Origin of the sequence: Nocardioides mangrovicus (genome assembly GCF_003674065.1) — a bacterium.
GTDB classification, from domain to species: Bacteria; Actinomycetota; Actinomycetes; order Propionibacteriales; family Nocardioidaceae; genus Marmoricola; species Marmoricola mangrovicus.
On sequence record NZ_RDBE01000001.1, the window covers coordinates 15,111 to 72,781 of the forward strand.

The window sequence follows — 57,671 nt, forward strand, 5'->3', positions numbered from 1 at the left end:
ATGCTCGGCAGCGTCGCGCGCCGGCTCAAGCGCGGCATCGACAACAAGTTCGACCCGGTGGTGGTGTTCAGCCGCTGCCAGGACCACGTCATCCACCTGGCCCGCGCCCACGTCGAGCGGCTGGTGCTCGAGGCGTTCACCGCCAAGGTCGACTCACTCGAGGACGGCGGCGAGAAGGAAGCGCTGGTGCTGCTGCGCGACCTCTACGCGCTGGAGACCATCGAGGCCGACCGGGCCTGGTTCATGGAGCACGGCCGACTCTCCAGCCAGCGCTCCAAGGCGGTCAGCCACGAGGTCGGTCGGATCTGTCGCCGGGTGCGCCCGGTGGCCGAGGCTTACGTCGACGCCTTCGGGGTGCCGGTCGAGCTCTACGACGTCCCGCTGCTCCACCCGGGCGACTGAACGCCGGACAGCTCGAGCTCGGGTCTCGGCGCCGAGCCGGTCGCTGCGCGACCTCCTCAACCACCGCCACGGCGGCGGTCGAGGAGGTGCGCTAGCGCCGTCGCGAAACCCGCCCGCCCTACTTCGTCTTCTTGGCCAGGTCGGCGATCGAGGACAGCCCGTACTTCTGCGCGGTCTGCTTGGTGACCACGACGGCGTCGGAGTCCTGGGCCTCGGCCTTGTCCAGCGCCACGAGGTTCGCCGGCAGCGCCTTGGTCAGGGCGGTGTAGACGTCGTCGGGGCTGGTGGCGCTGGCGTTCTTGTCGATGTACTGCAGGATCGTGCCGGTGTACTCGGGGAAGAGGTCCAGCGATCCGCCAGCCAGCGCCGGGTAGTACTTCTCGCGGCTGCCGATGTTGAGCTTCTTGGTGACCGTGGCGCCCTGGGCGGTGAGGGCGTCGGCGTAGATGTCGGCCAGCACGACGTTCTCGGGGAAGTTGGCCGAGCCGACCGTGAGCGTGACGCCCTTGGCCGAGGTGCCGGTGGTGCCGAGGCTGTTGCTCGAGAGCCACTCCTTCGCCACGGCGTCGGGGTCCTGCTTCTTGTTCTGGATCTTGTCCAGCAGCTCGCCCAGGCCCTCGGTGGTGAGCTTGGCCTGGATGCCGTTGAGCACCTGCTTCACGCCGTCGGTGGCCTTGGTCTTGTTGATGATCGGCACGATGTTCTGCGCCGCGAAGTTCGACTTGGGGTCCTTGAGGATCACGAACCCGTTGGCCTCGATCGAGGGATCGGTGGTGAACAGGTCGGCCGCGTCGATCTGGCCCCGCTTGAGCGCGCCCACGGTGACCGGGCCACCGGTGTCGGTGACCTTGTACTTGCCGAACTCCACGCCGTAGTTCTTCTTCAGGCCCGGGATGCCGTCGGTGCGGGTCTTGAACTCCGGCGGGCCGCCGAAGATGAAGCCGCCCGCGACGGTGCCGTTGGTCGACGAGCCGGAGTCCGAGCTCGACCCGCAGGCCGTGAGACCCCCGAGGGCGAGCGCGGCGGTGGCCGCGGCGACGATGAGCTTGTTGGTTCTCATTCTCGATCTCATTTCGTGAGGGTGGGGATCAGACGTTCTCTTCGACCAGGGCGGCAACCCTGCTGTCGACGGAAGTGTTCCGGTGGAAGCGGCCGCTGACGCCGCGCGAGACGACGTAGCGCTGGACCACGGCGACCAGCAGGTCGGCCACCAGGGCGAGGGCGGCGACCAGGACGCCGCCGCCGATCATCTGCGGGTAGTCCTTCTGCGCCAGGCCGTCGTAGATGAAGCGGCCCAGCCCGCCGAGGGTGACGTAGGAGGCGATGGTGGCGGTGGCGATGACCTGCAACATCGCCGAGCGGAACCCGGAGAAGATCAGCGGCAGCGCGTTGGGCAGCTCGACGCGGCCGAGCACCTGGCGGTCGGTCATGCCCATGCCGAACGCCGCGTCGCGCACCGCCGGGGAGACGTTCTGCACGCCGGCGTAGGTGTTGGACAGGATCGGGGGGATCGCCAGCACCACCAGCACGATCTCGGTGGGGATCAAGAAGCCGGCGTTGGTACGCCCGTAGAAGTGCGGGCTGATGATGACCACGAGCAGCACCAGGGCGCCGATGGTGGGCAGTGCGCGCACGGCGTTGGCGACGCTGACGACCCACGTGGCGCGTCCGGTGTGCCCGATCGCCAGGCCGGCCGGGAGCGCGATGACCAGCGCGATGACCAGCGCGATGACGCTGAACCCGACGTGGGCGCCGAGCTGGCCGAGGATGCCGGTGTCGAACGGGGTGCTGCGCCAGTGGCCGGGGTCGGTGAGCCAGCCCAGGGTCTTGAAGATCATCGGCTGCGCACCGCCCGCCGCCACGGGGTCAGTGCTCGGTCGACCAGGAGCACGATCGCGTCGAGCACCAGCGCCAGCAGCACGCACATGACGATGCCGAGCACGATCGGCGGGTAGTAGGGCTCGGTGACCGAGAGCGTGTAGCCCTGGTCGAAGAGCCGCCCGAGGTTGTCGAGGCCGATGGTGCCGGCCACCGCGACGATGCTGACGTTGGCGACGACGGCCACCCGCAGCCCGGCGGTGATGACCGGCACGGCGATCGGCAGCTCGACGCGGAAGAACCGGGCCAGCGGCCGGTAGCCCAGCGCCGTCGCGGCCTGCACGGTCTCGGTGGGCACCGCGCCCAGGCCGTCGGCGACCACCCGCACCAGCAGCGAGGTGGAGTAGATCGACAGCGCGATCGGCACCTGCAGCGGCGTCAGCGGGTCGAGCCCGAGCAGCGGCGGGATAAGCACGAAGAGCGCGATGGAGGGGATCGTGTAGAGCAGGCCGGTGATCGACATCATCGGGGGATACGCCCAGGAGTAGCGGCGTGCCAGCCAGCCCAGCGGCAGCGCGAGCAGCAGCCCGACCACGACCGGCACCACCGAGAGCCAGGTGTGGTCCCACAGCCAGCCCAGGTCGGTGGCGCGGTGGTCGAGGAAGTACCCGAAGAAGTACCAGGGCGAGGAGCTCGCGGAGTCGAGGAGGGTGAGCATCAGCCGCGCTTCTCGATCAGGTCCAGCACCTCGCGGGCGGTGACCGAGCCGACCAGCCGGCCGGAGTCGTCGACCACCACGCCGCGGCCCGACGGCGAGGACAGGCACGCGTCCAGCACCGCGCGCAGCGAGCCGCCCTGGGCGGCCAGGGTGCCGCCGCGGTAGAGCATCGCATCGGTGACGACGTCGCCCCGCTGCTCCTCGCCGGTGGGCAGCCAGCCCTGCGGCTTGCCGTCGGCGTCGACGGCGAGGATCCAGCCGTCGATCCCCGCACCGTGGCCGGGGTAGGCCGCACCGACGGCGACGCTGGGCTCCTGGTGGGTGTCGATGGTGCCGGCTCCGGTGAAGCCGAGCGCCCGGTAGCCGCGGTCGCGACCGACGAACCCGGCGACGAAGGCGTCGACCGGTCTAGCCAGCAGGTCGGCGGGGGCGGCGAGCTGGGCCAGCTTGCCGCCGACGCGCAGCACGGCGACCTGGTCGCCGAGCTTGATGGCCTCGTCGATGTCGTGGGTGACGAAGACGATGGTCTTGCCCAGGTCGTTCTGCAGCCGCAGGAACTCCTCCTGCAGCTGCTCGCGCACTACCGGGTCGACGGCCGAGAACGGCTCGTCCATCAGCATCACGGGCGGGTCGGCGGCCAGGGCCCGGGCCACGCCGACGCGCTGCTGCTGGCCGCCGGAGAGCTGCGCGGGGTAGCGCTTGGCGAAGGCCGGGTCGAGGCCGACCCGCTCGATGAGCTCCATCGCCCGGGCGCGGGCCTTCGTCTTGTCCTCGCCCAGCAGCAGCGGCACCGTGGCGACGTTGTCGACGATGGTGCGGTGGGGGAAGAGGCCGGCGTTCTGGATGACGTAGCCGATCTGGCGACGCAGCTCGTGCGCGGGCAGGCTCGCGGTGTCGGTGTCGTCGAGCCAGATGGTGCCGGAGGTGGGCTCGATCATCCGGTTGATCATCCGCAGCGAGGTGGTCTTGCCGCAGCCCGAGGGCCCGACCAGGACCGTGATCTGTCCCGAGGGCGCCTCCAGGCTCAGCTCGTCGACGGCGACGGTGCCGTCCGGGTAGCGCTTCGTGGCGCCGTCGAAGCGGATCATCGAGCCTCCTGGCGGCACGGGTGTGCCCTGTCTGCACTGAGCACGAGATCCTTGCACCCGGCTCCGACACTCGGAACCCTTTCTCGTGTAACGAACTAGACAACTACCTCTGAGGAGGGGACCGGTTGCCCGAGCTCGACGGCTCCCATCTGAGCCTGGACGACGTCCTCGCCGTGGCCCGCCGCCGCGAGCCCGTGCGGCTCTCGCGCGAGGCCCGCGACCGGATCGCCGCCTCGCACGCCTTCGCCGCCGACGTCGCGGCCTCGCGCCCGATCTACGGCCGTTCCACCGGCGTCGGCGCCAACCGCGACCTGGTGCTGCCCGACCCCGACTCCCAGGCGCTGCTGCTGCTGCGCTCGCACGCGACGTCGTCGGGACCGCTGCGCTCGGCCGAGCGGGTGCGGGCGATGCTCACGGTGCGGCTGAACCAGCTGGCCGCCGACGGCAACGGTGTCGATCCGGCGATCGTCGACGCGCTGGTGGAGATGACCGCCTCCGACGACCTGCCACCCGTGCGTGAGGGCGGCAGCATCGGGACCGCCGACCTGGCCGCGCTGGCCACCACCGCCCTGGTGCTGGCCGGCGAGACCGGCACGGCGCAGCACCCGGTGCGGTTCGGGGCGGGCGACGCGCTCACCTTCATGTCCAGCAACGCCGCGGTGCTCGGCGACTCCGTCCTGGCCATCGCGGACCTGACCCGGCTCGCGACCGCGGTGCCCGTGGTCGCGGCGATGGGGTTCGCCGCCGTGCGCGGCAACCCCGAGGCGTTCTCACCCGCCGTGGAGGCGGCCTCGCCCTTCCCCGGCGTCGCGCAGGTGTGCCGGGCGATGCGCGGCCTCCTCGACGACCACGAGCGCCCCGCCCGCATCCAGGACCCGTTCGGGCTGCGCACGCTGCCCCAGGTGCACGGCGCGCTGGTCGACGCCCTCGACCGCGCCGCCTCGGTGACGCTGGCGATGGCCGGGGCGCCCTCGGAGAACCCGATCGTCTCCGCGCGGCTGGGCGTCGCCCACCATGGCGGCTTCCACGCCGCCTACCTGGTGCAGGCCCTCGACGCGCTGGTGCTCGCACTGGCACAGTCCGCGCAGCTATCGCTGGCACGGGTGACGATGCTCGCCGAGCCCTCCTACACCGGGCTGCATCCCTTCCTCGGCGACGGCACCCCGGCGGCCAGCGGCATGATGATCGTGGAGTACAGCGCCGCCTCGGCCCTGGCCGAGCTGCGCGCGATGGCCACCCCGGCGGGGATGCAGGTCGTCACGCTCTCGCGCGGCGTCGAGGAGGACGCCTCGTTCGCCACCCTGGCCGCCCACCAGGCGCTCGAGGCCGTCGAGCGCTACCGGGCGGTGCTCGCCGCCGAGCTCGTCACCGCGCTGCGGTGCCTGCGGATGCAGGGCCGCCGCCCGGCGCGGTTGGAGCAGGTGCTGGCGGTGCTCGACGAGGCCGACGGTGGGGTCGTCGACGTCGAGGACCGCGACCTCACCAACGACCTGTTGCTGGCCGAGGGGTCGGTATGGCGGTTGGGGGAGGTCGCAGCGGGTGGCAGGGGTTTTGCCGGGCACCCGGCAAAACCCCGGGAAAACGGCGTCAATTCCGGTCGCTGAGACGAGTTTCGTGCAGACGCCGCCCGAACCGTCCGTTTAGTCCAGCGGCGCCGGGGGCTGCTTGCCCTCGCGCTCGAAGGACGCCGCGATCTCGGCCTCGGCCTCGGTCCGGCCGACCCAGTCCGAGCCCTCGACCGACTTGGCGGGCTCGAGGTCCTTGTAGACCTCGAAGAAGTGCTGGATCTCCAGCCGGTCGAACTTGGAGACGTGGCTGATGTCGCGCAGGTGCTCTTGGCGCGGGTCGGTGAGCGGGACGCAGAGGACCTTGTCGTCGGGGCCCTTCTCGTCGGTCATCCGGTACATCCCGATCGCGCGGCAGCGGATGAGGCAGCCGGGGAACGTCGGCTCCAGCAGCAGCACCAGCGCGTCGAGCGGGTCGCCGTCCTGTCCGAGGGTGTCCTCGATGTAGCCGTAGTCGGCCGGGTACTGGGTCGAGGTGAACAGGGTGCGGTCCAGGCGCAGCCGCCCGGTGTGGTGGTCCACCTCGTACTTGTTGCGCTGACCCTTGGGGATCTCCACCAGGACGTCGAACTCCACCGCGCCACCCTCCTTCGCCGGAACTGTCCGCAGTCTCCCTCACAATGGTCCGGACCCGACAATCAGCAAGGAGGACCGTGACCCGGATCACCCGTCGTCGCCGACGCGTCTGGCCGGGGCTGCTGCTCGACTCCCTGGTCGTGGGGCTGCTGGCCTTCGCGCTGGTCGCCTGGCACTTCGACCTCGGCACCCGGTGGGGCATCGCGCCCGACCCCCGCACCGAGCCGGCCGAGGTCGCCGCACCCGCCGGGCTGAGCCTGCCCGAGGTCCGGCCCGCGGCCGCCGTGGCGAAGCCTCAGACCGGCAGCAGCGCCTCGCCGGCGAAGGTCCGCGCGGCGGTCGACTCGCTGCTGGCCGACGCCAAGCTCGGCACGCACGTACGTGCCCTGGTCACCGATCTCGACTCCGGCACGACGCTGCTCGACCACGGCACCGGCGACGTCACCCCGGCCTCGACCAACAAGCTGCTCACCGCCGCCGCGGCGCTTCACTCGCTGGGCCCCTCCACCCGGTTCGAGACGACGGTCGTACGGGTGCCGGGCACGCGCCGCGTCGTGCTGGTCGGGGGCGGCGACCCGTTCCTCGCCTCCACCTCGGGCGGCAAGGACTCCTACCCCAAGCGCGCCAGCGTCAAGGCACTCGCGCACCGCACCGCCGACGCGCTCAAGGCGGCCGGCGTGACGCAGGTCCGGCTCGGCTATGACGACAGCCTGTTCTCCGGGCCGGCGTTCAACCCCCACTGGCCCTCCGACTACTTCCCGACCGTCGTGCCGTCGATCACCTCGCTGTGGGTCGACGAAGCCATGCCGAAGGGGCAGTACACCTACGTCAGCGACCCCAGCCTCAACGCCGCCCAGATCTTCGCCACCGACCTCGCCGGCTTCGGCGTCCGCACCATCGGCACGCCGGTGCACGGCAAGGCGCCGTCGGGGGCGCAGCAGGTGGCCGCGGTCTCCTCGGCGCCACTGGGGCAGATCGTCGCCCGGCTGCTGCTGGTCAGCGACAACAACGCCGCGGAGGTCGTCGCCCGCCACGTCGGCATCAAGGAGGGTGACGGCGGCAGTTTCACCGGCGCGGTCAAGGGCGTCCACACCGTCCTCGGGCAGCTGGGCATCGGTCTCGACGGGGCCGTCCTCTACGACGGCAGCGGCCTCTCTCGCGAGGACCGGCTGCGACCGGAGACGCTGATGGCCGTGGTCCGCACGATCTCCAGTGCCCAGCATCCCGAGCTGCGCGAGGCGCTGACCGGGTTGCCGGTGGCCGGGTTCAGCGGCTCGCTGCTGTGGCGCTTCGACCACGACCCCCCGGCGGCGCGGGGCCGGGTCTACGCCAAGACCGGCACCTTGACCGGCGTCCACGCCCTGGCCGGTGTCGCCACCGATCTCGACGGCGACGTCCTCGGCTTCGTGCTCGTGGTCGACAAGGTCGCCGCGGCGAACGAGGGCTACGCCCAGGCCAAGCTCGACGCCGTCGCCGCCGCGCTGGGGTCCTGCCAGTGCCGCTCCTAGGCCGCCTGGAGGCCCGCTCGCGGCCCGCTGCTGCAGCGGTCGAGGGGGCGCCGGTCTGGTCGCCGGTGCGTAGGGTCGAGGCATGACCGACTCCGGCTCCTCACCTGGGCGCTCGTCGATGATCGACTGGGACCTGGCGGTCAACGTCGGGGCCAAGATGGCCGGCGACGGTCCGTCGGTCTCCTGGGAGGAGGCGGCCGACGTCGTCGGCGAGCTGCGTGGCGGTGCCGAGCGGTCGAGCCCGCTGGTGCGGGAGTACACCGGGCTGGTCGCCCAGGAGCGCACCGCTCCGGTGCTCGTGGTGGACCGTCGCGGCTGGCTGCAGGCCAATGTCGACGGCTTCGGTCAGGTGATCAGCCCGCTCATCGACAAGCTGCAGGAGAAGAAGGGCCCGCCCTCGGCGATGGCGCAGGCGGTCGGCTCGCGCGTGACCGGCGCCGAGCTCGGGTTCATGCTCGGCTTCCTCTCCAGCAAGGTGCTCGGCCAGTTCGACCCGTTCTACGACGCCGACGGCGCCACCGGGCGGTTGCTGCTGGTGGCGCCCAACATCGTGCAGGTCGAGCGCGAGCTCGACGTCGACGCGCACGACTTCCGGCTGTGGGTGTGCCTGCACGAGGAGACCCACCGGGTGCAGTTCACCGCCGTGCCGTGGATGCGCGACCACCTGTGGAGTCAGATGCGGCTGATTGTCGGGGAGATCGAGTCCGACCCGGCGAAGGTGCTCGGTGATGCGCTGAAGAAGGTCGGCGACGTGCTCTCCGGCCGCGCCGAGGGCTCCTTGATCGAGGTGTTCTCCTCCCCGGCCCAGCGGGAGGTCATCGACCGCATCACCGGCGTGATGAGCCTGCTCGAGGGTCACGCCGACGTCGTGATGGACGGCGTCGGCCCCGAGGTCATCCCCAGCGTGGAGCGGATCCGGGCGCGGTTCAACGACCGCCGCAAGGGTGCCGGCGCGCTCGACCGGCTGGTGCGGCGGCTGCTCGGCCTGGAGCAGAAGATGGCCCAGTACCGCGACGGCGCCGTCTTCGTCCGCGAGGTCGTCGACAAGGTCGGGATGAGCGGCTTCAACGCCGTCTGGCAGGGCCCGGAGAACCTGCCGTCCAAGACCGAGATCCACGAACCCGCCGCCTGGCTCGCCCGCGTGCACGGCTGAGCCGATGGCCGGCCCGCACCCGAGCGTCGCCGCCGTGCGCCTCGGCGTACGCCGGGTGCTGGCCCAGGTGCCCGACGGGGCGACCGTCCTCGTCGCCTGCTCGGGCGGCGCCGACTCGCTGGCCCTGCTGGCCGCGGCGATCTTCGAGCGCCGCGCCCGCGCCCAGCGGGTCGTCGGCGTCACCGTCGACCACGGCCTGCAGCCCGGCTCGCGCGAGCGTGCCGAGCACGTCGTGCAGCAGATGGCGGCGCTGGGCGCCGACGAGACGGCCAGCGCGTCGGTCACCGTCGACGCCGCGGGGCTCGGCCCGGAGGCGGCCGCCCGCCAGGCGCGCTACGACGTGCTGCAGCAGCTCGCCCAGCACTTCGAGGCCGATCTCGTGCTTCTCGGCCACACGCTCGACGACCAGGCCGAGACGGTGCTGCTGGGACTGACCCGCGGCTCGGGCGGTCGTTCGCTGGCGGGCATGCGTCGCGGCTTCGACCGGTTCCGGCGGCCACTGCTCGACGTCGGCCGGGCCGACACCGAGACCGCCTGCCAGGTCGAGGGCATCGAGTTCTGGTCCGACCCGCACAACACCGACGACCGCTTCACCCGCTCGAGGGTGCGATCCCGGGTGATGCCGGTGCTCGAGGACGAGCTGGGTCCAGGCGTCGCGGCCACTCTCGCCCGTACGGCCGACCAACTGCGGGCCGACACCGAGTACCTCGACGAGCAGGCTGAGCGGCTGCTTCACGACATCGGCCGCGGTCAGGGGCCCCAGGGTCTGCCGGTGGAGATGCTGCGTCGCGAGCACGACGCCATCCGGCGGCGCGTGATCCGGTTGGCGGCGCTGGCCGCCGGCAGCCCGGCCTCGGAGCTCTTCCACGAGCATGTGGTCGGCATCGACGCGCTGGTCACCGACTGGCATGGGCAGCGCGGTGTCGACCTGCCGGGTCACCTGCGCGCGGTCCGCGAGGACGACCACCTCCGCTTCGTCGACCGTCGTGCCTGAGCCGGCCGATCACCTGGCCGAGCGCCTGGCCGAGCAGCGACGTCGCATCGCCGACCTGGAACGGTCCCTGGCCGCGGTGCACGCCGCGTCGGAGTCCTCCAACGCCGACGACGAGCACGACCCCGAGGGCGCGACCATCGCCTTCGAGCGCCAGCAGCTGGTCGCCCTGCTCGAGACCGCCCGCCGGACGGCGGCCGCTCTGGAGGCGGCGGCGACCCGCACCGGCCCGGTGCTCTGCGAGCGGTGCGGCCGGCCGATCGACCCGGCCCGGCTGGAGGTGCGGCCGCAGGCGACGACGTGTGTGGGGTGCGCGAGCTGAGGTGCGCCAACTGCGCACCTGGCGCGCGGTATCCGGCGGATCAGCGGTGCCGAGCTCGCAAGTGCGCAGTCGGCGCACCCACCGGTGGGGTCGGGCAGGGTCGTGTCGGTTCAGGCCAGGGCAGGGGTCGACGACCAGGGGAAGTCGATCCATGCGTCGGTCGTGCGCCAGGCGTAGTCGGGCCGGACGATGGTGGTGGGCTTCTCGTAGACCACGGCCACACGCGTCTCGGCGACGTGACCGGCGAAGAAGTCGCGGACCAGCTCGATGGTGCGACCAGTGTCGGCGACGTCGTCGGCGATGAGCACGTTGAGCCCCGCGAGGTCGACGGCGGCCGGGGTCGGCGGCAGCATCACCGGCATGTCGAGGCGCTCGTCGACGCCGGTGTAGAACTCGACGTTGACGGTGGAGAGGTTCTTGACGCCGAGTGCGTAGCCCAGGCCCATCGCGAGCCCGAGACCGCCGCGAGCGATGCCGAGGACGACGTCGGGCCGGAAGCCGGAGTCGGCCACCTGTCGGGCGATCTGGTCGACCGCCGTACCGAACTGCTCGTAGCTGAGGACCTCGCGCTCGGGTTCCGCCTCCATCTGCATGGAGCAGTCTGACCACAGCCGTGTGTCGGACGTGTGAACCAGATCGGACCAATCGGGCGGTGTAGGCATGGAACTCCCCCGATCGAGCGCCTAAGGGGCCGAATTTCCCGGGGTTTTGCCGGGTGCCCGGCAAAACCCCCCGGCAAACCCCCCGGGCCCGGGCCCGCCCCCCAGCCCTAGGCCGCGACCCGACCCGGTCGCAGCTTGACGAAGCTGTAGACCACCATCGCCAGCGCGGCGAGCCCGGAGACGATCAGCGACAAGCCCGTGCCCCAGCCGCCGGGAAGCCACCAGCGCTCGTGCAGCGGCCACCAGTCGGGGGCGCCGGGGGAGACGACCCACAGCACGCCGAACCCGACCAGCCAGGCGACGCCGAGCAGCGAGAGCGCGATCCGCCCCGGGGTGGCGACGCTGTCGCGAGCCGTCTTCATGGCGGCGCGCTTGACCGGCTCGACGCGGCGCTCGGCCCATTCGTACTGCTGCGAGAGCAGCGCCAGGCCGGCGAAGAGGGCCAGCAGTCCCGGGCCGGGCAGGAAGATGGCGGCGAGGCCGAAGATCACCAGCGCCCACCCGAGCACCTGGATGGCGATGCTGCGTACGAGACCGGGCACGGTCCCCATCCTCTCAGCCGTGTGGGAGGCTGGCGTGCGTGGACGAGGCCGACGTCGCGGGGGATCTGGTCGAGGTGCTCTTCACCGAGGAGCAGATCCTGGCCAGGCTGGCCGAGATGGCGAAGGCCATCGAGGCCGACTACGAGGGCGAGGACCTGCTCGTGGTCGGCGTGCTGCGCGGCGCTGTCATGGTGATGGCCGACCTCTCGCGCGCGCTGGACCGGCACCTGGAGATGGACTGGATGGCGGTCTCCTCCTACGGGTCGGGCACCAAGTCCTCGGGCGTGGTGCGGATCCTCAAGGACCTCGACACCGACATCTCCGGTCGCCACGTCCTGATCGTCGACGAGATCGTCGACACCGGGCTCACGCTGAGCTGGCTCGTCTCGAACCTCGCCAGCCGCCACCCGGCCTCGGTGCGCATCGCGACGCTGCTGCGCAAGCCGGAGGCCGTGAAGGTCGACCTGGACGTGGCCTACGTCGGCTGGGACATCCCCAACGAGTTCGTCGTGGGCTACGGCCTGGACTACAACGAGCGCTACCGCAACCTGCGTTGCATCGGCACCCTGGCCCCCCACGTGTACGCCTGAGGCGAACACGGCAGTCCGGGGGAACCGGCAGGGAACCTGCAGCGCCCGCATGGTCGTTGAGCAGGTCAGGTACCGTTTATCACTGGCGAAGGCTCGATGTGACCGCACAGATGGCAACCGGGCAGGCAATGGCCGAGGGGCCGGAGTAGGTGCACGTGAAGCGTATTTTCAAGGGTCCGTGGGTGTGGATCGCCATTGCGGTGGTCGGCGTCCTGCTGGTGCTCCAGTGGGTCTCCCACAACGGCGGGTACTCCGACGTCACCACGGCGAAGATGTCGAGCTACATCACCAGCGGTGACGTCAAGGACGTCACCTTCGTCGACGGCGACCAGCAGATCCGCGCCACCCTCGACGACGGCCGGAAGGTCTCGGCCATCTGGGTCGAGGGCACCCAGGAGAGCCTGTACTCGGCCGCGGAGAAGCAGTACAAGGCCGGCACCATCGACTCGCTCAACGGCGATCTGGCCAAGGCGAGCCTGCTCGGATCGCTGATCTACACGCTGCTGCCGATCGCACTCGTGCTGTTCCTGGTGCTGTTCTTGATGAACAACATGCAGGGCGGCGGGGGCCGGGTCATGCAGTTCGCCAAGTCGAAGGCGAAGCTGATCAGCAAGGACATGCCGAAGACCACCTTCGCCGACGTCGCCGGCTGCGAGGAGGCGATCGAGGAGCTCGGCGAGATCAAGGAGTTCCTGCAGGAGCCGGCCAAGTTCCAGGCGGTCGGCGCCAAGATCCCCAAGGGCGTGCTGCTCTACGGCCAGCCCGGCACGGGCAAGACGCTGCTGGCGCGCGCCGTGGCCGGCGAGGCGGGCGTGCCGTTCTACTCCATCTCCGGCTCGGACTTCGTAGAGATGTTCGTCGGTGTGGGTGCCTCCCGCGTGCGCGACCTGTTCGAGCAGGCCAAGGAGAACGCGCCGGCCATCGTCTTCATCGACGAGATCGACGCCGTCGGCCGCCACCGCGGCGCCGGCATGGGCGGTGGTCACGACGAGCGCGAGCAGACGCTGAACCAGCTGCTGGTGGAGATGGACGGGTTCGACGTCCGCGGCGGCGTCATCCTCATCGCGGCCACCAACCGCCCCGACATCCTCGACCCCGCGCTGCTGCGCCCGGGTCGCTTCGACCGCCAGATCTCCGTCGACGCCCCCGACCTGGCCGGCCGCGAGAAGATCCTGGGCGTCCACGCCCGCGGCAAGCCGATGGCGGCCGACGTCGACCTGACCAGCGTCGCGCGGCGCACCCCCGGGTTTACCGGCGCCGACCTGGCCAACGTGCTCAACGAGGCCGCGCTGCTCACCGCGCGCTCCAACGCCAAGCAGATCGACAACCAGTCGCTGGACGAGGCGATCGACCGCGTGATCGCCGGACCCCAGAAGCGCACCCGCCTGATGAGCGAGAAGGAGAAGCTCATCACCGCCTACCACGAGGGCGGCCACGCCCTGGTCGCCGCGGCGCTCCCGGGCAACGACCCGGTGCACAAGATCACGATCCTGCCGCGGGGACGGGCGCTGGGTTACACGATGGTGCTGCCCGATGAGGACAAGTACTCCCAGACCCGCTCGCAGATGCTCGACCAGCTGGCCTACATGCTCGGTGGGCGTGCGGCGGAGGAGATGGTCTTCCACGACCCCACCACCGGGGCTGGCAACGACATCGAGAAGGCCACGAACCTCGCGCGGGCGATGGTCACCCAGTACGGCATGACCGAGAGCCTGGGCGCCATCAAGCTCGGCGACTCCAACTCCGAGCCGTTCCTGGGCCGCGACATGGGCCACAGCCGCGACTACTCCGAGGACGTCGCCGCGGTGGTCGACGAGGAGACCAAGCGGTTCTTGGCCACCGCCCACCAGGAGGCCTTCGACATCCTCGAGGACAACCGGCAGGTGCTCGACGCGCTCGTCTTGGAGCTGATCGAGAAGGAGACGCTCGACAAGGAGCAGATCAAGCAGATCTTCGCGCCGCTGCACCTGCGTGAGCGTCGTCCGGCCTGGACCGGTTCGCCGAACCGGGTGCCCTCGACGATCCCGCCGGTCGAGATCCCCGAGGGGGTGCTGAAGGCCGCGGCCAACGGCACCAAGCCCGACGACGCCGAGGAGGGCGCGGTCGTGCTGACCCCGCCCGGTGCCGGGGGCGACACCCACGGGGGCGCGCCGACCGGCGGCACCGACCAGCCGCAGCCGCCCGGACCCGCGTCTGCATGAGCAGCATCGGCCCGGTCAGCGACCCGGGTGTCACCGCGCAGCCGTTCGACGCTCCCCGCGCTGAGGCCGCCGTCCGCGAGCTGCTGGCCGCGATCGGTGAAGACCCCGACCGCGAGGGCCTGCGCGACACCCCGGCCCGGGTCGCGCGGGCGTACGCCGAGCTCACCGCCGGCCTGCGCCAGCGCGCCGAGGACGTGCTGACGACCACCTTCGACCTCGGTCACGACGAGATGGTGCTGGTGCGCGACATCGAGCTGTGGTCGATGTGCGAGCACCACCTGGTGCCCTTCACCGGTGTCGCCCACGTGGGCTACATCCCCAGCGAGACCGGCAAGATCACCGGCCTGTCGAAGCTGGCGCGGCTGGTCGACGTCTACGCCAAGCGACCCCAGGTCCAAGAGCGGCTGACCACCCAGGTCGCCGATGCGCTGGTGGAGATCCTGGCGGCACGCGGCGTCGTCGTCGTCGTCGAGGCCGAGCACCTGTGCATGACCATGCGGGGGGTGAAGAAGGCCGGCGCCCGCACCATCACCTCCGCCGTGCGCGGCCAGATGCGCGATCCGGCCACCCGCGCGGAGGCCATGGCCCTGATCCACTCCTCGCGATGACCGGCCCGCGATGAACGTCCCTCCGCTCACCCGCCGCCACGTCGTGGGGCTGCCGGTGCTGGACCGCCCGGTGGTGATGGGGGTCGTCAACGTCACGCCGGACTCGTTCTCCGACGGTGGCCGCTGGGTCGACGCCGACCGCGCGGTCGCGCATGGGCTCTCGCTGCGGGCCGACGGCGCCGACCTGCTCGACATCGGCGGGGAGTCCACGCGGCCCGGTGCCACCCGACCGCTGGTGGCCGAGGAGATCGACCGGGTGCTGCCCGTCATCAAGCAGCTCGCCGCCGAGGGTGCCTGGGTGTCGGTCGACACCATGCGCGCCGAGGTGGCCGAGGCGGCGCTGGCGGCCGGAGCGGTGCTGGTCAACGACGTCAGCGGCGGGCTCGCCGACCCGCGGATCCTCCGCGTGGTGGCCGACGCCGGCGCGGCGTACGTGGCGATGCACTGGCGGGCGCACTCCAACGTCATGCAGCAGCACGCCGCCTACGACGACGTTGTGGCCGAGGTGACCGCCGAGCTCGGGCAGCGGGTGGCGGCGGCGCTGGCCGCCGGGGTCGCCGCCGACCGGATCGCGGTGGACCCCGGGCTGGGGTTCGCCAAGACCGCCGACCACAACTGGCGGCTGCTGCGCCACCTCGACGCGCTGGACGCCCTCGGGCTGCCGGTGCTGGTCGGCTCGAGCCGCAAGTCCTTCCTCGGCACGCTGCTGGCCGACGAAGCCGGTCCGCGGCCCGTGGAGGATCGCGAGGACGCGAACACCGCCCTCACCGCGATGGCCGCGCTCGCGGGGGTCTGGGGGGTCCGGGTGCACGACGCGAGGAAGTCGATCGACGCGATCAAGGTGGTCAGCCGGTGGTCACGCGATGACTGACACGCTCCGGGTCAGCGGCATCGAGGTGTTCGCCCACCACGGCGTCTTCGCCCACGAGCGCCGTGACGGCCAGCGCTTCGTCATCGATCTGGCGATCGGGACGGACACCCGGTCCGCGGCGGCGAGCGACGACTTGAAAGACACCGTCGACTACGGGAGTGTCGTGGCGCAGGTGGTCGAGGCTGCCACCTCCGAGCCGGTCGACCTGATCGAGACATTGGCCACGAGACTGGCGGACGTCGTGCTGCGTCAGGCGCGCGTGGAGTGGGTAGAAGTGACCCTGCACAAGCCGGAGGCACCCATCGACGCGACGTTCCAGGACGTGGCCCTGACCATCACGAGGAGCCGGGCGTGACCGAGAGCCCCAACCCGAACATCATCGACACCGACACCCTGACCGGGGAGATGCACCCGATCCGGCGAGCGGTGGTGTCGCTGGGCTCGAACCTGGGGGACCGGTTGGCCAGCCTGCAGGGCGCGGTCGACTCGCTCAAGGACACCCCGGAGGTCTGGGTCACCGACGTCTCGCCGGTCTATGAGACCGAGCCGGTCGACTCACCCGAGGACGCCGAGCCCTACCTGAACGCGGTGGTCCTCTTCGACACCACCCTCTCGGTGCACCGGCTGCTCGACCGGGGCCAGGCCATCGAGGCCGCCTTCGGCCGCGAGCGGCCCGAGGGCCAGCCCAACGCGCCGCGCACCCTGGACGTCGACCTCATCGTGTGCGGCGACCGGCGCGCCGACGACGACCTGCTGACCCTGCCGCACCCCCGTGCGCACGAGCGGGCCTTCGTGCTCGCGCCCTGGGCCGACGTCGAGCCCGACGCCGAGATCCCCGGCGTCGGCGCGGTGGCGACGCTGCTCGAGCAGGTCGGCCGCGACGGGGTGACCCGGCGCGACGACCTCGACCTGGACGGCACCAGCTGACCAGCCGCCACGACCCGGACCCAGACCGCCGCGAGGACGACGGCGACCCGGAGAGCGGGCCCGGGCGGCGACCCGAGCCGTCGCCGGGCAACGTCCGGCCCACGGCGCCCGGTCCGCTGGTCGGGCTGGGGGCTCTGGCGGCGGTCGTCGGTTGGTCGGTCCGGCCGCTGTGCGTCCGCTTCGACCTGGCCGAGCCGGTCATCTCGGTGTGGAGCGTGGTGGTGATCTGGCTGCTGGCGGTGGCCGTCGGCTGGGTGGCGCTGCGCACGTGGCGCACCCTGCAACGGTCTCGGGGGCGACGGCCCGACCAGCAGGGACTGCAGGGTCAGCAGCTGGAGGCCTACCAGGCGGTCAACCGGCTGGTGCTGGGCAAGGCGGCGGCGCTGGCCGGGGCGGTGGTGCTCGGCGGCTACGCCGGCTTCGCGATCGGCCATCTCGGCATCGAGCCGACCCAGCTCTCGGGCCAGCGGCTGCTGCGCAGCAGCATCGCTGCCGTCGGGGGACTGGTGTTACTGGTGATGGGATTGTTGCTGGAGAGAGCGTGTCGTGTCCGTTCTGACCCGCCCTGATCGGTCAGGATCATGGACATGGGTATCCCCGCCGCCCGCCGCCAGGCGCGCAGTGCGCGGATCACCGCTGCGGTCGGCCTGCTGGCGGTGGCCAGCATCGCGCTGGGTGCCTCGCTGGCCACCGGCGAGCAGTTCCTGGTCGGCGCCGCCGGTGTCTTCGCGCTGGCGATGGGCTGGACCGCGCTGCGCCTGGCGTGGACCGGCCTGGTGCAGGACCGCTACAGCCACGCCGTCGACCGCACCGAGCTGGCCCAGGCCTACCGCGAGCTGTTCGCCGCGCGCGCGGTCGAGCACGCAGGCTTCGTGGCCAGCCTCGCCGAGCGGCTGGCCCACCGTGACCGGATGATCGAGGAGCTGGAGGGTGCGATGGCCGGCGTCGAGATGCGCGCCGTCGAGGCCGAGGCGTCGGCGCTGACCTACCGTCACCGGCTCGGCGACGCCATCGACCAGATCGGGGCGATGGAGAGCCTGATCTCCCGCAACCTGCGCGAGCAGGGCCTGCGTCAGCAGGCCGCCGCCGCTCAGGCGCAGTCGGGAGAACAGCAGGAGCAGGGCGCCGCTGCGGCGCCGACCCCGCTGCGTCACGCGGTCGTGCCGGAGTGGGCCGACCTGGAGACCGACCCGGTCACCGCACTGATGGCCTGGGAGGAGCACGCGGCCGACGTCGCGCAGACGACCGGTCGCCACGCCGACTGGGGCGAGGACTCTCGGGCCGAGAACGCCTAATCTGCGGGGGTGTCCTCGTTCCTGGGGCGCGTCGGTCGGCTGCTGCGACCTTCCTCACCCGGTTCGCCGCGGGTGGGCGTGGTCCTCAGCTGTGCGTTCGCCGACGCGCCACTGCTCGACCCCGCCCTGACGGCTCTGCTCGCGCGTGCCGCCGAGGACGAGCTCCACGTCGAGGTCGTGGTGGCCCCGTGGGGGCCGGGCAATCCCGATGCGCTGGCCGCGAGCGTCGCCGCCCGGCAGGCCCGCCACGACGTCCGGCTGGCCGAGCTGAGCGCCAGCGGCAACACCGCCCGCAACGCCGGTGCCGGACTGGTCGGCAGCGAGTTCCTGCTCTTCCTCGACCCGCGTGACCGGTTGCGGCCCCACGCCCTGGCCCGGCTGACCGGCTGCGCCGCCGAGCACGGCTCCCGGGTGGTGCGCGCCGCGGGCCGCGGCAACCCGTTTCACCCCGCGCGTTACCTGTTCGCGACCGACCACTGGCGCGACTCCGCGCTGTCGTTCGACCCCACCCACGGCGACCTGCCCGACGCCACCTGCGCCCGGGCTCTCATCGCCCGCCCCGACCGCATCGACGACGAGGTCGTCGACCGGCTGCGTCACGAGGACGACCCGCTGGCCGGCGAGCGTCGTGCGTCCTGGCCCGAGCAGCTGGACGGCTGGCTGCGGATGGTGCCGCTGGTGCGCCAGACCGTCACGGGTCCGGTGAAGGCGGCCTGGATCCGCGACCTGCTGACGACCGCGCTGCCCGACCTGCTGGGTCAGGTGCACCGGCTGGACTACCAGCGGCTGCCGGAGCTGGCCGACACCGTCGGCGCGGTGGTGGCGGCGCTGCCGCCCAACGACCTGGCGCGGGTGCCGGTGCAGGTGCGGGCCGCGGCCTGGTTGGCCGGTCAGGCGCACTGGGCCGAGCTGGCCGAGCTCCTGGCCGATGACCTCGACGGCCAGTTCCCGACGCGGGTGGACCAGACCCGCATCCACGCCGAGCTGCCGGGCGTCGACCCCCAGGCACTGCACGTGCCCGACCCGGTGCTCGAGGTGGGCCTGGAGGAGAGCCCGCTGCGGGCCTCCGTACGACGGGTCCGCTGGCTCACCGGCGACGACGGCGACGTGTCCGGCGGCCCCGTGCTGGCTGTCGACGTGCTCGCGCACGTGCGTCACCTCTCGCTGGCGTCGCCGGTGGTCCAGGCGAGGTGGGTGGGCGGCCAGCGGGCGGTCGCCGCGGTGGTCCGCCGGCGTCCGGACCCCTACGCCGAGCCGGTCGCCGCCCAGCGCCACCAGGACAGCGCCGAGGCGGCGGTCACGGTGCTGGTCACCCTGGCCGGACTGCCCGAGGGCACCTGGCGGCTCGAGCTCGCCGTCAGCCAGGGCCAGGTGGTGCGCACCACCCGCCCCCGCCACCGCGACCTCGGCGGTTCGGCCGGTGCGCTCGTGCCGGCGCCCGACGGAACCGCCCAGCCGTTCTGGGACAACGAGGGCCTCGGTGTCGTGGTGGGCCGCGACCAGCCCTTCGAGCGCGCTCCGGGCGTGGGGCTGCGGGTGCTGCGAGCGCGGCGCGAGGACGAGTTCGTGGCCTTCGATCTCTCCGGGCCGGTGCGGGGCACGCCCGTGCTCGACTCCGGTGAGGCCGTCGTGACCGGTCACGTCGACGGCGACATCGTGCGGTTCCGGCTGCGCAGCGACCGCTTCGGCGTCGGCGACCTCCCCGCCCCGCCGGGCGGCTACCGGCTGCTGCTGGAGGGTCGCCCGGTGCGCTGGCACGAGACCGCGCTCGGCCCGCTCGGCTGGGACACGGTCACCGCCGAGCATCGCGTGGGGCTGCGCCGGAGCCCCCAGGACACGGTGGTGGTCGTCCTCGGCCCGCCGCTGCGCGACGACGAGCTGGGGCTGCGGCACCAGCAGCTGCTGCGCGAGTCCTACGACGTCCGCGCGCCTTTGGAACCGCACGTGCTGCTGGAGTCCGAGCGCGGCGGGCGCTGCGCCGGCAACCCGCTCGGCCTCGACCGCGAGCTCGCGCGCTCGCGACCGGAGATCTCGCGGGTCTGGGTGGTGGCCGACCACTCCGTGCCGGTGCCGCCGGGCGCCGACGTGGTGCTGCGCCACAGCCGGGAGTGGTTCGAGGCGCTGGCCACCTCGCGCTGGCTGGTCACCGACGGGCCGCTGCCCGACGTCTTCGAGCGACGCGACGGTCAGTACGTGCTGCAGACGCTGCCCGGCCACCCGACCCGCGAGCTGGGGGAGCCGGCGTGGGCCCAGCAGCACCTCGCCCCGGCCCGGGTCTCGCGGCTGGTAGCGCGGACCGCGGGCCAGTGGTCGGCGTTGCTCTCACCCGGCCCAGAGCTCGACGAGGCGCTGCGCGAGGCCTACGACTGGGACGGCCCGCTGCTGACCACCGGGATGCCGCGCGGTGACCTGCTGCTGGGCGCCGACGCCGCCGAGCGGCGCGCGCGGACGCGTAGCGCTCTCGGGCTCGAGGACGGCCAGTCGGTGGTGCTCCACGCGCCCGACCCGGGAGCGCGGCCGCCGCGGAGCAACCGGATGCGTGCGCTGCTCGACGTCCACGAGCTGTGCGAGGGCCTGGGCGAGGAGTGGACGGTGCTGCACCTCGGCGACCGGTCGCTGCGCCGCTCGACCGCCGACGGCGCCCGGCTGGTCGACGTCACCGGCCACCCGCGTCCCGACGACCTCGTGCTCGCCTGCGACGCCTTGGTCACCGACTACTCCGTGCTGCGCTTCGACGCCGCCCTGGTGGGCCGGCCGATGGTCTTCTGCGTGCCCGACCCGGCCGTCGTGCGCGGCGACGTGCGCGGCTTCGTCGTGCCCTACCTGGCCACTGCTCCCGGCCCGGTGGTCGGCGACGTCGCCGCGGTGGTGGAGCGGCTGCGCGACCTGGACGCCCTCGAGCGCCACCACGGTGCCGCCATGGCCCGGTTCAACGCCGCCTACCAGCCCTTCGCCGACGGCCACAGCGCCGCCCGGGTGATCGAGGCCGTCTTCGGGCCGAGGTTCGGGCTCGCCGCCGTCTAGGCCGCGGTGAGGGGTTCACCACGGCACCGTGGTGAACCCCTCACCGACCCACCGGAGCTCCGGTGGGGAAGCACGGGTCCAGGTGGGGGAGTGGATACCGTCGCCCCGTGTCACGCTCACTGCTGCGCCGTTCGCTGGGTCGCGCCGTCGCCCGGGTACGCCGGCCGCGGGTGGGCGTCGTCGCGCTGTTGAGCGGGGAGCCGGCGGCCGGACGCCGGCTGCTCGAGGCCGTCGCCGCGCAACGCGACGTCGACGTCGAGCTGGTGACGATCGGGTCGCCCGGCGAGCGTCGCGAGGCTGTGGCCGGGCTGCGCAGCAAGGCCGTCGTCGTGCTCACCGACGACGTCACCCTGGGCCCCGACGCGCTGCGCCTGCTGGCTGCGGCCGGTCCCACCGCCGTCGTGCGGATGGCGCCCTACGCCCCGCCGCTCCTGGCGCGCATGCTGGTCGACCGCGAGGCGCTGCTGGCGGCACTGCGCGACGACGACGACCGCGACGGCGTCCTCACCGCCCTGCGGCTGCTGCGTGCCGAGCACCGCGAGGTGCACGCCGCGCTGAGCATCGTGCCGCGAGGGGGTGAGCGGGCGCTCTGGCTCGGCGACCCGTGGGCCGACCTCGACGAGCGGCTGCGGGTCCACGCCGAAGGGCGCGAGCTGGCCGTCGATCCGGCCGCCTTCGACCGAGGCTGGCTCTGGCGCGACGCGTTCGACCTGGTCGAGACCGGCGAGAGGGCCGGCGTCGACCAGTGGGAGCGGTTCGTCGCGGCACTCGAAGGGCTGGAACTCTCGGGGCTGCCGGTGGAGCGCAGGGCCGCGCTGTGGGTCGCCGCCAACCTCTCGCGGGAGGAGACGACGCGCTTCGTCTCCTCGCGACGGTTCGCCAAGGGCTTCGCCACCCGCGTGGTCGACGGGCGGGTCGTGGCCGAGCTGCCGCCGCTGCCGGCCGAGCACGCGGTCCTGACCGAGGACGATGCACGGCTGGCGGCCCTGATCACCCGGGCTCGACGGGTCGGCGACGACGTGCGCCTCGAGCTCTTCGCCGGCATCCGCCACGTCGAGCAGTCCGACCCGAGCGAGGTCAGCGCCACCCTGCTGCTCGGCGACGCGACGTTCCCGGCCGAGGTCGGAACCGACCCCGGCGTCAGCCGGTGGCTGGGCGATCGCGAGCAGGGCCACGACGCCGGTCGTCTCGTGGCCACCGTGCCGGCGACCGACGACCCGCTTCGGCTGCGGGTGCGTGTGGGCGACGTCGTGCGCGAGGGAGCGGTCGGTGCCGTCGACGAGCTCGGCTCGGCCAGCCGGCTCGAGGGTCGTCCCGACGGCGTCGTGATGAGCCGGTGGGCCGAGACCACCGGCCCGGTGACCGATGTCCGGGTCGAGGCCGGCTCGGTCGTCGTCACCGGCGTCTCCGGTGGCCTGACCCTGGCGTCCGACGACGTCAGCCTGCCCGGCGACGAGGAGGAGCCAGGGACCTGGCGGTTCCGGCTGGCCGCCGACCGCTGGGGCCTGGGAGAGCGGCCCGCGCCGTCGGGCCGCTACGAGCTGCGTGTGGACGGCGAGCCGGTGGCACCGTCGTCGGCCCTGCTCGACCGGCTCCCCGAGGAGACCCAGACCCCGCAGGCCCGGATCACGGTGCGGGTGCGCGGCGGGCACGTGGTGGTCCGGCTCGACCCGCCGTTGAGCGACGACGAGGCCGGGCCGCGGCGGCAGGCGCTGCTGCAACGGGCGTACGCGCAGGTCACCGAGCCGCTCGACCCGGGTCTCGTCTACGTCCAGAGCTTCACCGGCCAGGCCGCGAACGACCACCCGCTGGCGATCCAGCAGGAGCTGGCGCGGCGCCGACCGGATCTCGACGTCCGCTGGCTCGTGGCCGACTCCCACCCCGCCGCGCCGCCGGGCTCGTGCGCGGTGCAGCACCGCAGCCGCGAGTGGTACGACGTGCTGGCGCGGGCGGGTCACATCGTCACCAACATCGACCTCGAGCGGTGGTTCCGGCGCCGCGAGGGCCAGCAGGTGCTGCAGACCTACCACGGCTACCCCAGCAAGCGGATGGGCCTGGACCAGTGGCGAGCACGCGGCTTCCCGCCGTCACGGATCGCCCAGGACCTGGCCCGCTCCAGCGGCACCTGGACCGCGCTGCTCACCCCGCAGCCCGATGCCGACCGCTACTACCGCGAGCAGTACGCCTACGACGGCACGATCCTGAACCTCGGCTACCCGCGCGACGACGTGCTCGTCGGCCCCGACGCCGAGCGGATCCGGGCGCAGGTGCGCACGCGGCTGGGCGTCGGCGAGCGACGGGCGCTGCTCTACGCCCCCACCTGGCGCGACGACCTGGCCACCGACTTCCGCCGCGCCGAGGCCGAGCACCACCTCGAGCTGCAGACGCTCCTGGACGGCCTGGGCGAGGAGTGGGTGGTGCTCTTCCGCGGTCACCGCTTCCACGGCGTCGGCCAGGGCACCGACCGCGTGCTCGAGCTGACCGCCTACCCCGACGTCAACGACCTGATCCTGGCCGCCGACGCCGCCGTGCTCGACTACTCCTCGCTGCGCTTCGACTTCGCGCTCACCGGCCGGCCCGCGGTGTACCTGGTGCCCGACCTCGCCCGCTACACCGGCACTGTCCGCGGCTTCCTGCAGGACTACCCGACCACGGCGCCGGGCCCGCTGGTCTCCTCCACCGCCGAGGTCGTCACGCAGCTGCGCGACTACGACCACCTGGTCGCCTCGACCCGCGACCGGATCGACTCCTTCAACCAGCGCTTCAACTCCCTGGTCGACGGCCACGCCGCCGAGCGGGTGGTGGCGGCGTTCTTCGCGGCGCTGCTGTAGCCGTGCGTCAGAGCGGCAGGCGGCGCCGCGCCCGCCGGGCGAGCTCGCGGGCCAGGGAACCTGCCGAGGCAGTCGCCAGCGGGTCGGCGGCCCGGGCTGCGCGCCGCCGCTCGCGGATCTTCCGCTTGGTCAGGCCCTGGCCGCCGACGACGAGACCCTCGACGACCGAGCCGAGGAGCTCGAGGGAGACCTCGGCGATCGGCGGTTGCGAGCTCACCGGCTCCAGCAGCCCGCGGGTGCGCAGCCGCTCGGGGTCGCCGACGAGGTGCGCACCGCTGCCGGTCAGCGCGGCGACCTGCTCGTCGGCTAGCGCGTCCACCCGCGCGGCCTGGTCGGCGGTGTAGCCGACCATCCGGGCGGCGTCGGGGGGCAGCGGCGCGTTCTTCAGCGACTCGGCGACCCCGGCCTGCACGAGGCGCCAGTACTGCTCGGGGCTCCAGCCCTGCTCGGCGAAGACGTGGTTGACCCGCCGAATCGCCTCGGCCTCGGCGTAGGTCAGCGAGCGGTTCTGCCCCGACGTCGGCGCGGCCAGCACCCCGGCCGGCACACCGAGCAGCTCCTCGAAGGAGCGCGGCAGCAGCCCCGGGTCGTCCTCGTCGGCCACGACGACGGTGATCTGCTCCACCGGGATCTGCGCCGACCAGCGCTCGACGACCTCGCCCACCAGCTGGGGCCGCCACATCATCCGCCACTCGAAGTCGGCGCGGTCGGGCTCGCCCAGCATCAGGTCCAGGAACTGCGGGTAGCTCCACAGCAGCCGCGACTTCACCCGCTCCTGCCAGTGCGAGGGCAGCAGCCGGTCGAGGCGCCGCGCGACGTAGACCAGCCGCACGTTCTCCCCGCCGCCCAGGCCGGCGACGATGCGCTCCACTGCCGCCTCGTCGGACATGGCCAGGGCCTCGCTCGACAGGCAGGTCAGCCGCAGGGTGTGGGAGCCGATGTCGTCCAGCAGCTCGTGCCAGGCCGCGATGTCGGGCGCGGGTCGCCCGACTGCGGAGCCGGTGCCCATCACCGCCCAGCTGGCCTGGGTGCGCATCCGGTACCACGGGCCGGGGTAGTAGACGCCGTGCTCGGCCAATGCCTCGCGCGAGGCGTCCATCGAGCGCTGGATGGCCGTCGAGCCGGTCTTCTGGGGACCGATGTGGAGCAGGACGGGGCTCATCGGGAGCGTCGCCCGATCCGCCGGCGTACGCGGCCGCCGAGCTCGCGGGCCAGGTCGCGACCCGCGACGCCGTCGAGCCCCGGCGCGGGGCGACGTCGCCGCTTGAGCTCACGGCGCTGCAGGTCCAGCGCGCCGCGCACGGCGCCGGTGACGACGTGGGCGAACAGCTCCATCGACACCTGTTCGACGTCCACCGGATCGGTCTCGGGCTGCACCCGGCCCCGGGTGCGCAGCGAGTCGGGTTCGCCGACGACGTGGACGCCGGCCGCCTCGATCGCGGCCGCCTGGGCCTCGGAGCGCTCGTCGACCACGGCGAGCACGTCGGCCGGCAGCCCCGGCGGGCGGGCGACGTCGGCCGTGCGCTCGGAGGCCTTGAGCACGCCCGCGATGCCGGCCTGGACGATGCGCCAGTACTGCTCGCCGGTCCAGCCGTTGTCGGCGAAGACCTGGTTGACGCGCCGCACCGCCTCGGCCTCGGCGTAGGTCAGCGAGCGGTTGTTCTTGTCCGCGGGCGCCTGCAGGGTGCCCTCGGGCAGTCCGAGCATCGAGGTGAAGGTGCGCGGGATGAGGTCGTGGTCGGCCTCGTCGGAGACGACGACGGTGATCTGCTCGCGCGGCACGTACGCCGACCAGCGATCCAGGACGGTGGCGACGTCGTGGGCGGCCCACATCATCGACCACTCCCAGTGGCCCTCGTCGGGGGCGGCCATCCGGGCCAGGAAGTCGGGGTAGCTCCACGTCATGCGCGACTTGACCCGCTCCTGCCAGTGCGAGGGCAGCAGCTTGTCGAGCCGTCGCGCGACGTAGACCAGGTGGATCCGGTCGGCCCCCAGGTCGGCGGTGATCCGGGCCGCCGCCTCGGGGGTGGCGCGGGCGAAGTCCTCGTCGCTGACGCAGATGCGGGGCAGGTCGGTGGCCCGGACGTCGGCCACCAGCTGCTCCCACAGCTCGATGCGCGGCGGCGGGCGACCGACGGCCGAGCCGATCCCCATCGCCGCCCAGCCCGCCTCGGCCGGCCGGAAGGACGGCCCGGGGTAGAACACGCCGAGCCCGGCGAGCCGCTCGCGGGAGAGGTGCATCGCGCGCTGGATCGCCGTCGAGCCGGTCTTCTGCGGGCCAAGGTGCAGCAGCAGCGACCCGTCGGCCAGGGTCGGGGCCAGGGTCGGGGTCAGGGTCGGGGGGAGGCTCACTGGGACCCGGCCCAGTCGAGGACGCGGTCGGTGGCGGTGCCGTCGTTGTGCGCGTTGAAGCGGGCGTTGAAGGCGGCGATGTCGCCGGCGAAGCGCGAGCGCAGGGCCGGCAGGTCGGCCAGGGCCTCGGCGACGTCGGCGGTGGTGCGCGCCCACGGCCCCGGAGCCGTGCCCTCGTAGGGGAACAGCGGCTCGCGCTGGTCGAAGTACTCCTCCAGGTCGGGCACGAAGAACACCATCGGCTTGCCGGTCAGCGCCCAGTCGAAGCGCAGCGAGGAGTAGTCGAGCACGGCGACGTCGGCGGCCAGGGTGAGCTCGTTGACGTCGGGCCAGTCGGTCACGTCGACGACGCGGGCGACGCCGGTGACCCGGTCGAGCTCGCGCTGGTTGTTGTTGTGACCGCGCAGCATCACGACGTGGTCCTCGCCCAGGCTGCGCGCGAGCTGGTCCAGGTCGAGCTCGTCGAACCGCTGGGCAGCGAACATGCGGGTGGTGAGCTTGTCGCGGTAGGTGGGCGCGTAGAGCACCACCGTCTTGTCCAGCGGCACCCCGAGCCGCCCGAGCACCCGGGCGCGGACCTCGTCGGCCTCGACCCACCGGTTGCCGGGCACCAGCACGTCGCAGCGCGGGTAGCCGGCCACCAGGATGTCGGTGTCCTCGAGGGCGTACTGCTCGCGGTACCAGTTGGCCGCCTCCTCGCTGGGCACGAGGATGGTGTCCCACTCGCGCTTGGCCTTGAACACCGCGCGCGCGATCTTCTCGTCGGTGAGGCCCTTGCTGCGCCAGAACCCGATGCCCATCGACTTGAACGGGTAGCCGTGGAAGGTCTGCAGGTAGCGCTGGTGCGGCCGCTGTGTGAAGTAGGCGCCGAAGTCGATGTTGTGGCTGACGAAGCGCGCCGAGGCCAGCGCGCGGTACCACTCCTCGCTGTCGAGCAGCAGCGGCACGGCGCCCTCGGGCACCTCGGTGGACCAGTCGCGCACGCCCCAGTAGCGCACCACCTCGGGGTAGCGGTCGGCCAGGCCGCGGTCGATCGCGAGCTGGCTGTCGGTGCAGAACTCACCGCGGTAGCAGGTGAGCGCCGCGGCGTTCTCCGGCTCGACGTCCATCGTCTTGTAGGCGTCGCGCAGCCGGCGCTTGCCCGACGCGCCCCGGGTCAAGGGTGGCAATGGCGCTTCGACCGCGAGTGTCACCGCATGCTCAGGAGTCACTCCAACGTCCAGGTTCACCAGGGCACCGTGGTGAAACGTCGGCAGCGTGCCCGCGAAGCCCGCCTCTGCCGTCGCGCTCACGCCACCGGCCGTGACGCCGTAGCGGGCGGTGGGCACCACCTTGCGGGCGCCGGTGATGGTCTCGTGGAAGAGCGAGAACGTGTGCCGGTCGCCCTCGCGGGCGACCAGCGGCAGCTGCACCCGCGGGTTGCCCACCGACACCTCGGCGTCGCTGACGACGGTGAGCGTCTCCTCGCCCAGCTCGACGCCGCGCACCTCCACCGGCGAGCGGCGCGGCGTCCAGGGCCTCTTCGGCGCGTGCACGACGTCGAGGGTGAAGCCGTGGCCGGCGTCCCAGCGGCCGACGGCCTTGCCGGCGGCGGTGGTGGTGCCCGAGGCGTGGGCCACCGGGGAGAACCGCATCCGGTTGGTCAGCGTGCCCTCCGACCTCACCCCGGCGTACGTCGTCGCCACGTGCAGGTGCCAGGTGCCGGCCGGGAGCGCGTCGAGGTCGACACCCACCTCGAAGCCGCCGAGGTCGTACGGCGCGAACCGCTGCTCGCCCCACAGGTTGGCCTCGGGCAGCTGCACCGGTCGCACGTCGACCTCGCTGCGCTCACCCGACGGCGACTCCAGCCAGGCCTCCAGCGCCGGCGTCTCGCGCACCGCCAGCGCACGACGGACAGCCCAGCCGGTGACCGTGCAGCGCGAGGGGGTGAAGGCCGCCCGCGAGAGCACGCCCTCGAAGTGGCACTCCAGCGGCGAGAGGCGCGCACACGCCTCGGGCAGGTCGCGCCAGAAACCCAACGTGGGTTGGGGATCGGCCACCACGGTGCCGTCGGAGGCGTGAGCCGGCGGTACCAGCCCGACGTCGTCGAACCAGGTGTCGGCCTCCTGGATCTCGGCCCACCGTTCCTGAGCCGCGAGGTGGCCGCGCACCTTCTGGCGCACCGTCACCAGGTCCAGCGCCCGCTCGGAGGCACGCTCGAGGTAGGTGCGGTAGGTGGCGGCCAGCAGGTTGCGGTAGCTGTCGGGACCGCTCAGCGCGTGCTGGATGAACGGCGGGAAGTCCACCTCGAGCGTGCGGCCGACCCAGACGTCGTAGACAAAGTCCGAGGCCTCGGCCCGCAGCAGCTCGTGCGCCTCCTCCTTGACCGCGATCCGGTCGAGCAGGTTCTCCAGTCGTGCCTTCTGCTGACCGGTGGAGGTCTTGTTCTCCCGGATCCGCCAGTTGTAGGTGACGTGGTTGAGCACGTCGAACCGCTTGGCCCGCACGTACGCCGTCAGCATCGGCACGTGGTCCTCGTAGGCGATGTGCCCGCGGAAGTCGCCCACCTGTTCGCGCCAGAAGGACGTCTTGAACATCCGGTTGCACGCGATGATGTCCTGCATCGCGTTGGGGAACTCCTCCAGCGTCACGCCGATCCGGTCGCGCGCGTGCACGGTGCGCGCCCACACCGTGCGGATAAACTCGTTGTTGCGCAGCCGCCGCACGCTGCCCACCGAGAAGTCCGAGCCCGACTCGCGCAGCCGCCGCACCATGTACTCGAAGGCCTCGGGCGGCACCGTGTCGTCGGAGTCGACGAAGGTGAGGAACTCCCCGCGGGCCAGCGCCACCGCACGGTTGCGGGCCGGCCCCTGCCCGGAGTTGGGCTGGGTCAGCACCCGCACCCGCGGGTCGCGACGCTCGTAGTCGCGCAGGATGTCCAGGCAGCCGTCGGTCGAGGAGTCGTCGACGGCGATCACCTCGAGGTTGCGCAGCGTCTGCCCCAGCACCGAGTCCAGGGCCGCCGGCAGGTACTCGGCCACGTTGTAGACCGGCATCACCACGCTCAGCTCCGGACGCAGCCCACGTCGCTCGTAGGCCACCAGCGGCCGACCGACCGTCCGCCGGGCCGCCGCCTTCACCCGGGGAGAGGCCACCCGCCGCGCCACGCCGAGCGCGCGCTGACGAAGGGGCTGGTCCGGCACGGCGGTCAGTCTAGGAGGGCGGACCCCGGTGCCTGAGCAGGTCGGGGTGCGCCTCGGTGTCGGGTCCCGCCCGCCCGCCACAGCCGGCCCACAGACGCGCGCACGACGACAGCCAGGTCGGCGGGTCAGAATCTGGGCATGAGCGCCAGCACCCTGCAGCCGACGCGCGTGGTGATCCCGGCGCCGGCCACGACGCGGCGCGGGGGCGCTGCCGCCCTGGTCGGCACCGTCGCCCTCCTGGGCCTGCTCTACGCGTTGGTGGTGCTCTGGCCCCTGGGGCGCTGGGTCGACGAACGGGTGACCGTCCGCGTCGCCCAGGCGGCCGGGCGGGAGGCCCACACCGCCGAGACGCTGCTGGCGCTCGAGTCCGCGGCCACGGTGGCCGCGGTGCTGGTGGCGGTGCTCGTGGTGGGCGTGGTGCGCAGCCGCGTCCCCGACGCGATCGCCGCCGTGGCGGCCGCCGGCCTGGCCGCGCTGGCTACGGAGACCCTCAAGCTGGCCGTGCTGAGCCGGCCGGAGACGAGCGGGTTCTCGCTGCTCCCGGGCACGGGCTCCTTCCCCAGCGGGCACGTCACGATCGCCGTCGCCACCGCGGTGGCCGTGGTCCGGGTGGCCCCGCCGCGCGCTCGCGCCGTGACCGGGGTCGTGGCGGCGACGCTGAGCGGGCTGGTCGGGGCCGCGGTGGTGGTGGCCGGCTGGCACCGGCCGGGCGACGTCGCGGCCGGCGTGCTGGTGGCGGTCATCGCCCACCAGGCGACGGCCCTGGCCGCCGCACGCCTCAGCCGATCGGGTCGTCGCGCCGGATGTCGATGACCATCCCGGTCTCGCCGCTGATGAGGACGTCCAGCGAGCGGCGCGCCACCTCGGCCGACTCCAGCAGCGAGCCGGGGGGCTCGTCGCCGAACGCCTTCGTCCGCATCGGGGTGCCGGTGCGCTCGGGATTGATGCAGTTGACCCGGACCCCGTCGACCGACCACTCGTCGGCCAGCGCCTGGGTCAGGTTCACCACGCCGGCCTTGGCCGAGGAGTACAGCGCGTAGCCGCTGCGGCCGCGGGTGTAGGAGCTGGAGGTGAAGTTCAGCATCGACCCGCGGCTGGCCCGCAGCGGCTCGTGGAACTCCTGGGCCACCAGGATCGGGGCCAGGTAGTTGACCTCGGTGGCGTGGTAGACCGTCTCCTCGGAGGTCTCGGCCAGCTCGCCGCGGTGCAGCACCGCCGCGGCGTTCACCACGAAGTCGACCCGGCCGGCCTCGGCCATCACCTGCTCCCGCGCCGCGCGGACGTCCTCGCGCCGCTCCACGTGGGTGCGGGTGGTCGACCGGCTGAAGGTGAACACCCGGGCCCCGTGGCTCGCCGCCAGCTCGGCCAGGTCGGCGCCGATGCCGTAGCTGCCGCCGAACACCGCCAGCACCTTGCCGGCCAGCGCCTCGCGGTAGCCGGCGTCGTCGCGCTGCGCGGGCAGGTTGTCGGTGGAGAGCTGGAAGAGCTTGTCGGCCAGGTAGACGTCGATCGGGGCGGTCACCTTCATGTTGCGCTCCTCCCCGTCGACCACCCAGATGGGGACGTCGGGGGTGTAGCGCAGCACCACGGCGCAGTCGTCGGTGGCCTGGAAGTCGGGGTCCTGCATCGCGTGGGCGTACGCCGTGCGGATGGCGCCGGCGCGGAAGGCCTGCGGCGTCTGGCCGCGCCGGAACTGCCCGCGCGGCGGGATGTCGCGGATGACGTTGTCGTCGTCGACGACGATGATCGTGTCGGCCGAGGGGATCGCCACGTCGACGGCGTCGTAGCGCTCCAAGGCCTCGAAGCAGTCGGTGACGATGCGGTGGGAGAGCAGGGGCCGCACGGCGTCGTGGTAGAGCACCATGGTGTCGTCGGCGCCGACGACGTCCAGCGCGCGCAGCGAGGTCTCGTTGCGGGTGGCGCCGCCCTCGATGACGTGGGCGACCTTCTCGTAGCCGCCGGAGCGGACGATCGCGTGCACCGCGTCAAGGTGGCCCGGCGCCATCGTCACCACGATCTCGTCGACCATCGGGTGCCGGTCGAGCAGCGCGATGGTGTGCTCGAGGATCGTGTGGCCGGCGATCTTGATCAGCTGCTTGGGGATGTCCAGGCCCACCCGCAGCCCGACCCCGCCACCCAGGACGACGGCGACGCGGCGGCTCGTGCTGGCGGTGGTCACGGTCGGCGAGCCTTCCGTATCCGCTGGCCGAGCGCGAACTTGGCCGCGCGGGCCACGCCGAGCGACTCCAGCTCCTCGATGCGCGCCTGCTTCTCCTCGACCTCCAGCGCGAGGGCGGCGGCCCGCACCTCGCCGTGCTCGCGCGAGGCGTCCTGCACCGCCAGCAGCCGGGCCCAGGTGTCGTCGTCGACCCCGCGGCGCCGCAGGTCGATCTTGAGCAGCTCGGCGAGGAAGCGGTGGTAGTAGTCCATCGTGTAGTGCACGTAGAACGAGCCCCACGGGTGCTCGGCGAACGAGGTGTAGCGCTCGTCGCGCAGGTCGATCTGCTCCCAGCCGTAGGTGTCGAGGCAGTAGTCGTCCATCTCGGCCCACAGCGCGTTGGCGCGGGCGACGTCGAGCGGGTGCGTCGGCTTGTGCTCGGCCAGCGGGATCGGCAGGCGTCGGTCGGGCACCTTCACCGTGCCCACGTTGAGCCCGCGGTGCACCACCACCGTCGAGTCCGGGGTGTGCTCGGCCAGGTAGCCCGCGAACCGGTCCAGCGCCTCGCGCCACAACGGGAGGTACTCCTCGGTGTGCCGGAAGATCCCGACCTTGGTCAGCTGCCCGGCCTCCTTGTGGTCGCGGTAGAAGTCGGTGCGACGGGTCTTCCAGCGGTTGTCGGTGAAGTACCGCCCGTCGGGCAGCCGGCAGACGCCGAAGTGGATGTCGCCGAAGAAGTCGAGGATGACGTAGTCGGGCCGCTCCGCTGCGAGCTTGGGGAGCACGCCACGGGTGAGGTCGTCGCGGATGTTCCAGACGTTGTAGTCGCTCACCGCGCCGCGGTAGATCTCGAAGTCGGTCTCGATCGGCGGTGACATGAGGGCGATCATCGAGCCCTGGTTGCTGGCCACGTCGCAGGTGAACCAGCGCTTGTAGTCGGGGTTGAAGCGGGAGTTGAAGTTGTCGCGCGTCGGGCAGCTGCCGACCACCGCGACGGTGGCGGGCATCGGCGTCGAGCCGCTCACGGCATCACCGGGGTGGGCACGGGGGCACCGTAGTGGCGGGTGGTGGACCGGATGTGCTGCACCACGCGCTCGCTGCAGCCGCCGTCGCGCACCGGGAAGGTGGTCGCCACCCGCGCGCGGTACTCCGGGGTGAGGCCGTGGCGCAACGCCTCGCCGGTGGCCTTGACGGCGGCCGCGGCGGACGTCTCCACCGGCCCGAACCCGTCGCGCCGGTAGTCGAAGTAGCCGCGCCGGCCGACGTGACCGCCTTCGAGCACCACGTCCTCGTCGAACTGGAAGTACACGACCGGTCGTTCCAGATAGGCGGCGTTGAAGGCGATCGAGGAGAAGTCCGTGACGATCGCGCGCGAGCGGGCGAAGTACTCCTGCACGTCGTGGCCCTCGTAGGTCAGCGGCTCCACGTGCCCGGGGAGGTCGAGGTGCGGCAGCAGCGACTGCAGGTTGGGGTGGGGCAGGAAGCCGACCCGGACGCCGGCCGAGACGCAGGCCTCGGCCAGGGCGTCGTCGCACAGGAAGGACCGCCACTGCTGCCAGAACTCCGAGCCGAGCACGGCCAGGTCGGCCTCGCGGCGCTGGTTGTCCATCGCGGCCTTCGGTATGAGCCCGTTGCGCCAGGTCGGGGCCACCAGCAGCAGGTCGCGCGGGGACTGCTCGGCGATGCGCAGCAGCCGGTCGAAGCGCGGCATGCCGGTGTTGACGACCTCGCGCGTGGTGAACACGTACGGCGTGTCGTCGCCGGCGATCGAGGCCAGCTCCTGGGCGCTGCTGGTGACGAAGGTGGCCAGGTCCTTGGCGTTGAGCCAGGCGGAGATGTCGTCCTTGATGACGCCGTGCTGCAGGAAGTGGTTGAGCCACTGCGGGTGGGTGAACTCGGTGATGGCGGGCGGGTGCACCACCGACTCGTCGGCGTGGGAGGAGATCAGGTGCAGCGCGTTGGCCATCAGCAGTCGCCACTGCAGCGAGCCGTGCGCCACGAGCCGGTCGGTGTCGCCCTCGGCACTGAAGCGACGCCACTCCGGCGTCCCCTTCTCCAGCACGAACCAGGCGTTGACGTCCGGGTGCTCGCGGCGCAGGTGGCGGAAGAGCACCTCGGCGCTGTCGCCCGCGGCGTGGATGCGGTCCATCAGCACCCAGGCGTCGCGGTAGCGCTCGCGCACCTTGTCCTCGTGCATCCGCTGCTGCGCCTTGCGGCCCTCGCGGCTGGTCGGCGTCGGCGCCACCACCTCCTGGACCTGGTCCATCACCCGCGAGGAGCGCGGGTTGAGCTGCCAGCGCATCCAGCCCGGCAGGCCGCGGTGCAGCGGCAGCGGCGGCCGCCGGAACACCAGGTCGGACGGCGCCCCGTCGCGCCACACCTCGATCGCCCGGTCGGCGGGCAGCCACACGATGCGCTGGCGCAGCAGGGTGCGACCGCAGAAGTCGTAGGCCCGGGTCTTGGCGTGCAGCGGCTCGATCTGCTCGCCGTCGGCCCAGAAGGTCTCGACGGGCGCCTCGCCGGTGAAGAACCAGCTCGCCCGCACCAGCTGCCGGCGCTGGTCGAGCGGCGAGAGCAGCACCGCCTCCTCCTGCCACGGCCGCTCCCGGTAGGCGTGCTGCAGCAGGATGCGCGGAGTACGCATCACCGGCGCCGCGCAGTACGGCACCGCGACGTCACGGTGGAGGTGGCCCAGGATCTCCGCCATCAGCCGGTGCATCGTCTCGGCCACCGGGCCCGAGGTGGGCGTGCCGGCCGGAGCCTGGGAGTCGGTGAGGGTGAAGTACCCCGAGAGCTCGAAGACCAGCTGGCTCTGCAGCCAGCGCGGCACCGAGCCGTGCTGCGCGACGGCCCGCTTCACCACGTCGAGGTAGCCGTGCTCGAGCACCGCGGTGTAGCGGCCGACGTCGGTGCGCGCGGTGCGCAGCGTCGAGGTCTCCCGCACCCGGTAGTGGTACTTCGCGGAGTCCAGGAAGCCGACCATCGGACGCTCGCGGCCCAGCAGGTAGCGCACGATGAAGTGGCCGTCCTCGAAGATCGGCCGCACCCGCTCGTCGAAGGCGAGGTCGGCCTCGCGGAGCCGGTCGAGCGGGAAGAACGCCGAGGCCGCCGGGCCGTGGAAGTGCTGGCCGTCGGCCACCAGGTCGACGTAGGGATCGCCGCGGAACATGAAGCGCAGCGGGTGGGTGTTGCTCGGCGCCTCTCCCTGCGGCCACATCAGCCGCTTGGTGGCGACCAGGTCGGCGTCGGGGTGCTCGGTCACGAACGCCTCGACCGCGGCCAGGTAGCCCGGCGCCAGGGTGTCGTCGGCGTCGGGGAAGGAGATCCACTCCCCGGTGGCGACGACCATGCCGGCGTTGCGGGCCGCGCCCTGGCCGGCGTTGGGCTGGCTCAGCACCCGCACCAGGTCGGGGCGGCGCGCGGCCCAGGCCTCCAGCAGCGCGCGTGAACCGTCGGTGGAGCCGTCGTCGACCATGATGATCTCGACGTCGTCCAGCGGGCGGGTCTGCGCCTCGAGCGAGGCGATCAGGTCGGGCAGGTACGCCTCGACGTCGTGGACGGCACTGACCAGCGAGAACCGCGGACGTGTCGCACTACTCATGGCCGCCTCATCGTGTCACAGCCGGCCACGCGTCCCGGGCTCGCTGCGGTGCGGCGCCGCGGGTTCGCGACACGCCGAAAGCTGCGATCTTCGCGACATTCCCGGACACGGGGACCCCGGGGATGTGAGGATCTCCCCCCGTGACGAGAAGGCGCTGGCTGGCGGTCCTGCTGCTGGCGGTCCCGCCCCTGCTGTGCGCCGTGCTGGTGCCCGCCGCGCCGGCGGCGCTGGCCGCACCCCGTGCGGTCTCGGCGCCCCTGTCGTTGTCAGGGACCGCCGACCCGGATCCGGGACCGGACCTGTTGATCGGCGACAGCATCGCCCATCGCGTCGCCGGCCGGTTCGTGAAGCGTCACCCCGGTTTCATCGTCGACGCCGTGCCCGGCCGTCGCGTGGTGAGCCTGCCGCCGCGGCTGAGCAAGGACATCGCCGCCTACGGCGTTCCGAAGCGGCTGGTGATCGAGATGGGCACCAACACCGCGGCGTCGTGGACCAAGGCCGACTTCGAGGCCGTCATCGACTCGCTGCCCAGCACCACCCGCATCGTCATGGTCACCCCCTACGTGCGCCCCAACCGGCTCTCCTCGAAGCTGCCGCGCGGTGCGCAGGCCGCCGCCCGCACCCGGCTCTACGCCCAGTGGGAGTACGAGATGGCCGTGGAGTTCCCCAACGTCTGCATCGACCCGTGGCGCGCCACCGTCGAGCGGCGCCCGGGCCTGCTCACCGCCGCCGGCGTCCACCCCGACGACCGGGGCAAGCGGGTCTTCCTCCGGCTGCTCGACACCACCCTGGCCCGCTGCTCAGCCACGCAGTAGCCGCTGCATCGCCACGTCGAGGTAGGGCGCGAGGGTGCGGGCGTAGGTGGCGGTCAGGTGCGAGCCGTCGAAGTAGGTGATGACGCCGCCGGTGACGGCGCGGCACACGGTGGCCGAGCAGATGTGGTCGTCGAGGTCGGCGGAGCGCACGCGCGGGCTTGCGACGTCGCGGACGGCGTCGGTGACGGGATCGTCGGGGATCCAGTCCGACGGCTTGCCGTCGCAGGCGGAGGTGTCGTCACTGTGGGTGGCCACGCAGTCGGGGATCTGCTGGCCGGGCGCGGGGGTGTCGTGCAGTGCGAGCACGCGCAGCCCGGCGTCGGCCCACGCCTTCATCACCTGGGCGTAGCCCTGCCGGTACGCCGCTCCCGAGTCGCTCAACGTGTGCCCGGCCGCGGGCACGGAGATCCGGTTCGTCATCACCACCAGGTCCGGCTTCGCCGCGGTCACCGCGGCCACGGTGCGGCGCACCCACGACTCGCAGGCCGAGGAGTGCTGGTCGGTGTCGAGCACCTGACGCACGTCGGCGCTGGCGCAGCGCGAGGCCAGGAACGTGTCGATGCGCCAGTGGTGGGCCTTCGCCAGCGCCTGGAGGGCGGGCAGCCACTGCCCGGCGTGGGAGTTGCCCACCAGCGCGATCCGCGTCGTGGCGTCCGCGTCGCCGAAGACGCAGTGCTGCTCGGGGAACGTCGGGGTGTAGGCCCAGCAGTTCTTGCCGCCGACGTCGGCGTAGGCGTCGGACTTGTCGTCGGGGGCGTCGGCGGGGGCGGGGACGATGTGGTCGTAGGTGGTGGTGGGGCAGGTGCGGCCGGGGGTGAGGGCGGCGGCGCCGAAGCAGGGCCCGGCTGTGGCCAGGGCGGCGGCAAGTTGTTGTTGGGCGAGGTGTTGGCGGTGGTCGACCTCGAGGCTCTGGGCGCTGGCCAGGAGCACCACGAGTGCCATGAGGGTGGCGCCGAGGAGGTAGGGGCGGCGTAGGGGTCGTGCCCAGCCGGGGCGGCGGAAGGGGTCTTCGACGAAGCGTTTGGTCAGTGCGGCCAGTACGAGGGTGGTCACGATGATCACGAGCCGGTCGAGGTTTCCCAGGGTGCCGCCGCTGAGGTAGGGGAGCAGGACGACCAGCGGCCAGTGCCACAGGTAGACGGAGTACGACACGTCGCCGAGCCACTGCACCGGGCGCAGCGCGAGCAGCCGACCGAGCGGGTCGGTGCCGGTGCCGGTGCGGGTGCTGGTGGAGGTGCGGGTGGGGTGGGCGGCGATGACGGCGGCGGTGCCGAGCACGGGTAGCAGGGCCTGCCAGCCGGGGAAGGGGGTGGATCCGGAGTAGGTGACGACGCTGAGCGCGATCGCGGCGATCCCGGCCCAGCCCAGGGCGAGTGCGATGGGTCGTGGTGGGGTCCGCACGGCGTCGGGCCGGCCGAGCACGCGGGGGGCGCAGGCCAGGGCGACCAGGCCGCCGATGCCGAGCTCCCAGATCCGGGTGGGGGTGATGAAGTAAGCCGCGGCGGGGTCGGTGGCGGTCTCGACGATCGAGTAGGTCAGGGAGGCGGCGACGACCACGCCCAGTCCGGTGGTCACCAGCAGCATCGGTGGGAGTCGGGTGCGGCGGGCGGCGGCGACCAGCAGCAGGATCAGGATCGGCCAGACGGCGTAGAACTGTTCCTCGACCGAGAGTGACCAGAAGTGCTGCACGGGGGTGGGTTTGTTCTCCGCGGCGAGGTAGTCCACGGCGTCGTGGGCCAGGAGCCAGTTGACGACGTAGAGGCCGGCGGCGCGGGCCTGGCGGGCGGTGTTGTCCCAGGCGGTGTCGGGGGCGATCAGGCGTGAGGCGACCAGGGTGGTGGCCAAGACCAGGACCGATGCCGGCAGCAGGCGTCGGATGCGGCGTGACCAGAAGGTGGCCAGGTCGCGTCCGGTCGCGGGTGGGTGGGCCAGCAGGTGGCTGGTGATCAAGAACCCCGAGATCACGAAGAACGCATCGACGCCCACGAAACCGCCCGGCAGCAGCGAGGGCGCCACGTGGTAGACGAGCACCACACCCACCGCGACCGCCCGCAGCCCCTGAATGTCCGCACGCACACCCTCGGACCGTTCCATCGCAGGGTGATCGTACGGAACTACCCTGACCGACGTGGACGACCTCTTCGCCCCGCCCGACGCGACCTGGGTCCGCGTGCAGCCGGCCCTGGCCCGGATGCTGCGCGTGCAGCTCGCGGCGGCGACGGCGGTGCTGGTGCTGGTCCTGGTCGTACTGGGCCTGGTCTGGTCGGCGCTGCAACCGTGGACCTGGCTGGCGCTGGTGGTCGTCGTGCTGCTGGCCGGCTGGGGCTGGTGGCTGGCCGGCCGCTACACCGCCAACTGGGGGTACGCCGAGCGCGCGGAGGACCTCTGGATCACCCGTGGCGCCGTGCTGCACCGCCTGGTGGTGGTGCCCTACGGGCGGATGCAGCTCGTCGACGTCACCGTCGGCCCGGTCGAGCGGCTCTTCCACCTTGCCGCCGTGCAGCTGCACACCGCGTCCCCGGCCACCGACGCCCGCATCCCCGGCCTCTCACCCGATGAGGCCGCCCGGCTGCGCGACCGGCTCACCCAGCTGGGCGAGGCGGAGCAGTCGGGGCTGTGAGCACGCCCGACCCGCACGAGCCGGCCCCCGACGTCGGCTTCCGCCGGCTCTCGCCGCTCACCCCGATCGCGCGCTCGGGCATCTTCTTGGTCGTCGCGGCCTACGCCGGCGGCCGCGAGGTGCTCCAGGAGGGCAAGCTCGTCGGCCTGGCGATCGCGGTGGTGGCCGTGGTCGTCGCCGGCGCCGTCTTCGGGTTCGCCTCCTGGTACCGCACGTTCTTCCGGATCACCGCCGACGAGCTGCGCATCGATACCGGCGTGCTCAGCCGCCGCTCGCGCCGGGTGCGCCTGGACCGGGTGCTCGAGGTCGGCGTGAACCAGCCGTTCGTCGCCCGGCTGCTCGGGCTGGCCGAGCTCAAGATCGAGACCGGCACCACCGAGTCGGAGGTGTCGCTGGCCTACCTCCCGCTCGCCGAGGCCCACGAGGTGCGACGGATCCTGCTCGACCACGGCAGCGCCGCCCGCGTCGCCGAGGGCGGCGAGGCGGTCGCGCACCCCACGGCCGAGCCGACGCCGATCCTCGACGTCCCCGTGCGCTGGCAGCTCATCGGGCTGGCGGCCAGCGGGGAGGCCCTCGGCCTGGCGGTGATGGTCGTGGTGGTGGTCGTGCTGCTGATCCTGGGCGTGCCGTTCGGCGCCTTCGGCGTCGGCTTCGCGACGTTCCTCGGCGCGGCCGCGTCGCTGGCCCGCAAGGTTGTGGGCTGGTGGGGCTGGCGCGTCTCGGCGACGCCGACCGGCGTGCAGGTGCGGCACGGCATGGTCAGCGTCAGCACCCGCACCTTCGACGTCCGGCGGCTGCAGGGGATCCGCATCACCGAGCCGGTGCTGCAGCGGCCGTTCGGGCTCGCCCGGCTCGACCTGTCCATCGCCGGCGGCGGCATCAAGGACGGCCGCGAGGACGGCAGCGACGGCGTGGCCGTGCCGGTCGCGCCGCGCGAGCTGGTGTGGCGCCTGGCCGCCGACCTGCTCGGCGCCGACCCCGCCGCCGTCGTCGTCACCAAGCCCCCCGGCCGGGCGCACTGGTTCAGCCCCGCCGGCGCCACCTGGCTGCGCTTCGGGATGGACGAGCGGCTCGTGGTGGCCCGCACCGGCTGGTTCGGCCGCCGCACCGACGTCGTGCCGCTGGCCCGCGTCCAGTCCTTCCGGGTCCACCAGGGTCCGCTGGCCCGGCTGCTGCGGGTCGCGACCGTGCACGCCGACTCCCCGGTCGGACTGGTCGACGCCCGCGCGCACTACCGCGATCCCGCCGACGCGCGGCAGCTGGTGGTCACCGGCGTCGAGCGGGCCCGCGAGGCGCGGATGCCGCGCGGCCGCGTCACGGACCCGAGCGCCGATGTGACCCAGGCCACCGCCGGACCGGTGTCCGGTCCCGTCACACCCGCGTAACCTCGATCTCGTCAAGGACGTCTGGTACCCGCCCGGGACTGGAACGAAGGGGACATGCGAGATGACCCGTATCGGGGTTGTCGGCGCCGGCCGAGTCGGCGCCGTACTGGCTGCGGCGCTCCGCGTGCGCGGCCACGAGATCGTCGCCGCCGCCGGTGAGTCCACCGCCTCGCGCGACCGCATGGCCGCACTGCTGCCGGGCGTGCCGCGTCGCAAGCCGACCGCTGTCGCCCGTGCTTGCGACCTGCTGCTGCTCACCGTGCCCGACGACATGCTCGGCAACGTCGTCACCACCCTCGCCGACGCCGGCGCGCTGCGGCCGGGCCAGGTCGTCGTGCACACCTCCGGGCGCCACGGCCTGGCGGTGCTCGAGCCTGCGCGGCGCGTGGGCGCGCTGGTGGCCGCGATGCACCCGGCCATGACCTTCACCGGTACCGAGGTCGACCTGCCGCGCCTGGCCGGCTGCGTCTTCGGCCTCACCGCCGAACGACCGGCGCGCGAGCTGGCCGAGTCGCTGGTGGCCGACCTCGGCGGCGTGCCGATGCTGGTCCCCGAGGACAAGCGCGCGCTCTACCACGCGGGGCTCGCCCACGGCGCCAACCACCTGGTCACGCTGGTGGCCGAGGCGATGGAGATCCTCGGGGCAGCCGGCGCGGACGACCCGGCCGCCACCCTGCGCCCGCTGCTGACGGCCGCGCTGGACAACGCCCTCGACAGCGGCGACGCCGCCCTGACCGGCCCGATCGTGCGCGGTGACGTGCAGACGGTCGCCGCCCACCTCGAGCACCTGGCCACCTACGCGCCGGCCACGCTGCCCAGCTACGTCGCCCTGGCCCGGGCCACGGCCGACCGCGCCGTCGTCGACGGCCGGCTCCTGCCGATCCGGCGGGCGTCCCTGATGGCCCTCCTCGACCGGGCCGAAGAACTCGTCCCGTGACGCTGCTGGCGTCCACCCGCGACGAGCTCGTCGCGGCGGTCAAGGACGACGTCGGCCTCGTGCCCACCATGGGCGCGCTCCACGAGGGGCACGCCCAGCTGGTGCGCGCCGCGGCCGCCGCCAGCGGGCAGGTCGTGGTCTCGGTCTTCGTCAACCCCACGCAGTTCGCGCCCGGTGAGGACCTCGACCGCTATCCCCGCACCCTCGACGCCGACGTCGAGCTGGCCGCCGCGGCCGGTGCCGACGTTGTGTTCGCGCCGTCGGCCGACGAGGTCTACCCCGGCGGCCTCCCGCAGGTGACCGTGCACCCGGGACCGCTCGGTGCCGTGCTGGAGGGCGCGTCGCGCCCGACCCACTTCGCCGGCGTGCTCACCGTGGTGGCCAAGCTGTTCGGGCTGACGCGGCCCAGCCGCGCCTACTTCGGCGAGAAGGACTACCAGCAGCTGGTGCTGGTGCGCCGGATGGCGGCCGACCTCTGCCTGGGCGTCGACGTCGTCGGCGTCCCGACGATACGGGAGACCGACGGGCTGGCGCTGTCCTCCCGCAACCGCTTCCTCGACGTCGAGGCGCGCGCAGCGGCCCTGGCGCTGTCGCGCTCGCTCTTCGCGGCCCGCGACCACCAGGGCGAGGGGGCGCAGGCCGCGCTCGCCGCCGCCCGGGCCGAGCTGGACGGCATCGATGTCGACTACCTCGCACTCACCGACCCCCACCTCGGGCCCGCCCCCGAGGCCGGCGAGGCGCGGCTGCTCGTCGCGGCTCGCGTCGGGGGAACCCGTCTCATCGACAACCTCGCGCTGTCGCTGCGATGAGCCTGCGATGACGCTGCTCTGCGCGGACATCGGCAACTCCCATACCTCCCTGGGTCTCCTCGACGGCGACCAGGTGCAGGCGTCGTGGCGCGTGTCGACCGAGACCCGCCGCACGGCTGATGAGTGGGCGGTGCTGCTGCGCGGGCTCCTCGACGGCGCCCGCCCCGACGGCATCGCCGTCTGCGCCACCGTGCCGGCGGTGCTGCACGAGTGGCGCGACATGCTCGCGCGCCACTTCGCCGACGTCACTGCCGTCATCGTGGAGCCGGGCACCCGCACCGGCGTGCCGGTGCACATGGACAACCCCAAGGAGGTCGGCGCCGACCGCATCGTCAACGCGCTCGCCGCCGCCACCCTCTACGACGGCCCGTGCATCGTCGTCGACTTCGGCACCGCCACCACCTTCGACGTCGTCAGCGCCAAGGGCGAGTACGTCGGCGGCGCGATCGCCCCCGGCATCGACATCTCCCTCGAGGCCCTGGGCGTCCGCGGCGCTCAGCTGCGCAAGGTCGAGCTGCTGCGCCCGCGCTCGGTCGTCGCCAAGAACACGGTGGAGGCGCTGCAGTCCGGCATGGTCTTCGGCTTCGCCGGCCAGGTCGAGGGCATCGTCGACCGGATGGTGTCCGAGCTCGCCCTGGATCCAGCGTCGGTCAACGTCATCGCCACCGGCGGCCTGGCCCCGGTCGTGGTCGAGGAGTGCCGCAGCTTCACCGACCACGAGCCCTTCCTCACCCTGCTCGGTCTGGGATTGGTCTTCGCGAAGAACGCCGGCTGAGCAGGAGTCGGCTGAGCGAGCCCTGCGAGCGAAGCCGACACGTCGCTTCCCTACTGGTCGGCTCCCGCGCGAAGCGCGCTTCCCGGCGCCTCGAGACGCAACGTCTCGGCGAGACCGACGCGGCGCGTGAGGTGGCAGCGGGCGGGCGGTAGGAGGGGGTTGGTCTGAAGCGGGGGGACGGGACCGCAGGAGCGCGCGAGAAGCCGGCGGACCGGCGGGAGGAGCGGGTTGGTCTGAAGCGGGGGACGCGAGCCCAGGCGCAGCGAGGCCCGCATCCGCTCTCTACCCTCGACCCATGAGTGACGACCAGCCCGCACCCGACCTCCCCGAGCAGATCGGCGTGCGTCGCGAGAAGCGGCAGCGGCTGATCGACGCCGGCGAGGCGGCCTACCCCCTGAACGTCCCGCGGACGCACACGCTCAGCGAGGTCCGCGCGAGCTACGACGACTCCGGCCTCGAACCTGACACCCGCACCGGCGAGGTCGTCTCGGTGGCGGGCCGGGTGATCCACCAGCGCAACACCGGCAAGCTCTGCTTCGCCCGGCTGCGCGAGGGCGACGGCACCGAGCTGCAGGTGATGCTCTCGCTGGCCGACGTCGGTGAGGAGCGGCTGGCCGACTACAAGGCCCTGGTCGACATCGGCGACCTGATCTCGGTCACCGGCGAGGTCATCACCTCCCGCCGCGGCGAGCTCTCGGTGCAGGCGACGGCGTGGACCATGGCGGCGAAGGCGCTGCGGCCCCTGCCCAACGAGCACACGCCGCTCTCCGACGAGGCGCGGGTCCGGCTGCGCTACGTCGACATGATCGTCAGCCCCGACGCGCGGCAGATGGTGCGCACGAAGGCCGCCGTGCTGCGCTCGCTGCGCGCCACCCTCGACGCGCAGGGCTACGTCGAGGTCGAGACGCCGGTGCTGCAGCTGACCAACGGCGGCGCGGCGGCTCGGCCCTTCCGTACGCACCTCAACGCCTTCGACCAGCAGATGCTGCTACGGATCGCACTCGAGCTGGACCTGAAGAAGGCGATGATCGGCGGCGTCGACCGGGTTTATGAGATCGGGCGCACCTTCCGCAACGAGGGCATCGACTCCACGCACTCCGCGGAGTTCTCGATGCTCGAGGCCTACCAGGCCTACGGCGACTACGACACGATGAAGCAGCTGCTGCGCGACCTGGTCATCAACGCCGCCCGCGCCGTCGGGCGCACCGTCGTGCCGGCCCGCGACGGCACCGAGATCGACCTGGAGGCACCGTGGCGGACGGCGCCGATCTTCGACCTGGTCGGCGAGGCGACCGGGGTCGCCCTGAATGCACAAACCCCGGCCGCGGAACTGGCCGCGCTGGCCGAGAAACACGACGTCGCGCTGCAGCCGCAGTGGGACGCTCCCGAAATCATCGTGGAGCTCTACGAACAGCTGGTCGAGGATTCTCTGATCCAGCCCACGTTCGTCACCGACTACCCCGCCGCGGTGAAACCGCTGGCCAAGGCGCACCGCTCGGCGCCGGGTCTCAACGAGGCCTTCGACCTGATCATCAACGGCGTCGAGCTGGCCCCGGCCTATTCGGAGCTCAACGACCCCGTGATCCAGCGCGAGCGGCTCGAGGCCCAGTCCCTGCTGGCCGCCGCTGGCGATCCGGAGGCGATGGAGCTCGACGAGGTTTTCCTGCGGGCGATGGAGTACGGAATGCCGCCGGCCGGTGGCATGGGAATGGGCGTCGACCGATTGGTGATGCTGCTCACCGGCGCCGGAATCCGCGAAACGATCCTCTTTCCGTTGCTGCGACCCGAATAGCCGACCTCGCACATCGCGCCGTCGGTTTCCGCGACCGACGAAAGTGCGCTACTTTTATTTCTGCCCGAATAGTGTGACTTGTGGGAGGGAAATAGCATGGCGCAGAAGGTCAACATCGTCCTCGTCGACGATATCGACGCCTCCGAGGCCGACGAGACCGTCGCCTTCGCCCTGGACGGCAAGGACTACCTGATCGACCTCAACACCAAGAACGCCGATGCCCTACGCGATGCACTGGCGCTCTACGTGGGCCACGCCCGCAGCGCGGGCAGCAAGCGGGCGGGGGGCGGACGTCGCAGTGCGGCGGCGGCGCGCACCTCGGCCGGCGACGCCGGCGAGATCCGCGAGTGGGCGCGCGCCCAGGGCTACGAGGTCTCCGAGCGCGGCCGGATCTCCTCGGAGGTCCGCGACGCCTACGCGTCGGCTCACTGAGCGCCCGACTCCTCGTCGCACACCCCCGGCCGGGGGAGCAGGATCCCCGGCGCGGGGGTGTCGTCGTGTCCGGGGTCGGCATCAGGCTGGGGCCGTGATCGATCCTGCTCGCTCGCGCACCTACCAGTACGTCGCCGGGGGTGGCGCCGTCTTCCTGCTGCTGCTGGGCCTGGGGTCGGTCTGGGGCACCGGGCTGCTCCGGGTCTACCCCGACGGCTCGGGCATGTACGTCTACCAGTCCAGCGATGCGCCGGCATTCTTCTGCCTCATCGCCGCCGTGGTGACCGCGGCCGTTCCTCTTATGGCCCTGCGCGCGCCGAGGACGGCGTTCGCGGTGGGGCTGCTGCTTCCCGTGTGGCTCGTCTGGGCCTTCTCGGTGTGGTCGTTCACCTCGTTCGCCGGCTTGCTCGTGGTGGCGGTGCTGACGATGCCCCGCTCCCGGCAGGAGGGGGTGGCCATGGGCGTCGTCTCGATGCTCTTCCCGCTCACCCTGCTCGCCAAGGTGACGATGACGATGCCCGACCGCAACCAGATCTACCTCCATTTCGGCGGCGCAGGCACCGGTGGCCGGCTGGTGGTGATCGGGCTCTACGGCGTGCTCGTGGCGCTGGTGCTGGTGGCGGCCGAGATGCTGCGCCGCTACGTCGCCTCGCACGCTGAGGTGGCCGAGCAGGCGGCGACCTTGTCCGAACGCTCCCGGCTGGCCCGCGACCTGCACGACGTCGTCGCCCACCACGTGTCGCTGATCGCGGTCCGGGCCGAGACCGCGCCGTACACCGTGCCGAGCCTGCAGCCCGAGGCACGGGTGGCGCTCGCCGACATCGCCGACCACTCCCGGCAGGCGCTCGACGAGCTGCGCGGTGTGCTGGGGGTGCTGCGGCGCGGGGAGGAGGCGGACGGCCTGGCTCCGCAGCCCTCGGGGGCCGACGTCGCGCAGCTGGTCGCGAGGGCGGCCGAGGTGGGACCGGTCGACCTCGACGGTGCCGAGGCGCTGGCGGCGCTGGACGCCACCCGGGGGTACGTCGCCTACCGCGTCGTGCAGGAGGCGCTCACCAACGCCCGGCGGCACGCGCCGGGATCGGCCGTCGCGATCACGGCCAGGCTCGACGGCGAGCTGCTGCTCCGGGTGACCAACCGCGCCGACGGGGTGGACGCGGTGGTGCCCGGTCGCGGGCTGACCGGGATGCGCGAGCGGGTGGCGGCGCTGGGCGGCACGCTGGTCGTCGAGCCGCGGGGCGGCGACGTCGTGGTGGAGGTGCGGCTGCCGTGAAGGTCGTGGTGGCCGACGACCAGCCCGTCATCCGCGACGGGTTCGCGGCCCTGCTCGAGGCCCAGCCCGACCTGTGGGTGGTGGGCAAGGCCGCGAACGGCCGCGAGCTGGTGGAGCAGGTGGCGGTGGCCGAGCCGGAGGTGGCGCTGGTCGACGTCCGGATGCCGGTGATGGACGGCATCGAGGCCACCCGGCGGATCACGGCGTCCGGTGACACCCGGGTGCTGATCCTGACCACCTTCGGCCTCGACGAGTACGTCTTCGACGCGATCCGCGCCGGGGCCAGCGGCTTCCTGCTCAAGGACGTCACCGCCGAGCGGCTGGTCGAGGCGGTGCGGCTGGTCGGCGAGGGGTCGATGCTGCTCGGCCCGGGGGTCACCCGCCGGCTGGTGGAGGACTTCGGGGTCCAGCGGGCCGCGGGCGAGGAGGTCCTGCGGCTGACCCCGCGGGAGACCGAGGTGCTGCTCCTGCTCGGCCAGGGCTGGTCCAACGCCGAGATCGCCGCGTCGCTCGTGGTGGGGGCCGAGACGGTGAAGTCCCACGTCAGCGAGGTGCTGCGCAAGCTCGGCCTGCGCGACCGGGTGCAGGCGGTGGTCTTCTGCTACGAGCGGGGCCTGGTCACTCCCGGTGTTCGCTGAGCGCGAAGTCGGCCGGCGGGGACCGGGGAACACCTAGACTGAGAACCAGCGTTGTCACTCGTGGACGCTGACGTTCACGTCGACGCCGAGAACTTCTGAGGAGCGATGCCCATGTTCGAGCGGTTCACCGACCGGGCGCGTCGGGTGGTCGTGCTGGCCCAGGAAGAGGCCCGCATGCTCTCCCACAACTACATCGGCACCGAGCACATCCTGCTCGGTCTCATCCACGAGGGCGACGGGATCGCCGCCAAGGCCCTGGAGAGCCTGTCGATCTCCCTGGAGGCGGTGCGCGCCCAGGTCGAGGAGATCATCGGCCAGGGCCAGCAGGCCCCCAGCGGCCACATCCCCTTCACTCCGCGCGCCAAGAAGGTGCTCGAGCTCTCGCTGCGCGAGGCGCTGCAGCTGGGCCACAACTACATCGGCACCGAGCACATCCTTCTCGGCCTGATCCGCGAGGGCGAGGGCGTCGCCGCCCAGGTGCTGCAGAAGCTCGGCGCCGATCTCAACCGGGTCCGCCAACAGGTCATCCAGCTGCTGTCGGGCTACCAGGGCAAGGAGACGCAGACCGCGGGCACGGCGCCCGAGGCCGCGCCGTCGTCCTCGCTGGTGCTCGACCAGTTCGGCCGCAACCTCACCCAGGCCGCCAAGGAGGGCAAGCTCGACCCGGTCATCGGGCGCGAGAAGGAGATCGAGCGGGTCATGCAGATCCTCTCGCGGCGCACGAAGAACAACCCGGTGCTGATCGGTGAGCCCGGCGTCGGCAAGACCACGATCGTGGAGGGGCTGGCCCAGGACATCGTCCGGGGCGACGTCCCCGAGACGCTCAAGGACAAGCAGATCTACACCCTCGACCTCGGCGCCCTGGTGGCCGGCTCGCGCTACCGCGGTGACTTCGAGGAGCGGCTGAAGAAGGTCCTCAAGGAGATCCGCACCCGCGGCGACATCGTGCTGTTCATCGACGAGATCCACACCCTCGTCGGCGCCGGCGCGGCCGAGGGCGCCATCGACGCCGCCAGCATCCTCAAGCCGATGCTGGCTCGCGGTGAGCTCCAGACCATCGGCGCCACCACCCTCGACGAGTACCGCAAGTACGTCGAGAAGGACGCCGCCCTCGAGCGCCGCTTCCAGCCCATCCAGGTGCAGGAGCCCTCGATCGCGCACACCATCGAGATGCTCAAGGGCCTGCGCGACCGCTACGAGGCGCACCACCGGGTCACCATCACCGACGAGGCCCTGGTCGCCGCGGCCACCATGTCCGACCGCTACATCTCCGACCGCTACCTGCCCGACAAGGCCATCGACCTGGTCGACGAGGCCGGCTCGCGGCTGCGGATCCGTCGTATGACCGCACCGCCGGACCTGCGCGAGTTCGACGAGAAGATCGCCGACGTCCGCCGCCGCAAGGAGGGCGCCATCGACGGCCAGGACTTCGAGGCCGCCGCTCGCCTGCGCGATGAGGAGAAGCAGCTCATCTTGGCCAAGGCCGAGCGTGAGAAGCAGTGGCGCGCCGGTGACATGGACGCCGTCGCCGAGGTCGACGACGAGCTCATCGCCGAGGTGCTGGCGGTGGCCACGGGCATCCCGATCGTGAAGCTGAGCGAGAAGGAGTCCACCCGGCTGCTGCAGATGGAGGACGAGCTCCACAAGCGCGTCATCGGCCAGGACGAGGCCGTCAAGGCGCTCTCGCGAGCGATCCGTCGTACGCGGGCGGGCCTGAAGGACCCCAAGCGCCCCGGTGGCTCGTTCATCTTCGCCGGCCCCTCGGGTGTCGGTAAGACGTGGCTGTCCAAGACGCTGGCGGAGTTCCTCTTCGGCGACGAGAGCGCGCTGATCCAGCTCGACATGAGCGAGTTCTCCGAGAAGCACACCGTCTCGCGGCTGTTCGGCTCGCCTCCTGGCTACGTCGGCTACGAGGAGGGCGGCCAGCTGACCGAGAAGGTGCGCCGCAAGCCGTTCTCCGTCGTGCTGTTCGACGAGGTGGAGAAGGCCCACCCGGACATCTTCAACTCGCTCCTGCAGATCCTGGAGGAGGGTCGGCTCACCGACTCCCAGGGTCGGGTGGTCGACTTCAAGAACACCGTCATCATCATGACCACCAACCTCGGTACGCGTGACATCGCCAAGGGCGTGAACCTCGGGTTCGCGCAGGTCGGCGACGCCGCGGGCTCCTACGAGCGGATGAAGGCGAAGGTCAACGAGGAGCTCAAGCAGCACTTCCGGCCCGAGTTCCTCAACCGTGTGGACGAGATGATCGTGTTCCCGCCGCTCTCGCAGGAGCAGATCATCAAGATGGTCGACAACATGATCGGCTCGGTCGAGCTGCGCATGAAGGACCGCGACATGTCCATCGAGCTCACCACCGCGGCCAAGGAGCTGCTCGCGGTCCGCGGCTTCGACCCGGTGCTCGGTGCTCGCCCGCTGCGGCGCACCGTGCAGCGCGAGATCGAGGACGTGCTGGCCGAGAAGATGCTCTACGGCGAGGTCGGCCCCGGCCAGATCGTGCTGGTCGGCGTCGAGGGCGAGGGTCCGGAGGCGAAGTTCACCTTCAAGGGCGAGCAGCGCAGCGAGGTGCCCGACACCCCGCCGCTGGAGCCCGCCGGCGCCATCGACCCCGTCGACCTCGACGACGGTCGCGACGCGGAGGGCCCCACGGACCTGCCGCGAGCCGAGGGCGGCACCGCGGACTGAGACCCGCACGACGTCATACGAGGTGGTTGCTACGGCGACCACCTCGTATGACGTTCTGGGCAGTTCAGGGCCCAGCTCAGGGCAGGGCAGGGCTCAGGGTAGGGCGAACCGGTCGTCGCTCCTGACCACGAGTCCGTCGGCGATGAGCGAGGCCAGGCAGCGCTCCCGCTGCGCGGCGTCGGGCCAGGCGGCGTCCAGCTGGGCCTGCCCGACGCTGCCGGGCGCCTCGCGCAGCACCGCCATCAGTCGTCCGCGGCACTGCCGGTCGGTGCCGTCCCAGGCCTGACCGCGGCGCGGTGGGCCGTCGTACGCGGGCCGGCCGGAGGCCAGCCAGACGCACCGGTCGGCCACCGGGCACGCCTCGCACCGCGGATCGCGGGCCGTGCACACCAGCGCGCCCAGCTCCATCACCGCCACCGCCCAGGTGGCCGCCGTGGCGGGTTCGTCGGGCAGCAGCGCCTCGGCGCGGTCGCGCTCGGCCCGGGTGACGGCCTGCGCCGGCCACTCGACGCCGCCCACCAGGCGCGCGAGCACCCGCCGCACGTTGGTGTCGAGCACCGCGTGGCGCCGGCCGTAGGCGAAGCTGGCCACGGCCGCCGCCGTGTAGTCGCCTACTCCGGGCAGTGCCAGCAGGGTCGCGTAGTCGCTCGGCACCTGCCCGCCGTGCTGGTCGCGCACGGCGGTGGCGGCGGCGTGCAGCCGCAGCGCGCGGCGCGGGTAGCCCAGCCGGCCCCAGGCGCGGACCGCCTCGCCCGCGGGCTCGGCGGCCAGCGCGGCCGGCGACGGCCACCGCTCCAACCAGGCCTGCCAGACCGGCAGCACCCGCGCCACCGGCGTCTGCTGCAGCATCAGCTCACTGACCAGCACGCCCCACGGGGTCGCCTCGGGCCGCCGCCAGGGCAGGTCGCGCGCGTGGTGGTCGTACCAGTCCAGCACCGGTGCGTGGAGGGGCGAGGCGGGCATCGCGGCGAGCCTAACCAGCCCGCGCGCCGCGATTTCCTAGCGTGGGGCGCATGCCTGCCGGTCGCCTGCCCGCACGGGTCTACTGGACCCGGCGTACGGCGGTGCTGGTGACCGTCCTCGCGCTGGCCTTCGCGGTGGGTCGGCTCTTCGTCGACCACGGCGACGGCACCCGCGCGGTCTCGGCGACCACCTCACCCAGCCCGACCGTGAACCTCGCGCCGCCGGTCAGCACCGGGACCACCTCGCCGACCCCCTCGGCCGCGCCCGGCTCGACGTCGTCGGCCGGCTCGGCCTCGGCGACTCCGACGCCCACCGCCCTGGCCGCTCCTACCTCGGTGCCCACCGGGGCGTGCTCCGACGACGAGATCACCGTGACCCCCGCCGTTACCTCGGTGACCGGGGGCGGCGACGTCGCGCTGGCGATGAACCTGACCACGACCACGAGCAGCGCGTGCACCTGGAAGGTCTCGGCCAACGCGATGGTGGTGGCCATCAGCAAGGGCCAGACCCGGCTGTGGTCCACGCAGGACTGCTCGAGCGCGGTGCCCACCCAGGACGTCATCGTGCGGCCCTCGGACGAGCAGCCGACGCAGGTGCAGCTCACCTGGGGCGGCCGACGCTCCACCACCGGCTGCGCGTCCGGCCAGGCCTGGGTCGACCCGGGCCGCTACACGATCACCGCGGCCAGCCTCGGCGGCGAGCCCGAGCGGGCCTCGTTCGAGGTGACGGCCCCGGCGCGACCGACCATCACCAAGACGGCCAAACCCAAGCAGCAGAAGAGCCCGACCGGCCCGACCACCACCCCGCCGGGGTAATCCGGGGCTGGTGTGGAGACGGTCGCGGAGCGACCTCCTCCACCGACGTCTCGTGCCGCTCGCGAGCCCGAGCTCAGACGTAGCGGTCGAGGAAGCTGGACTCGGCCAGCCGGGAGAGGCCCTCGCGAATGCTGTTGGCGCGCAGCTCGCCGACGCCGTCGACGAGCTGCAAATCCTCGGCGGTGGCCGAGAGCAGCTTCTGCAGCGAGCCGAAGTGGTCGACCAGCCGGTCAGCGACCAGACCGGGCAGGCGGGGCACCCGGGCCAGCAGCCGGTGGCCGCGTGGGCTCAACGAGGCGTCCAGCGGCTCGCTGGAGGGCAGCCCCATCGCGGCGGCGACGGCGGAGACGTCGACCAGCTCGGTGGGGGAAAGGGCGGCGAGCGCCTCGAGCACGTCCTCGGTCGAGCGGCGCCGACGCAGCCGCGGCCGGTAGTCGCGCACGACGAGCACCCGGTCGGACTCCACGCCGGTGACCAGCTCCTCCAGCTGCAGCGAGAGCAGCCGGCCGTCGCTGCCGAGCTCGAGGACGTAGTCGTCGATCTCGCGCGCGATCCGGACCACCATCTCCAGCCGCTGGGCCACCACGGCGACGTCGCGGACGGTGACCAGGTCCTCGATCTCCAGGGCCGAGAGGGTGCTGGAGACCTCGTCGAGACGGGTCTTGTAGCGCTCGAGCGTGGCCAGCGCCTGGTTGGCGCGGGAGAGGATGGAGGCCGAGTCCTCAAGCACGTAGCGCGTTTCGCCGACGTAGACGGCGATGATCTGCATCGACTGCGACACCGAGACCACCGGGTGGCCGGTCTGGCGGGCGACCCGGTCGGCGGTGCGGTGTCGGGTGCCGGTCTCGACGCTCGGGATGCTGGAGTCGGGCATCAGGTGCACGGCGGCGCGGATGATGCGGCTGGCGTCGCGGTCGAGCACGAGCGCACCGTCCATCTTGGCCAGCTCACGCAGTCCCGTGGCGGTGAAGGGGACGTCGAGCAGGAAGCCTCCGGTGGAGATCTCCTGCACCTGGCGGTCGTCGCCGAGCACGATGAGGGCGCCGGTGCGGCCGCGGAGCACGCGTTCCAGGCCGTCGCGCATCGCGGTGCCCGGCGCAATGGCGGCCAGCGTGGCACGCAGGCGTGCAAGGTCGCGGGACTGGTCACTCACCGATCGTCCACTCCCCGTGGTCGGCCTTCATGTGGATCCCCCCGAGCCCCCGCCGTGGCAGGAGTCTACGGGGAAGTCGACCGAGCGGGCCGCCGGTTATCGAAGCGTGACTCAGTGCCCGCCCCGGGATGGGGCCGACCGGCGACCACGCGCAGCGACTGCTCGCCGTCCGGCTCGTGCGAGGAACGGCCGCGGCGCTCACGGATCTCGCCGTTGATGCCGGAGACCTCCATCAGCTCGCCGACGTGGCCGACCTCGTGCACGACCAGGTCGCCGAACCGCGCCGGCAGCCCCGCGTGGCCGGGCACCAGGGCGTGGCGGAAGCCCAGCCGGGCGGCCTCGGCCACGCGCTGGGAGAGGTCGGGCACGCGCCGCAGCTCCCCGGACAGGCCGAGCTCGCCGACCGCGACGACGTCGGTGCCCAGCGCGTGGTGGGCGTGGGCCGAGGCGACCGCGAGTGCGACGGCGGCGTCGCTCGCGCTGCCGGCCAGCCGCGCCCCGCCCACGGTGGAGACGAAGACGTCCTGGGAGTGCAGCCGGATCCCGGCGTGCTGCTGCAGGACCGCCAGGATCATCGCCAGCCGGTTGTTGTCGACCCCCGAGGTGGTCCGGCGGGGCCGCTCAGCCGGACTGGTGGCCACCAGGGCCTGGACCTCGGCCAGCAGCGGTCGGCGGCCCTCCATCGCCACCGAGACGCAGGTGCCGGGGATGGCGCCGTGGTGGGGGTCCATGAACAGGCCGGTGGGGTCGGCGATGGCGACGATGCCCTCGGCCGAGAGGTCGAAGCAGCCCACCTCGTCGACCGGGCCGAAGCGGTTCTTGACCGCCCGGACCAGCCGCAGCCGGGAGTTGCGCTCGCCCTCGAACTGCAGCACGACGTCGACCAGGTGCTCGAGCACGCGGGGCCCGGCGATGGTGCCGTCCTTGGTGACGTGACCGACCAGCACGGTGGTGATGTTGCGCAGCTTGGCCATCCGCACCAGCGCCGCGGCCACCTCCTTGACCTGGCTGACGCCACCGGGGACGCCGTCGACGTCGGCAGCGGCGACGGTCTGCACCGAGTCGATGACCAGCAGCGTCGGGCGCACGGCCTCGATGTGCCCGAGCACGGCCCCGAGGTCGGTCTCAGCGGCCAGGAACAGCTCGTCGTGGACTCCTCCGGTGCGGTCGGCGCGCATGCGGACCTGCGAGGCCGACTCCTCGCCGGTGACGTAGAGGGTCCGGGCGCCAGTGCGCGCGGTCTGCGCGGCGACCTCCAGCAGCAGCGTCGACTTGCCGACGCCGGGCTCGCCGGCCAGCAAGATGGCGGCGCCGGGCACCAGTCCGCCGCCGAGCACGCGGTCGAGCTCGGGCACACCGCTGGCGCGGGCGTGGGAGTCCTCGGCGGGCACGCGGCCGATGGGCAGCGCAGGTGCGCTGACCGGGCCGGCCTGGACGCGCGAGGCGGGCGCGCCGGCCTCCGCGAGGGTGCCCCAGGCCTGGCACTCCCCGCAGCGCCCGACCCACTTGCCGGTGGTCCAGCCGCACTCGGCGCAGCGGAAGCTCGCCTTCACCTTCGAACCTGTGTTCGCCATGTCGCCAACCTAGAGCAGCGCTCCGACAGGTGTGGCCAGACACTCCCCGCGATAGTGTTGGAACGTTCCAGACATCGGAGGTGGGGCGATGACGACGACCGGTCGCTCCGGCCTGCCCACGGGATCGCCCGCAGGCCCCCCCACGCTGACCACCGTCGCCGAGCTCGCCGGGGTCTCCCGCCAGACCGTCTCCAACGCGCTGAACAACCCCGAGCTGCTGCGTCCGGACACCCTCGAGCGGGTGCTGCAGGTGATCGCCGACGTCGGCTACACGCCCAACCGCGCCGCGCGCCAGCTGCGCAGCGGGTCCTCCCACCTGATCGGGCTGCGGTTCGAGCCGGCGCAGGAGGGCACCACCAACGCGCTGATGGACCGGTTCCTCCACACCCTGGTGGAGACCACCCGGCAGACCGGCCACCACGTGCTGCTCTTCTCCGGCGACCCCGACGACCCGCTCGACGGCTACGACGACCTGCTGCGCTCCACCGCCGTCGACGCCTTCGTCATCACCGACACCTACTCCGGCACGCCGCAGGCGGCCTGGCTGCAGGAGCGCGAGGCGCCGTTCGTGGCCTTCGGCCGCCCCTGGGACGACCCGCACGCGAGCCACGCGTGGGTCGACGTCGACGGCTCGGCCGGCACGCGGCTGGCCACCCAGCACCTGCTCGAGCAGGGCTACGACCGCGTGGCCTGGCTGGGGTGGGAGAAGTCCTCCCGTATCGGCGAGGACCGGCGGACGGGGTGGAAGGCCGCGATGAACCGCGCTGGCCTGGACACCAGCGGCCTCGGCCTCCGGATCACCGACAACCTCGACGCCGCGCGCCTGGCCGCCCACGAGCTGCTCGACCGCCGCGTGGTCGCCTTCGTCTGCGCCAGCGACACCCAGGGCATGGGCGTGCTGCGCGCGTTCGTCGAGCGCGGCATGCGCTCGGGTGTCGACGCCGCCGTCGTCGGCTTCGACGACTCCCTCGCCGCCCAGGTCACCGGCCTCTCCTCCGTGCGCCAGCCGCTGGAGCAGGTCGCGGTCGAGGTGGTGGGCCTGCTGCGCGCGACGCTGGCCGGAGCACCCGCGCCCGAGCGGGGCCTGGTGCTCACCCCGAGCCTGGTGGTGCGCACGTCCTCCCAGCGACCCGACTAGGCGACCGCACGCTTCCTCACAGGTCCGAGAGGCGGGCGATAGTGGCCGCCGCGCGCCGCCGGTGGCGTACGGGTGCGTCGGGGTGCAGGTCGTCGAGGAACCCGTAGCGCCGGCGCAGCGAGGCGGTGTAGGAGCCGGTGTCGGTGGCGGCCTTCGTCGCCGCCCACCAGTCCAGGACGTCGCCCAGCCCAGGCGCGGCCAGCGAGCCGCCGAACTGCTCGACGGCCAGCGCCGAGCACAGCGAGGCGAACGCCAGCCGCTGCTCGAGCGGCCAGCCCTCCAGGGTGCCCAGCACCAGGCCGGTGGCGAAGACGTCGCCGGCGCCGGTGGCGTCGATCGCCTGCACGCGCAGCGCCGGGACCTGGGCCTCCTCGCCGGTGGTGGAGTCGATGGCCATGGCGCCGTTGGTGCCCGCCGTGACCACGGCCAGCGGCACGAGGTCGGCGAGCGCGTAGAGCGCGTCGCGGGCGGTGTCGGTGCGCGTGTAGGCCATCGCCTCGGTGGCGTTGGGCAAGAACGCGTCGCAGTCCGCGAGCTCGCCCAGCGTCGCCTCGGACCAGACGCCGGTGTCGTCCCAGCCGACGTCGGCGAAGACCAGCGCGCCGTCGTCGCGCGCGAGCCGGACCCACTCCGGCGTGGTGCCCGCGCGCTCGGGGTCGGTCTCCAGGTCGGTGACCACGGCCCGGCTGCGCGGCGGACGGCCGATCAGCTCGGCGCCGCTCATCGGCGCCGCGTGGCCGTGGGTGACCATGCTGCGGTCGCCGCCCGTGGCGATGGAGACCGTGACCGGTGAGTGCCAGTGCTCGAAGCGGCGAGAGCGGATGAGGTCGATGCCCTCCTGGTCGGCCAGCGTCGACCAGCAGAACTCCCCGTACGCGTCGTCGCTGAAGGCCGCGGCCAGCGAGGTCCGCAGCCCGAGCCGGCTGGCGGCCGTGGCCAGGTTCGCGATCCCGCCCGGGCACGACCCCATGCCGGTGGCCCACACCTCCTTGCCCGGCGTCGGCGGCGTGGCCAGCCCGGTGAAGATGATGTCGAGGAAGACCATGCCGGACAAGAAGACGTCGAAGTCCGCGTCGTCGGTCATGGCGTCGAGCCTAGGTGGAGCCGGCCGCCCGGGTAGTCCAGACCAAGTAGCACCAGTTGTGGCCGCTCAGATGGTGCTATTCGATCTGGACTACCCCGGCATGGGCGGCGGGTCGTTTCGCGTCCACAGCCGGCGATCCAGCACCCGTTCTCCACAGGCTCCGCGGAGGGGATTCCGGGAGCTGCTCGCAGCGCCGAGGGTCGCCTCGTGTTCTGGCCGAGGTGTGAGCGTCCGCGTGGTCTGGTGGCGCCTGCGCGCCTCGACCCGTCGGGTGAGCGAGGGCCCAGCCGGGGGCAGGTGAAGAACCACGGCTGGCGACGATCGTCCTACGGGCTCTACGTCCCGGCGGCCGTCGACGGCGGCGTGGTCGAGCAGCGGATCCTTGAGCAGGGCTCCCGGGTGCGGGGCGGCGGTGCCGTGACCGCGTGGGCGTCGCTGCGCTGGCGGGGCGCCGCGTACTTCGACGGCACCGGGCCGAGCGGCGAGCAGCTCGCGGTACCGCTGGTCGTGGGTCGGGACAAGATCCGGGAGGGCCCTGGGATCACGGTCTGTCAGGAACAGATCGCCCCGTCCGAGCGTGAGCTGGTCGACGGGCTCTGGGTGACGACCGTGCAGCGGGCGCTCTTCGACGAGGTCCGTCGCCTCGGGGCCCTGCGCCCGGGCGTGGCGGCGGTCGACATGACGGCCGCCGCCGAGCTCATCTCCGTCTGGTTGTTCGCCAGCTACGTGTGGCACCGCCATGCCTGGACCGGTGTCCCGTTGGTGCGGGAGGTGCTCCCGTGGGCCATCGACGAGAGCCGGTCGCCGATGGAGACCCTGCTCCGGCTGTGCTGGGAGATCGACGCCGGTCTGCCGCGGCCGTTGTGCAACGTCCCGGTCTTCGACGCCATGGACGGCAGGTTGCTGGGTGTCCCCGACCTTTTCGATCCGGTCGCCGGCGTGGTCGGCGAGTACGACGGTGCGCATCACAAGGACGCCGACCAGCATCGCGCCGACGTCGTTCGCGAGGGCGGCTTCCGCGACCACGGCTTGGAGTACTTCGCGGTCGTCGAGGGCCAGCTCCGGCAGCGCCGGGCGGTGGCCGAGCGCGCCCGACGGACCCGCGAGCGGGCCAAGTTCCTGCCACCGGAGTCGTGCGCCTGGACGCTGACCCCTCCGCCCTGGTGGACGCCCACCCCCACCCTCGACGAACGGCTCGAGCGGGCCGGCATGGTCGAGCGGCTCACCCACCGCTGACGCCGGCGTAGTCCAGATCAAGTCGCACCGGTTCGCCGCTGACATTGGTGCGTCTTGGTCTGGACTACCCGGTCAGAAGTGGCGCCACCACAGGTTGACCGCGTAGTCGACGCCCGTGCCTTGGTGGTGGGCGAGGATCCAGGCGGCGGTGGTGGGGTCGAACTCGATGCCGACGACGGCCTCCAGGTCGGCGCGGGAGTCGAACTCCCACCGGATGGTCAGCCGTTCGCGCTGCCAGCCGCGGGAGAGCCAGAACGGCTCGACGACGTCGGGGTCGATGTCGGGGTAGCCGCGGCGGAACCAGGTGCCGAAGGTCGAGCGCGTGGGGTCGTTGTCGACGACGAAGGCCGTGCCGCCGCGGCGGACCACCCGGTCGAGCTCGCGCAGGCCGGGCTCGCAGCCGGGGCCGAAGAAGTACGCCCACCGCACGTGCACGACGTCGACCGAGGCCGGCGCGAGCGGCAGCGCGGTGGCGCTGCCCTGCACCACCGTGACCGCGGACAGGGCACGGACGCGTCGCCGCGCGATCGCGACCAGACCCGCGTGCGGTTCGACGCCGACG

49 protein-coding genes and 1 pseudogene (1 of these 50 only partly in view) are annotated in these 57,671 nt (G+C 72.6%); 31 read left to right on the plus strand and 19 right to left on the minus strand.

Going from position 1 to position 57,671, the window contains the following annotated elements:
- The coding region (locus tag D9V37_RS20565; protein ID WP_269778355.1) for an acyl-CoA dehydrogenase at nt 1–402 on the plus strand (402 nt) is incomplete at its 5' end.
- Nucleotides 403–520: 118 nt separating this feature from the next.
- Here the strand turns inward: D9V37_RS20565 and D9V37_RS20570 are convergent.
- The 4 genes and pseudogenes from D9V37_RS20570 to D9V37_RS00085 form a co-directional block, all read right to left on the minus strand.
- Nucleotides 521–1,462, minus strand: coding sequence for a glycine betaine ABC transporter substrate-binding protein (locus D9V37_RS20570; RefSeq protein WP_232524651.1), 942 nt, complete (start codon nt 1,460–1,462; stop codon nt 521–523).
- Nucleotides 1,463–1,490: 28 nt separating this feature from the next.
- Nucleotides 1,491–2,240 carry an ABC transporter permease gene (locus tag D9V37_RS00075; protein ID WP_121804867.1) on the minus strand — a complete coding sequence of 250 codons (750 nt, stop codon included), beginning with the start codon at nt 2,238–2,240 and terminating at the stop codon, nt 1,491–1,493.
- Nucleotides 2,237–2,938, minus strand: coding sequence for an ABC transporter permease (locus D9V37_RS00080; protein WP_121804115.1), 702 nt, complete (start codon nt 2,936–2,938; stop codon nt 2,237–2,239). The genes D9V37_RS00075 and D9V37_RS00080 overlap by 4 nt, the downstream gene beginning before the upstream one ends.
- A gap of 365 nt (nt 2,939–3,303) precedes the next feature.
- Nucleotides 3,304–4,026, minus strand: a pseudogene (locus tag D9V37_RS00085) (ABC transporter ATP-binding protein); the annotation flags it as partial.
- Nucleotides 4,027–4,151: 125 nt separating this feature from the next.
- Here D9V37_RS00085 and D9V37_RS00090 point away from each other — a divergent pair.
- Nucleotides 4,152–5,630 carry an aromatic amino acid lyase gene (locus D9V37_RS00090; protein ID WP_121804117.1) on the plus strand — a complete coding sequence of 493 codons (1,479 nt, stop codon included), beginning with the start codon at nt 4,152–4,154 and terminating at the stop codon, nt 5,628–5,630.
- Between the two features lie 36 nt (nt 5,631–5,666).
- On the opposite strand, the gene D9V37_RS00095 is transcribed toward D9V37_RS00090, so the two are convergent.
- On the minus strand, nt 5,667–6,200 hold the full coding sequence (locus D9V37_RS00095; protein WP_456299562.1) for an inorganic diphosphatase: 534 nt from the start codon (nt 6,198–6,200) through the stop codon (nt 5,667–5,669).
- Between the two features lie 44 nt (nt 6,201–6,244).
- On the opposite strand from D9V37_RS00095, the gene dacB reads away from it, so the two are divergent.
- The 4 genes from dacB to D9V37_RS00115 all read left to right on the plus strand — a co-directional run bounded on the left by dacB (nt 6,245) and on the right by D9V37_RS00115 (nt 10,141).
- Nucleotides 6,245–7,675, plus strand: a complete 1,431-nt coding sequence (gene dacB / locus D9V37_RS00100) for a D-alanyl-D-alanine carboxypeptidase/D-alanyl-D-alanine endopeptidase (protein ID WP_158604331.1) — start codon at nt 6,245–6,247, stop codon at nt 7,673–7,675.
- 82 nt (nt 7,676–7,757) lie between these two features.
- The gene (locus tag D9V37_RS00105; RefSeq protein WP_232524652.1) at nt 7,758–8,828 is read left to right on the plus strand and encodes a zinc-dependent metalloprotease; all 1,071 of its coding nucleotides are present in this window, start codon (nt 7,758–7,760) and stop codon (nt 8,826–8,828) included.
- 4 nt (nt 8,829–8,832) lie between these two features.
- On the plus strand, nt 8,833–9,822 hold the full coding sequence (gene tilS / locus D9V37_RS00110) for a tRNA lysidine(34) synthetase TilS (protein ID WP_121804120.1): 990 nt from the start codon (nt 8,833–8,835) through the stop codon (nt 9,820–9,822).
- Nucleotides 9,815–10,141, plus strand: coding sequence for a TraR/DksA family transcriptional regulator (locus D9V37_RS00115; protein ID WP_232524653.1), 327 nt, complete (start codon nt 9,815–9,817; stop codon nt 10,139–10,141). Before tilS ends, D9V37_RS00115 begins: the two co-directional genes overlap by 8 nt.
- Before the next feature lie 110 nt (nt 10,142–10,251).
- Here D9V37_RS00115 and D9V37_RS00120 read toward each other — a convergent pair whose 3' ends face one another.
- Both D9V37_RS00120 and D9V37_RS00125 read right to left on the minus strand, forming a co-directional pair.
- On the minus strand, nt 10,252–10,734 hold the full coding sequence (locus D9V37_RS00120; protein ID WP_232524654.1) for a phosphoribosyltransferase: 483 nt from the start codon (nt 10,732–10,734) through the stop codon (nt 10,252–10,254).
- A gap of 176 nt (nt 10,735–10,910) precedes the next feature.
- Nucleotides 10,911–11,345, minus strand: a complete 435-nt coding sequence (locus tag D9V37_RS00125; protein ID WP_198412301.1) for a PGPGW domain-containing protein — start codon at nt 11,343–11,345, stop codon at nt 10,911–10,913.
- 38 nt (nt 11,346–11,383) lie between these two features.
- Between D9V37_RS00125 and hpt the strand changes: the two genes are divergently transcribed.
- The 10 genes from hpt to D9V37_RS00175 all read left to right on the plus strand — a co-directional run bounded on the left by hpt (nt 11,384) and on the right by D9V37_RS00175 (nt 23,692).
- Nucleotides 11,384–11,935, plus strand: a complete 552-nt coding sequence (gene hpt / locus D9V37_RS00130; RefSeq protein ID WP_121804123.1) for a hypoxanthine phosphoribosyltransferase — start codon at nt 11,384–11,386, stop codon at nt 11,933–11,935.
- 155 nt (nt 11,936–12,090) lie between these two features.
- Entirely contained in the window at nt 12,091–14,136 is a 2,046-nt protein-coding gene (gene ftsH, locus D9V37_RS00135; protein WP_408636180.1) for an ATP-dependent zinc metalloprotease FtsH, read from the plus strand.
- Nucleotides 14,133–14,744: a GTP cyclohydrolase I FolE gene (gene folE / locus D9V37_RS00140; protein ID WP_121804125.1), complete on the plus strand. Its 612-nt coding sequence runs from the start codon at nt 14,133–14,135 to the stop codon at nt 14,742–14,744. Before ftsH ends, folE begins: the two co-directional genes overlap by 4 nt.
- Nucleotides 14,745–14,754: 10 nt before the next feature.
- Nucleotides 14,755–15,615 (plus strand): dihydropteroate synthase, encoded by an 861-nt coding sequence (gene folP, locus D9V37_RS00145; protein WP_121804126.1) that lies wholly within the window; start codon nt 14,755–14,757, stop codon nt 15,613–15,615.
- Nucleotides 15,608–15,970, plus strand: a complete 363-nt coding sequence (gene folB / locus D9V37_RS00150; RefSeq protein ID WP_121804127.1) for a dihydroneopterin aldolase — start codon at nt 15,608–15,610, stop codon at nt 15,968–15,970. The genes folP and folB overlap by 8 nt, the downstream gene beginning before the upstream one ends.
- Nucleotides 15,967–16,542, plus strand: coding sequence for a 2-amino-4-hydroxy-6-hydroxymethyldihydropteridine diphosphokinase (gene folK / locus D9V37_RS00155; protein ID WP_121804128.1), 576 nt, complete (start codon nt 15,967–15,969; stop codon nt 16,540–16,542). Before folB ends, folK begins: the two co-directional genes overlap by 4 nt.
- A gap of 125 nt (nt 16,543–16,667) precedes the next feature.
- On the plus strand, nt 16,668–17,111 hold the full coding sequence (locus D9V37_RS20345; protein WP_269778361.1) for a DUF3180 family protein: 444 nt from the start codon (nt 16,668–16,670) through the stop codon (nt 17,109–17,111).
- Between the two features lie 18 nt (nt 17,112–17,129).
- Entirely contained in the window at nt 17,130–17,837 is a 708-nt protein-coding gene (locus D9V37_RS00165; protein ID WP_121804130.1) for a hypothetical protein, read from the plus strand.
- A 9-nt stretch (nt 17,838–17,846) separates the two neighbouring features.
- A complete protein-coding gene (locus tag D9V37_RS00170; protein ID WP_121804131.1) occupies nt 17,847–20,861 on the plus strand; it encodes a CDP-glycerol glycerophosphotransferase family protein in 3,015 nt (1,004 codons plus the stop codon).
- Between the two features lie 107 nt (nt 20,862–20,968).
- The gene (locus tag D9V37_RS00175; protein ID WP_121804132.1) at nt 20,969–23,692 is read left to right on the plus strand and encodes a CDP-glycerol glycerophosphotransferase family protein; all 2,724 of its coding nucleotides are present in this window, start codon (nt 20,969–20,971) and stop codon (nt 23,690–23,692) included.
- A 7-nt stretch (nt 23,693–23,699) separates the two neighbouring features.
- Here the strand turns inward: D9V37_RS00175 and D9V37_RS00180 are convergent, their stop codons facing one another.
- Genes D9V37_RS00180 through D9V37_RS00190 form a run of 3 tightly spaced genes read right to left on the minus strand, consistent with a single transcriptional unit; the run spans nt 23,700 to nt 29,226 of the window.
- Nucleotides 23,700–24,854, minus strand: a complete 1,155-nt coding sequence (locus tag D9V37_RS00180; protein ID WP_121804133.1) for a hypothetical protein — start codon at nt 24,852–24,854, stop codon at nt 23,700–23,702.
- Nucleotides 24,851–26,044, minus strand: coding sequence for a hypothetical protein (locus D9V37_RS00185; RefSeq protein WP_121804134.1), 1,194 nt, complete (start codon nt 26,042–26,044; stop codon nt 24,851–24,853). Before D9V37_RS00185 ends, D9V37_RS00180 begins: the two co-directional genes overlap by 4 nt.
- Entirely contained in the window at nt 26,041–29,226 is a 3,186-nt protein-coding gene (locus D9V37_RS00190) for a bifunctional glycosyltransferase/CDP-glycerol:glycerophosphate glycerophosphotransferase (RefSeq protein ID WP_147455824.1), read from the minus strand. Before D9V37_RS00190 ends, D9V37_RS00185 begins: the two co-directional genes overlap by 4 nt.
- 138 nt (nt 29,227–29,364) lie before the next feature.
- Here D9V37_RS00190 and D9V37_RS00195 point away from each other — a divergent pair, with 138 nt between their 5' ends.
- A complete protein-coding gene (locus tag D9V37_RS00195) occupies nt 29,365–30,039 on the plus strand; it encodes a phosphatase PAP2 family protein (protein WP_121804136.1) in 675 nt (224 codons plus the stop codon).
- On the opposite strand, the gene D9V37_RS00200 is transcribed toward D9V37_RS00195, so the two are convergent.
- Genes D9V37_RS00200 through D9V37_RS00210 form a run of 3 tightly spaced genes read right to left on the minus strand, consistent with a single transcriptional unit; the run spans nt 30,005 to nt 34,985 of the window.
- Entirely contained in the window at nt 30,005–31,405 is a 1,401-nt protein-coding gene (locus D9V37_RS00200; RefSeq protein ID WP_121804137.1) for a bifunctional cytidylyltransferase/SDR family oxidoreductase, read from the minus strand. The genes D9V37_RS00195 and D9V37_RS00200 overlap by 35 nt on opposite strands.
- Nucleotides 31,402–32,391, minus strand: a complete 990-nt coding sequence (locus D9V37_RS00205) for a DUF6270 domain-containing protein (RefSeq protein WP_121804138.1) — start codon at nt 32,389–32,391, stop codon at nt 31,402–31,404. Before D9V37_RS00205 ends, D9V37_RS00200 begins: the two co-directional genes overlap by 4 nt.
- A gap of 14 nt (nt 32,392–32,405) precedes the next feature.
- Nucleotides 32,406–34,985: a bifunctional glycosyltransferase/CDP-glycerol:glycerophosphate glycerophosphotransferase gene (locus D9V37_RS00210; RefSeq protein ID WP_121804139.1), complete on the minus strand. Its 2,580-nt coding sequence runs from the start codon at nt 34,983–34,985 to the stop codon at nt 32,406–32,408.
- A gap of 140 nt (nt 34,986–35,125) precedes the next feature.
- Between D9V37_RS00210 and D9V37_RS00215 the strand changes: the two genes are divergently transcribed.
- On the plus strand, nt 35,126–35,800 hold the full coding sequence (locus D9V37_RS00215) for an SGNH/GDSL hydrolase family protein (protein WP_121804140.1): 675 nt from the start codon (nt 35,126–35,128) through the stop codon (nt 35,798–35,800).
- On the opposite strand, the gene D9V37_RS00220 is transcribed toward D9V37_RS00215, so the two are convergent.
- A complete protein-coding gene (locus tag D9V37_RS00220) occupies nt 35,786–37,876 on the minus strand; it encodes an acyltransferase family protein (protein ID WP_158604332.1) in 2,091 nt (696 codons plus the stop codon). The two genes, D9V37_RS00215 and D9V37_RS00220, sit on opposite strands and share 15 nt — an antisense overlap.
- Nucleotides 37,877–37,928: 52 nt before the next feature.
- Between D9V37_RS00220 and D9V37_RS00225 the strand changes: the two genes are divergently transcribed.
- The 10 genes from D9V37_RS00225 (at nt 37,929) to D9V37_RS00270 (ending at nt 49,146) form a co-directional block, all read left to right on the plus strand.
- Nucleotides 37,929–38,420, plus strand: a complete 492-nt coding sequence (locus D9V37_RS00225; RefSeq protein ID WP_232524656.1) for a PH domain-containing protein — start codon at nt 37,929–37,931, stop codon at nt 38,418–38,420.
- Complete coding sequence (locus D9V37_RS00230; RefSeq protein ID WP_121804142.1) at nt 38,417–39,805, plus strand: PH domain-containing protein; 1,389 nt, start codon at nt 38,417–38,419, stop codon at nt 39,803–39,805. The genes D9V37_RS00225 and D9V37_RS00230 overlap by 4 nt, the downstream gene beginning before the upstream one ends.
- Before the next feature lie 61 nt (nt 39,806–39,866).
- A complete protein-coding gene (locus D9V37_RS00235; RefSeq protein WP_121804143.1) occupies nt 39,867–40,742 on the plus strand; it encodes a Rossmann-like and DUF2520 domain-containing protein in 876 nt (291 codons plus the stop codon).
- Nucleotides 40,739–41,551, plus strand: a complete 813-nt coding sequence (gene panC / locus D9V37_RS00240; protein ID WP_121804144.1) for a pantoate--beta-alanine ligase — start codon at nt 40,739–40,741, stop codon at nt 41,549–41,551. Before D9V37_RS00235 ends, panC begins: the two co-directional genes overlap by 4 nt.
- Nucleotides 41,552–41,558: 7 nt before the next feature.
- A complete protein-coding gene (locus D9V37_RS00245; protein WP_121804145.1) occupies nt 41,559–42,326 on the plus strand; it encodes a type III pantothenate kinase in 768 nt (255 codons plus the stop codon).
- A gap of 295 nt (nt 42,327–42,621) precedes the next feature.
- Nucleotides 42,622–44,118, plus strand: coding sequence for a lysine--tRNA ligase (gene lysS, locus D9V37_RS00250; protein ID WP_121804146.1), 1,497 nt, complete (start codon nt 42,622–42,624; stop codon nt 44,116–44,118).
- Nucleotides 44,119–44,214: 96 nt separating this feature from the next.
- The gene (locus tag D9V37_RS00255) at nt 44,215–44,550 is read left to right on the plus strand and encodes a histone-like nucleoid-structuring protein Lsr2 (RefSeq protein WP_121804147.1); all 336 of its coding nucleotides are present in this window, start codon (nt 44,215–44,217) and stop codon (nt 44,548–44,550) included.
- A 94-nt stretch (nt 44,551–44,644) separates the two neighbouring features.
- Nucleotides 44,645–45,820: a sensor histidine kinase gene (locus tag D9V37_RS00260; RefSeq protein WP_121804148.1), complete on the plus strand. Its 1,176-nt coding sequence runs from the start codon at nt 44,645–44,647 to the stop codon at nt 45,818–45,820.
- A complete protein-coding gene (locus D9V37_RS00265; protein ID WP_121804149.1) occupies nt 45,817–46,458 on the plus strand; it encodes a response regulator in 642 nt (213 codons plus the stop codon). Before D9V37_RS00260 ends, D9V37_RS00265 begins: the two co-directional genes overlap by 4 nt.
- Before the next feature lie 111 nt (nt 46,459–46,569).
- Nucleotides 46,570–49,146, plus strand: coding sequence for an ATP-dependent Clp protease ATP-binding subunit (locus D9V37_RS00270; protein WP_232524657.1), 2,577 nt, complete (start codon nt 46,570–46,572; stop codon nt 49,144–49,146).
- Nucleotides 49,147–49,239: 93 nt separating this feature from the next.
- On the opposite strand, the gene D9V37_RS00275 is transcribed toward D9V37_RS00270, so the two are convergent.
- Entirely contained in the window at nt 49,240–50,109 is an 870-nt protein-coding gene (locus D9V37_RS00275; protein WP_121804150.1) for an HhH-GPD family protein, read from the minus strand.
- A gap of 50 nt (nt 50,110–50,159) precedes the next feature.
- Here D9V37_RS00275 and D9V37_RS00280 point away from each other — a divergent pair, with 50 nt between their 5' ends.
- The gene (locus tag D9V37_RS00280; protein WP_147455825.1) at nt 50,160–50,924 is read left to right on the plus strand and encodes a hypothetical protein; all 765 of its coding nucleotides are present in this window, start codon (nt 50,160–50,162) and stop codon (nt 50,922–50,924) included.
- Between the two features lie 73 nt (nt 50,925–50,997).
- On the opposite strand, the gene disA is transcribed toward D9V37_RS00280, so the two are convergent.
- Both disA and radA read right to left on the minus strand, forming a co-directional pair.
- Entirely contained in the window at nt 50,998–52,077 is a 1,080-nt protein-coding gene (disA, locus tag D9V37_RS00285; RefSeq protein WP_232524658.1) for a DNA integrity scanning diadenylate cyclase DisA, read from the minus strand.
- Nucleotides 52,078–52,142: 65 nt separating this feature from the next.
- Nucleotides 52,143–53,651 carry a DNA repair protein RadA gene (gene radA / locus D9V37_RS00290; protein ID WP_121804152.1) on the minus strand — a complete coding sequence of 503 codons (1,509 nt, stop codon included), beginning with the start codon at nt 53,649–53,651 and terminating at the stop codon, nt 52,143–52,145.
- Nucleotides 53,652–53,739: 88 nt separating this feature from the next.
- Between radA and D9V37_RS00295 the strand changes: the two genes are divergently transcribed.
- Nucleotides 53,740–54,789 carry a LacI family DNA-binding transcriptional regulator gene (locus D9V37_RS00295; protein ID WP_121804153.1) on the plus strand — a complete coding sequence of 350 codons (1,050 nt, stop codon included), beginning with the start codon at nt 53,740–53,742 and terminating at the stop codon, nt 54,787–54,789.
- A gap of 16 nt (nt 54,790–54,805) precedes the next feature.
- Here D9V37_RS00295 and D9V37_RS00300 read toward each other — a convergent pair whose 3' ends face one another.
- Nucleotides 54,806–55,873 (minus strand): carbohydrate kinase family protein, encoded by a 1,068-nt coding sequence (locus D9V37_RS00300; RefSeq protein ID WP_121804154.1) that lies wholly within the window; start codon nt 55,871–55,873, stop codon nt 54,806–54,808.
- A 297-nt stretch (nt 55,874–56,170) separates the two neighbouring features.
- On the opposite strand from D9V37_RS00300, the gene D9V37_RS00305 reads away from it, so the two are divergent.
- Nucleotides 56,171–57,109: a hypothetical protein gene (locus D9V37_RS00305; RefSeq protein WP_121804155.1), complete on the plus strand. Its 939-nt coding sequence runs from the start codon at nt 56,171–56,173 to the stop codon at nt 57,107–57,109.
- Between the two features lie 72 nt (nt 57,110–57,181).
- On the opposite strand, the gene D9V37_RS00310 is transcribed toward D9V37_RS00305, so the two are convergent.
- A protein-coding gene (locus tag D9V37_RS00310) for a class I SAM-dependent methyltransferase (protein ID WP_232524659.1) crosses the window boundary here: on the minus strand, nt 57,182–57,671 show its 3' portion. It continues 197 nt past the right edge of the window; only the last 490 of its 687 coding nucleotides appear in the window; its start codon lies off the right edge, out of view; the stop codon is at nt 57,182–57,184.

Coding starts and splice junctions, on each gene's coding strand:
- D9V37_RS20570 (WP_232524651.1), bottom strand. CDS start 1,462: ATGAGAACCAACAAGCTCATCGTCGCCGCGGCCACCGCCGCGCTCGCC.
- D9V37_RS00075 (WP_121804867.1), bottom strand. CDS start 2,240: ATGATCTTCAAGACCCTGGGCTGGCTCACCGACCCCGGCCACTGGCGC.
- D9V37_RS00080 (WP_121804115.1), bottom strand. CDS start 2,938: ATGCTCACCCTCCTCGACTCCGCGAGCTCCTCGCCCTGGTACTTCTTC.
- D9V37_RS00105 (WP_232524652.1), top strand. CDS start 7,758: ATGACCGACTCCGGCTCCTCACCTGGGCGCTCGTCGATGATCGACTGG.
- tilS (WP_121804120.1), top strand. CDS start 8,833: ATGGCCGGCCCGCACCCGAGCGTCGCCGCCGTGCGCCTCGGCGTACGC.
- D9V37_RS00120 (WP_232524654.1), bottom strand. CDS start 10,734: ATGCAGATGGAGGCGGAACCCGAGCGCGAGGTCCTCAGCTACGAGCAG.
- folE (WP_121804125.1), top strand. CDS start 14,133: ATGAGCAGCATCGGCCCGGTCAGCGACCCGGGTGTCACCGCGCAGCCG.
- folP (WP_121804126.1), top strand. CDS start 14,755: ATGAACGTCCCTCCGCTCACCCGCCGCCACGTCGTGGGGCTGCCGGTG.
- folB (WP_121804127.1), top strand. CDS start 15,608: ATGACTGACACGCTCCGGGTCAGCGGCATCGAGGTGTTCGCCCACCAC.
- D9V37_RS00165 (WP_121804130.1), top strand. CDS start 17,130: ATGGGTATCCCCGCCGCCCGCCGCCAGGCGCGCAGTGCGCGGATCACC.
- D9V37_RS00180 (WP_121804133.1), bottom strand. CDS start 24,854: ATGAGCCCCGTCCTGCTCCACATCGGTCCCCAGAAGACCGGCTCGACG.
- D9V37_RS00195 (WP_121804136.1), top strand. CDS start 29,365: ATGAGCGCCAGCACCCTGCAGCCGACGCGCGTGGTGATCCCGGCGCCG.
- D9V37_RS00205 (WP_121804138.1), bottom strand. CDS start 32,391: ATGCCCGCCACCGTCGCGGTGGTCGGCAGCTGCCCGACGCGCGACAAC.
- D9V37_RS00210 (WP_121804139.1), bottom strand. CDS start 34,985: ATGAGTAGTGCGACACGTCCGCGGTTCTCGCTGGTCAGTGCCGTCCAC.
- D9V37_RS00235 (WP_121804143.1), top strand. CDS start 39,867: ATGACCCGTATCGGGGTTGTCGGCGCCGGCCGAGTCGGCGCCGTACTG.
- D9V37_RS00245 (WP_121804145.1), top strand. CDS start 41,559: ATGACGCTGCTCTGCGCGGACATCGGCAACTCCCATACCTCCCTGGGT.
- lysS (WP_121804146.1), top strand. CDS start 42,622: ATGAGTGACGACCAGCCCGCACCCGACCTCCCCGAGCAGATCGGCGTG.
- D9V37_RS00255 (WP_121804147.1), top strand. CDS start 44,215: ATGGCGCAGAAGGTCAACATCGTCCTCGTCGACGATATCGACGCCTCC.
- D9V37_RS00270 (WP_232524657.1), top strand. CDS start 46,570: ATGTTCGAGCGGTTCACCGACCGGGCGCGTCGGGTGGTCGTGCTGGCC.
- D9V37_RS00275 (WP_121804150.1), bottom strand. CDS start 50,109: ATGCCCGCCTCGCCCCTCCACGCACCGGTGCTGGACTGGTACGACCAC.
- D9V37_RS00280 (WP_147455825.1), top strand. CDS start 50,160: ATGCCTGCCGGTCGCCTGCCCGCACGGGTCTACTGGACCCGGCGTACG.
- radA (WP_121804152.1), bottom strand. CDS start 53,651: ATGGCGAACACAGGTTCGAAGGTGAAGGCGAGCTTCCGCTGCGCCGAG.
- D9V37_RS00295 (WP_121804153.1), top strand. CDS start 53,740: ATGACGACGACCGGTCGCTCCGGCCTGCCCACGGGATCGCCCGCAGGC.
- D9V37_RS00300 (WP_121804154.1), bottom strand. CDS start 55,873: ATGACCGACGACGCGGACTTCGACGTCTTCTTGTCCGGCATGGTCTTC.